Origin of the sequence: Dactylosporangium salmoneum, from assembly GCF_039532525.1 — a bacterium.
Taxonomy (GTDB): domain Bacteria; phylum Actinomycetota; class Actinomycetes; order Mycobacteriales; family Micromonosporaceae; genus Dactylosporangium; species Dactylosporangium salmoneum.
In genome coordinates, this window is the sequence record NZ_BAAARV010000004.1 from 90,339 (window position 1) to 148,009 (window position 57,671).

48 protein-coding genes and 1 tRNA gene (1 of these 49 only partly in view) are annotated in these 57,671 nt (G+C 71.8%); 23 read left to right on the forward strand and 26 right to left on the reverse strand.

Annotation, left to right across the window (positions count from 1 at the left end; translation table 11 throughout):
* Positions 1–24: 24 nt before the first annotated feature.
* On the reverse strand, positions 25–357 hold the full coding sequence (locus ABD352_RS01280; protein ID WP_344610292.1) for a hypothetical protein: 333 nt from the start codon (positions 355–357) through the stop codon (positions 25–27).
* A gap of 253 nt (positions 358–610) precedes the next feature.
* On the opposite strand from ABD352_RS01280, the gene ABD352_RS01285 reads away from it, so the two are divergent.
* Entirely contained in the window at positions 611–1,102 is a 492-nt protein-coding gene (locus ABD352_RS01285) for a DUF3145 domain-containing protein (RefSeq protein ID WP_344610293.1), read from the forward strand.
* 229 nt (positions 1,103–1,331) lie between these two features.
* Positions 1,332–3,029, forward strand: a complete 1,698-nt coding sequence (locus ABD352_RS01290; protein ID WP_425553434.1) for a glycoside hydrolase family 3 protein — start codon at positions 1,332–1,334, stop codon at positions 3,027–3,029.
* Between the two features lie 139 nt (positions 3,030–3,168).
* On the opposite strand, the gene ABD352_RS01295 is transcribed toward ABD352_RS01290, so the two are convergent.
* From ABD352_RS01295 to ABD352_RS01325, 7 genes are all read right to left on the reverse strand, one after another.
* Positions 3,169–4,584, reverse strand: coding sequence for an acyl-CoA carboxylase subunit beta (locus tag ABD352_RS01295; RefSeq protein ID WP_344610560.1), 1,416 nt, complete (start codon positions 4,582–4,584; stop codon positions 3,169–3,171).
* Between the two features lie 583 nt (positions 4,585–5,167).
* Positions 5,168–6,382 (reverse strand): beta-ketoacyl-ACP synthase II, encoded by a 1,215-nt coding sequence (fabF, locus tag ABD352_RS01300; RefSeq protein WP_344610295.1) that lies wholly within the window; start codon positions 6,380–6,382, stop codon positions 5,168–5,170.
* 70 nt (positions 6,383–6,452) lie between these two features.
* A complete protein-coding gene (locus ABD352_RS01305) occupies positions 6,453–6,698 on the reverse strand; it encodes an acyl carrier protein (protein WP_223097536.1) in 246 nt (81 codons plus the stop codon).
* Between the two features lie 53 nt (positions 6,699–6,751).
* Entirely contained in the window at positions 6,752–7,705 is a 954-nt protein-coding gene (locus ABD352_RS01310; protein ID WP_344610296.1) for a beta-ketoacyl-ACP synthase III, read from the reverse strand.
* Positions 7,702–8,862 carry an acyltransferase domain-containing protein gene (locus ABD352_RS01315; RefSeq protein WP_344610297.1) on the reverse strand — a complete coding sequence of 387 codons (1,161 nt, stop codon included), beginning with the start codon at positions 8,860–8,862 and terminating at the stop codon, positions 7,702–7,704. The genes ABD352_RS01310 and ABD352_RS01315 overlap by 4 nt, the downstream gene beginning before the upstream one ends.
* Before the next feature lie 217 nt (positions 8,863–9,079).
* Entirely contained in the window at positions 9,080–10,264 is a 1,185-nt protein-coding gene (locus tag ABD352_RS01320; RefSeq protein WP_344610561.1) for a PucR family transcriptional regulator, read from the reverse strand.
* Between the two features lie 69 nt (positions 10,265–10,333).
* Positions 10,334–11,353, reverse strand: coding sequence for a glycoside hydrolase family 5 protein (locus tag ABD352_RS01325; protein ID WP_344610298.1), 1,020 nt, complete (start codon positions 11,351–11,353; stop codon positions 10,334–10,336).
* A 143-nt stretch (positions 11,354–11,496) separates the two neighbouring features.
* Here ABD352_RS01325 and ABD352_RS01330 point away from each other — a divergent pair, with 143 nt between their 5' ends.
* Positions 11,497–13,701, forward strand: a complete 2,205-nt coding sequence (locus ABD352_RS01330) for a HelD family protein (protein WP_344610299.1) — start codon at positions 11,497–11,499, stop codon at positions 13,699–13,701.
* Position 13,702: 1 nt separating this feature from the next.
* Here the strand turns inward: ABD352_RS01330 and ABD352_RS01335 are convergent, their stop codons facing one another.
* Positions 13,703–14,911, reverse strand: coding sequence for an exonuclease domain-containing protein (locus ABD352_RS01335; protein WP_344610300.1), 1,209 nt, complete (start codon positions 14,909–14,911; stop codon positions 13,703–13,705).
* A gap of 134 nt (positions 14,912–15,045) precedes the next feature.
* Here ABD352_RS01335 and secA2 point away from each other — a divergent pair, with 134 nt between their 5' ends.
* On the forward strand, positions 15,046–17,385 hold the full coding sequence (secA2, locus tag ABD352_RS01340) for an accessory Sec system translocase SecA2 (RefSeq protein WP_344610301.1): 2,340 nt from the start codon (positions 15,046–15,048) through the stop codon (positions 17,383–17,385).
* 38 nt (positions 17,386–17,423) lie between these two features.
* Positions 17,424–18,731, forward strand: a complete 1,308-nt coding sequence (locus tag ABD352_RS01345; RefSeq protein WP_344610302.1) for a TIGR04013 family B12-binding domain/radical SAM domain-containing protein — start codon at positions 17,424–17,426, stop codon at positions 18,729–18,731.
* On the opposite strand, the gene ABD352_RS01350 is transcribed toward ABD352_RS01345, so the two are convergent.
* Together ABD352_RS01350 and ABD352_RS01355 are read right to left on the reverse strand one after the other, a co-directional pair.
* Positions 18,728–19,630, reverse strand: coding sequence for a hypothetical protein (locus ABD352_RS01350; protein ID WP_344610303.1), 903 nt, complete (start codon positions 19,628–19,630; stop codon positions 18,728–18,730). The two genes, ABD352_RS01345 and ABD352_RS01350, sit on opposite strands and share 4 nt — an antisense overlap.
* Complete coding sequence (locus ABD352_RS01355) at positions 19,627–20,556, reverse strand: sulfotransferase family protein (protein ID WP_344610304.1); 930 nt, start codon at positions 20,554–20,556, stop codon at positions 19,627–19,629. The genes ABD352_RS01350 and ABD352_RS01355 overlap by 4 nt, the downstream gene beginning before the upstream one ends.
* 98 nt (positions 20,557–20,654) lie before the next feature.
* Between ABD352_RS01355 and ABD352_RS01360 the strand changes: the two genes are divergently transcribed.
* Entirely contained in the window at positions 20,655–21,551 is an 897-nt protein-coding gene (locus tag ABD352_RS01360) for a ParA family protein (RefSeq protein WP_344610305.1), read from the forward strand.
* 14 nt (positions 21,552–21,565) lie between these two features.
* On the forward strand, positions 21,566–21,961 hold the full coding sequence (locus tag ABD352_RS01365; RefSeq protein WP_344610306.1) for a hypothetical protein: 396 nt from the start codon (positions 21,566–21,568) through the stop codon (positions 21,959–21,961).
* Here ABD352_RS01365 and ABD352_RS01370 read toward each other — a convergent pair.
* Positions 21,958–22,620 carry a type 1 periplasmic-binding domain-containing protein gene (locus tag ABD352_RS01370; protein ID WP_344610307.1) on the reverse strand — a complete coding sequence of 221 codons (663 nt, stop codon included), beginning with the start codon at positions 22,618–22,620 and terminating at the stop codon, positions 21,958–21,960. The two genes, ABD352_RS01365 and ABD352_RS01370, sit on opposite strands and share 4 nt — an antisense overlap.
* Positions 22,621–22,725: 105 nt before the next feature.
* Between ABD352_RS01370 and ABD352_RS01375 the strand changes: the two genes are divergently transcribed.
* The 3 genes from ABD352_RS01375 (at position 22,726) to ABD352_RS01385 (ending at position 27,013) form a co-directional block, all read left to right on the forward strand.
* Positions 22,726–23,877 (forward strand): HupE/UreJ family protein, encoded by a 1,152-nt coding sequence (locus ABD352_RS01375; protein ID WP_344610308.1) that lies wholly within the window; start codon positions 22,726–22,728, stop codon positions 23,875–23,877.
* A gap of 93 nt (positions 23,878–23,970) precedes the next feature.
* Positions 23,971–25,926: a purple acid phosphatase family protein gene (locus tag ABD352_RS01380; RefSeq protein WP_344610309.1), complete on the forward strand. Its 1,956-nt coding sequence runs from the start codon at positions 23,971–23,973 to the stop codon at positions 25,924–25,926.
* Between the two features lie 79 nt (positions 25,927–26,005).
* The gene (locus tag ABD352_RS01385; protein ID WP_344610310.1) at positions 26,006–27,013 is read left to right on the forward strand and encodes a COG1470 family protein; all 1,008 of its coding nucleotides are present in this window, start codon (positions 26,006–26,008) and stop codon (positions 27,011–27,013) included.
* A 111-nt stretch (positions 27,014–27,124) separates the two neighbouring features.
* Here the strand turns inward: ABD352_RS01385 and ABD352_RS01390 are convergent, their stop codons facing one another.
* The gene (locus ABD352_RS01390) at positions 27,125–28,423 is read right to left on the reverse strand and encodes a cellulase family glycosylhydrolase (protein WP_344610311.1); all 1,299 of its coding nucleotides are present in this window, start codon (positions 28,421–28,423) and stop codon (positions 27,125–27,127) included.
* Positions 28,424–28,495: 72 nt separating this feature from the next.
* Complete coding sequence (locus ABD352_RS01395; RefSeq protein ID WP_344610312.1) at positions 28,496–28,987, reverse strand: MarR family winged helix-turn-helix transcriptional regulator; 492 nt, start codon at positions 28,985–28,987, stop codon at positions 28,496–28,498.
* 98 nt (positions 28,988–29,085) lie between these two features.
* On the opposite strand from ABD352_RS01395, the gene ABD352_RS01400 reads away from it, so the two are divergent.
* The 6 genes from ABD352_RS01400 (at position 29,086) to ABD352_RS01425 (ending at position 36,573) form a co-directional block, all read left to right on the forward strand.
* Entirely contained in the window at positions 29,086–32,259 is a 3,174-nt protein-coding gene (locus ABD352_RS01400) for an efflux RND transporter permease subunit (RefSeq protein WP_344610313.1), read from the forward strand.
* Positions 32,260–32,736: 477 nt separating this feature from the next.
* Positions 32,737–33,372, forward strand: coding sequence for a transporter (locus ABD352_RS01405; protein ID WP_344610314.1), 636 nt, complete (start codon positions 32,737–32,739; stop codon positions 33,370–33,372).
* Entirely contained in the window at positions 33,369–33,671 is a 303-nt protein-coding gene (locus tag ABD352_RS01410) for a transcriptional regulator (protein ID WP_344610315.1), read from the forward strand. Before ABD352_RS01405 ends, ABD352_RS01410 begins: the two co-directional genes overlap by 4 nt.
* Position 33,672: 1 nt before the next feature.
* Positions 33,673–34,536: an ABC transporter ATP-binding protein gene (locus ABD352_RS01415; RefSeq protein ID WP_344610316.1), complete on the forward strand. Its 864-nt coding sequence runs from the start codon at positions 33,673–33,675 to the stop codon at positions 34,534–34,536.
* A 4-nt stretch (positions 34,537–34,540) separates the two neighbouring features.
* Positions 34,541–35,281: an ABC transporter permease gene (locus ABD352_RS01420; RefSeq protein WP_344610317.1), complete on the forward strand. Its 741-nt coding sequence runs from the start codon at positions 34,541–34,543 to the stop codon at positions 35,279–35,281.
* Positions 35,282–35,361: 80 nt separating this feature from the next.
* Positions 35,362–36,573 (forward strand): cellulose binding domain-containing protein, encoded by a 1,212-nt coding sequence (locus ABD352_RS01425; protein ID WP_344610318.1) that lies wholly within the window; start codon positions 35,362–35,364, stop codon positions 36,571–36,573.
* A 16-nt stretch (positions 36,574–36,589) separates the two neighbouring features.
* Here the strand turns inward: ABD352_RS01425 and ABD352_RS01430 are convergent, their stop codons facing one another.
* Positions 36,590–38,158 carry a methyl-accepting chemotaxis protein gene (locus ABD352_RS01430; protein WP_344610319.1) on the reverse strand — a complete coding sequence of 523 codons (1,569 nt, stop codon included), beginning with the start codon at positions 38,156–38,158 and terminating at the stop codon, positions 36,590–36,592.
* An 84-nt stretch (positions 38,159–38,242) separates the two neighbouring features.
* Between ABD352_RS01430 and ABD352_RS01435 the strand changes: the two genes are divergently transcribed.
* Positions 38,243–38,707 carry a hypothetical protein gene (locus ABD352_RS01435; protein ID WP_344610320.1) on the forward strand — a complete coding sequence of 155 codons (465 nt, stop codon included), beginning with the start codon at positions 38,243–38,245 and terminating at the stop codon, positions 38,705–38,707.
* Here ABD352_RS01435 and ABD352_RS01440 read toward each other — a convergent pair.
* Complete coding sequence (locus tag ABD352_RS01440) at positions 38,694–39,467, reverse strand: aldo/keto reductase (RefSeq protein ID WP_344610321.1); 774 nt, start codon at positions 39,465–39,467, stop codon at positions 38,694–38,696. The two genes, ABD352_RS01435 and ABD352_RS01440, sit on opposite strands and share 14 nt — an antisense overlap.
* A gap of 125 nt (positions 39,468–39,592) precedes the next feature.
* Between ABD352_RS01440 and ABD352_RS01445 the strand changes: the two genes are divergently transcribed.
* A complete protein-coding gene (locus tag ABD352_RS01445) occupies positions 39,593–40,945 on the forward strand; it encodes a GH1 family beta-glucosidase (RefSeq protein WP_344610322.1) in 1,353 nt (450 codons plus the stop codon).
* A gap of 43 nt (positions 40,946–40,988) precedes the next feature.
* Complete coding sequence (locus ABD352_RS01450) at positions 40,989–41,441, forward strand: hypothetical protein (RefSeq protein WP_344610323.1); 453 nt, start codon at positions 40,989–40,991, stop codon at positions 41,439–41,441.
* A 5-nt stretch (positions 41,442–41,446) separates the two neighbouring features.
* Here ABD352_RS01450 and ABD352_RS01455 read toward each other — a convergent pair whose 3' ends face one another.
* Positions 41,447–42,073: a class I SAM-dependent methyltransferase gene (locus ABD352_RS01455; RefSeq protein ID WP_344610324.1), complete on the reverse strand. Its 627-nt coding sequence runs from the start codon at positions 42,071–42,073 to the stop codon at positions 41,447–41,449.
* 149 nt (positions 42,074–42,222) lie between these two features.
* Here ABD352_RS01455 and ABD352_RS01460 point away from each other — a divergent pair, with 149 nt between their 5' ends.
* The 3 genes from ABD352_RS01460 to ABD352_RS01470 are packed head-to-tail and all read left to right on the forward strand — an operon-like array spanning position 42,223 to position 45,155.
* A complete protein-coding gene (locus ABD352_RS01460; protein WP_344610325.1) occupies positions 42,223–42,396 on the forward strand; it encodes a hypothetical protein in 174 nt (57 codons plus the stop codon).
* A gap of 15 nt (positions 42,397–42,411) precedes the next feature.
* Positions 42,412–43,566 (forward strand): FxsB family cyclophane-forming radical SAM/SPASM peptide maturase, encoded by a 1,155-nt coding sequence (locus ABD352_RS01465; RefSeq protein WP_344610326.1) that lies wholly within the window; start codon positions 42,412–42,414, stop codon positions 43,564–43,566.
* Positions 43,563–45,155 (forward strand): aKG-HExxH-type peptide beta-hydroxylase, encoded by a 1,593-nt coding sequence (locus tag ABD352_RS01470; protein WP_344610327.1) that lies wholly within the window; start codon positions 43,563–43,565, stop codon positions 45,153–45,155. Before ABD352_RS01465 ends, ABD352_RS01470 begins: the two co-directional genes overlap by 4 nt.
* Here ABD352_RS01470 and fxsT read toward each other — a convergent pair.
* From fxsT to ABD352_RS01485, 3 genes are all read right to left on the reverse strand, one after another.
* Complete coding sequence (fxsT, locus tag ABD352_RS01475) at positions 45,124–49,137, reverse strand: FxSxx-COOH system tetratricopeptide repeat protein (RefSeq protein ID WP_344610328.1); 4,014 nt, start codon at positions 49,135–49,137, stop codon at positions 45,124–45,126. The two genes, ABD352_RS01470 and fxsT, sit on opposite strands and share 32 nt — an antisense overlap.
* Before the next feature lie 127 nt (positions 49,138–49,264).
* Positions 49,265–50,560 carry a TIR-like protein FxsC gene (locus ABD352_RS01480; protein ID WP_344610329.1) on the reverse strand — a complete coding sequence of 432 codons (1,296 nt, stop codon included), beginning with the start codon at positions 50,558–50,560 and terminating at the stop codon, positions 49,265–49,267.
* Between the two features lie 194 nt (positions 50,561–50,754).
* Positions 50,755–52,131, reverse strand: a complete 1,377-nt coding sequence (locus ABD352_RS01485; RefSeq protein ID WP_344610330.1) for a phenylacetate--CoA ligase family protein — start codon at positions 52,129–52,131, stop codon at positions 50,755–50,757.
* Between the two features lie 615 nt (positions 52,132–52,746).
* Between ABD352_RS01485 and ABD352_RS01490 the strand changes: the two genes are divergently transcribed.
* Entirely contained in the window at positions 52,747–53,421 is a 675-nt protein-coding gene (locus ABD352_RS01490) for a hypothetical protein (RefSeq protein ID WP_344610331.1), read from the forward strand.
* A gap of 191 nt (positions 53,422–53,612) precedes the next feature.
* Here the strand turns inward: ABD352_RS01490 and ABD352_RS01495 are convergent.
* From ABD352_RS01495 to ABD352_RS01520, 6 genes are all read right to left on the reverse strand, one after another.
* Positions 53,613–53,711: transfer RNA gene (locus ABD352_RS01495), tRNA-OTHER, on the reverse strand.
* A gap of 48 nt (positions 53,712–53,759) precedes the next feature.
* A complete protein-coding gene (locus ABD352_RS01500; RefSeq protein ID WP_344610332.1) occupies positions 53,760–55,946 on the reverse strand; it encodes a GmrSD restriction endonuclease domain-containing protein in 2,187 nt (728 codons plus the stop codon).
* A 183-nt stretch (positions 55,947–56,129) separates the two neighbouring features.
* The gene (locus ABD352_RS01505) at positions 56,130–56,357 is read right to left on the reverse strand and encodes a hypothetical protein (protein ID WP_425553435.1); all 228 of its coding nucleotides are present in this window, start codon (positions 56,355–56,357) and stop codon (positions 56,130–56,132) included.
* 280 nt (positions 56,358–56,637) lie between these two features.
* Complete coding sequence (locus ABD352_RS01510) at positions 56,638–56,829, reverse strand: hypothetical protein (protein ID WP_344610334.1); 192 nt, start codon at positions 56,827–56,829, stop codon at positions 56,638–56,640.
* A gap of 186 nt (positions 56,830–57,015) precedes the next feature.
* On the reverse strand, positions 57,016–57,201 hold the full coding sequence (locus ABD352_RS01515; protein ID WP_344610335.1) for a hypothetical protein: 186 nt from the start codon (positions 57,199–57,201) through the stop codon (positions 57,016–57,018).
* Between the two features lie 316 nt (positions 57,202–57,517).
* Positions 57,518–57,671, reverse strand: partial view of a hypothetical protein gene (locus tag ABD352_RS01520; protein ID WP_344610336.1) — the 3' end only. Its footprint extends 356 nt past the window's final position; only the last 154 of its 510 coding nucleotides appear in the window; its start codon lies beyond the right edge, outside the window; its stop codon occupies positions 57,518–57,520.

Below are 57,671 nucleotides of genomic sequence, written 5' to 3' on the forward strand. Positions count from 1 at the left end.
CGGCGGCGTCCGTGAAGCGAGGGCTCAGGCAGCCTCGAACACACCCGCGTCGACGAGGCGCTTCTCGGTCGCGTCCCAGCCGTCGGCCGGGGTCGCGGTGGCCAGCGCCTGCAGCTCCGCGCGGATCTTGGTGGCGTGACCGGCGCCGGCCAGCACCCGGATCTCCTCGATGAAGGCGTCCGAGGTGGTGCTGAGGTGCACGGTCTTGCCATTGGTCAGGTTGCGCACGTAGACGTGCTTGCCCTTGTTCAGCGGGATGAGGTACTTGAACTCGCCCAGCACGCTGAGGGCACCGGATGCACCGGCCTGACCGGCGCGGACTGAGGCCCGCGCGGTCTTTGAGGTGTTGCTCGCCACGGCGGGAACTCCTTGTCGAGGCTCGTACGGAAGACAAGGAAGTGTAACAGCTGGTGAGACCACCCGAAAAAAGCGAGTTACCTCCCGGAAGCTCATCCGTTGGACAAATTGGCGGGCCGGTGTAGCCGTTTCTCTGGCGCGCTGAGGGCAACATCGTCATCATTGGTCCCAACAGTCACGCCGCCGCGAGGCATGACCCAGCGGAGCACGAGGTCGTAGGGGAAGACGCACCTCGGTCTCCAGGAGGTCTTACGTGCCCACGCGTGGCGTCATATACGTTCACTCGACCCCGCTCGCCGTTTCGTCGCACGTGGAGTGGGCGATCGCGCGCGTCCTCGGCACGCCGGTCCGCCTCGAGTGGTCGGTGCAGCCTGTCGAGCCTTCGGCCCGCCGGGCCCGGTGCTCGTGGACCGGCGCGACCGGCACGGGCGGCGAGCTCGCGGCCGCGCTGCGCCAGTGGCCCATGATCCGCTTCGAGGTCACCGAGGAGCCCAGCCCCGGCGTCGACGGCGAGCGCTTCATGCACGTGCCCGGGCGGGGACTGTTCCGCGGCTCGACGAGCGCCAACGGCGACATCGTGCTGTCCGAGGACCGGCTGCGCACCCTCGTGGCCGGCGCCCGTGGCTACGACACGCTGGCACACACCCTGGAGAAGGCGCTCGGCGCGCCCTGGGACGCGGAGCTGGAGCCCTACCGCCACGCCGGCGACGGGGTCCCGCTCACCCTCCTCACCCGCGTGGGCTAGGGCCTGTTGCATCACTGGGGTTGGAGCGAGGCGGAGTCCAGATTTCGTCTGGTGGTGGTCCGCGGGAGCCAGGCTACCGGTGTTGTAACCGGGCTTCCGCGGGACGCCGCCAGCGCCCTGGGCGGGCCGGCCAGGCGCAGCGCGCCGGGCCGGCCTGGGCGAGGAATCTGGGCCCGCCGCAGCCCCGCCTCAGTGATGAAACAGGCCCAGGTTGCGCGTGCGTGATTGAGTGGCGGGCGTGCCGAGTCCCGCCCGCCTCCTGCCGCCGTTCGTAGCCCTCGCCCTCCTCGCGGGCGCCTGCTCCGAGGGGACCGCCGAGTCCGCCGACGCACAGTCGAGCCCCCCGGTCTCGGCCCTGGTCCCGGGCGTCCAGGCGGCCGAGATCGCCGCCCGGCTCTCCGACGAGGAGCTCATCGGCCAACTGCTGATGCCCTACGCCTACGGCAACGCCGCCGACAAGGTCTCCTCGGGCTCGGCCACCGCCAACCGCAACTACGCGGGCGCCGCGACCCCGGCCGAGATCGTCAAGAAGTACCACCTGGGCGGTCTGATTCTCGTCTCCACCAGCGCCGACGACCCGACCGCGGGCACCAACAAGACCACCAACGTCGAGTCACCGGCCCAGGTGGCCAAGCTCACCGCCGGCCTGCAACTGGCGGCCCTCAGCCAGCCGGCCCGGCTGCCACTGCTCATCGGCACCGACCAGGAGTACGGCCAGGTCACCCGCATCCGCGAGGGCATGGTCCAGCTACCCGGCGCCCTGGCCTTCGGGGCGGCCGGCGACCCGGCGATCACCGAGGCGGCCTGGAAGGCGGCCGGCACGGAGCTGGCCGCCATCGGCATCAACGTCGACTTCGCCCCCGACGCCGACGTGCTGGGCACCCAGCCCGGCGGGGTGATCGGCTCGCGCTCCTACGGCAGCGACCCGGCCAAGGTGTCGGCCCAGGTCGCCGCGGCCGTGCGGGGCCTGCAGGCGGCCGGCGTGGCGGCGAGCGTCAAGCATTTCCCGGGCCACGGCCACACCACCAGCGACAGCCACAGCAGCCTGCCCGTGCTGAGTCAGAACCTCGACAGCCTGCAGGCGGGCGACCTGCCCCCGTTCGCCGCGGCCCGGGACGCCGGCGTCGGCCTGGTCATGTCCGGGCACCTCGACGTGAAGGCGATCGACCCGGGCGTCCCGGCCTCCTTCTCCAGCAAGGTCCTCGTCGACCTGCTGCGCACCAGGCTCGGCTACACGGGCGTGGTCGTCACCGACGCGCTGAACATGACGCCGGCCGAGCAGTGGTCGCCGGGGGAGGCCGCGGTCCGCGCGGTGCTGGCCGGCAACGACATCCTGCTCATGCCGCCCAACCTCTCGGCGGCCTACAAGGGCCTGCTCGACGCCGTGCGCTCGGGCCGGATCACCAAGCAGCGCCTGGTCGAGTCGGCGACGAGGATCCTCGCGCTGAAGCTGAGGCTGGCCGAGGTACCGCGGCCGCAAATGTCCGTCGTGGACAGTGAGTCCGGCCGCAGCGCCGCCCGGGCCGTGGCCGCCGCCGCGATCACCGTCCTGCGCGGCCCGTGCGACGCCCCCCTGGTCACCGGCCCGATCCGGGTCACCGCGGCCGGCGCCGACACCGCCCGCGGCCTGCTCGAGGACGCCCTGCGCCAGGCCGGGGCCGAGGTGGTGACCCAGGGTGGCTCGGAGGTCCGGCTGATCGGCTACGGCCGCGGCTCCGCCGACCTGTCCCAGACCGCCGCCGTCACGGTCGCCCTCGACACCCCGTACGTGCTCGCCTCGGCCAAGAGCACCCTCGTCGCGACCTACTCGTCCTCGCGCGTGTCGATGTCGGCGCTCGCCGATGTGCTCACCGGCAAGGCCAGGGCGCCGGGCCGCGCGCCCGTCCCGGTACAAGGGCTCCCGCCTTCGGCGTGTGCAAAAGCGTAGGGACTCCGGTCCGCACAACCAAGGGTCCGTCGCTGCCGTCAGCGCCTGGTCTGGGTCGATCAGAGCGAAGCCTCATCGAGCCAGACTGGGCGAACGGGAGGCCCCGCGGGCCTCCCTGCCAGCGCCGTCGTGCCAAGACCTACAGCGGGATGTTCCCGTGCGCACCCCGCCCGGCGGGCGCCGCCGCCAGCGCGGCGGCCAGCCGGCTGCGGGTGTCCGCGGGCTCCACCACGGCGTCCACCACCCCGATCTCCAGCGCCCGCCCGACCCCGCCGGCCTCCTCGACCTGCGCGGCCACGAGCCGGGCCCGCAGCGCCTCCCGCTCCTCGGGCGCCGCCGCGGCCAGCTTCTTGCGGTGCAACACGTTCACCGCGGCGCTCGGCCCCATGACCGCCACCTCGGCGCCGGGCCACGCGAAGACCGCCGTGGCGCCGAGCGAGCGCGAGTTCATGGCGATGTACGCCCCGCCGTAGGCCTTGCGGGTGACGAGCGTGACCCGCGGTACCACCGCCTCGGCGAACGCGTGCAGCAGCTTCGCCCCGCGGCGCACCACGCCGTCCCACTCCTGCCCGAGCCCCGGCAGGTACCCGGGCACGTCCACCACCACGACGAGCGGCACCCCGAAGGCGTCGCAGGTCCGCACGAACCGCGCGGCCTTCTCGGCGCTCGCCGCGTCGAGGCACCCGCCCAGGCGCAGCGGGTTGTTCGCCACCACGCCGACCGTCCGCCCGCCGAGGCGCCCCAGCGTGGTCACCACGTTCGGCGCCCACTTGGCGTGCAGCTCCACCCCGGGCCCGTCGAGCAGCGCCCGGACGAGGGGCTTCACGTCGTACGCCCGGTTGGCCTCGGCCGGCAGCAGCGCCCCGAGGTCGGCGTCGGCCACGTCCCCGGCCGCGATCCGCCCCGGCCGCCCCAGCAGCTGCGCCAGCTCCCGGGCGACCCCGAGCGCCGCCGCGTCGTCCTTGGTCGTCACGTGCACGACCCCGGAGCGCCGCCCGTGCGGCTCCGGCCCGCCGAGCCGCGCCATGTCCACCTGCTCGCCGGTGACGCTGCGCACCACCTCGGGCCCGGTGACGAAGATCCGCCCCTGCTCGCTCATGATGACGACGTCGGTCAGCGCCGGCCCGTACGCGGCACCCCCCGCCGCCGGCCCGAGCACCACGGAGATCTGCGGCACCCGCCCGGACGCCCGCACCATGGCCGCGAAGACCTGCCCGACGGCGTCGAGCGCGACGACCCCCTCGGCCAGCCGCGCCCCACCGGAGTGCCACACCCCGACGACCGGCGCCTGCTCGAGCACCGCCGTGTCGATAGCCTCGACGACCCGCCGGCACCCGGCCTCGCCCAGCGCCCCGCCCATGCGCGTGGCATCCGTGGCGAACGCGACGACCCGCACCCCGCCGACCTCACCGCGCCCGGCCAGCACCCCGGAGTCGTCCCGCCCCCCGATGAGCCGAAGCGTCCCCGGATCGAACAGCGCCCGGAGACGTCCCTGCGGATCACGGACATCAACACTCGCGGCGTCCTCGGCCACGAGCCCGGCAACGGACGTCATCGTCACGATCGGCTCCAGTTCCTTTCGAGCACTCGGCAGCTAGAGCGTTCCCGACGCCGCCGCGCCCAGCGGGTCAAACGGCGTTTTGTACAGATAAGTCGGGCGCTGCCGCGCCACGACTTATCCGATTTATACCCTGACAGCGTCTAAACCATGAGATTTCAGATAGGCAGGCACCAATCGGGCAATCCCAAAGCGACAGGGAGTTCCGGACAGCTTGGAGAGCCGCTTCACGGCGGCGCGTAAGGCACGTGGGTGAGGTGCATGGGCCGCAGCGGCAGGTCGGGTGCGGCGTCGGGCAGCACGCCGGAAAGGCAGCACGCCGGGAGAAGCGGGACTCGCGGCGGTGCCGGGCTCGCGGTGGTGGGCTGGGGTGCCGGGCTCGTGGCGATGGGCGGCGGCGCCGGGCTCGCGAAGATGCTGGCCACGTGGCGGGGTCAGTTGCGAGCCGCGGAGCAGTTGCGCGGGCATCCCGGAGGCTGCCGGTCCCATGGCCGGGTTCGTCGGGCCGGTCGCGGCGTCGCCAACGCAGCCGCGCCGGGCGCCCAGGTGACCCCGGGCGCCCGGCGCGGCGCGGATGCGATCAGGCGCGGGCGAAGACCAGCGCCGCGTTGTGCCCGCCGAAGCCGAACGAGTTGTTCAGCGCCGCCGGGATCTCGAGGTGCCGCGCCTTGTGCGCCGCCACGTCGAGGTCGAGCTCGTCGTCCGGGTCGTCCAGGTTGATCGTCGGCGGCACGACCCCGTGGTACACCGCCAGGATCGTCGCGATCGACTCCACCGCGCCGGCCGCGCCGAGCAGGTGCCCGGTCATCGACTTGGTCGACGTCAGGACCGCGTGGTCGCCGAGCGCCCGGTGCAGCGCCTTGATCTCGGCCAGGTCGCCGACCGGCGTCGAGGTCGCGTGTGCGTTGACGTGCATGATGTCCGACTTGGCGATGCCGGCGTCGCGCAGGGCGAACTCGATCGCCCGCACCGCGCCGTCGCCCTCCGGGTGCGGCTGGACGATGTCGTAGCCGTCCGAGCTGATGCCGGCGCCGGCGAGGCGGGCGTACACGCGCGCGCCGCGGGCCCGGGCGTGCTCGGCCCGCTCCAGCACGATGACGCCGGCGCCCTCGCCGAGCACGAACCCGTCGCGGGCCTTGTCCCACGGGCGGGAGGCGCGCTCGGGGTCGTCGTTGCGCACCGACATGGCGCGCATCGACGCGAAGCCGGCGATCGGCAGGGGGTGGATGACGGCCTCGGTCCCGCCGGCGACGACCACGTCGGCGCGGCCGAGCCGGATCAGGTCGAGGGCGTGGGCGATCGCCTCGGCGCCGGTGGCGCAGGCGCTGGCCACGCAGTGCACGCCGGCCCGGGCGCCGAGCTCCAGCCCGACCCAGGCGGCCGGCCCATTCGGCATGAGCATCGGCACGGTGTGCGGGGAGACCTTGCGGGGACCGCTGGCCTCCAGGATGTCGTCCTGGTTGAGCAGCGTCTGGGCGCCGCCGATGCCGGTGCCGACGCTGACCGCGAGGCGGTCCTTGTCGACCTCCGGGGCGCCCGCGTCGGCCCAGGCCTCGCGGGCGGCGATGATGGCCGTCATCTCGCTGCGGTCCAGACGGCGGGACTGCACGCGGTCGATCTTCTCGGTGGGCTCTACGGCCAGCTGGGCGGCGATGCGCACGGTGAGCGGCGCGGCCCAGTCGGGCAGCGGCGACACCCCCGACTTGCCGGCGAGCATGGCGTCCCAGGTGGACGGCGCGTCCCCGCCCAGCGGCGTGGTGGCACCGATACCGGTGACGACGACATCGACACTCACTGCACAACTCTCCTTACGGCGGACCAGACGACGGGGCCCCGAGCCAGGCTCAGGACCCCGGCGGCGGCTTTCAGGCCTGCGACTTCTCGATGTACGAGACGGCGTCGCCGACGGTCTTGAGGTTCGGCACCTCGTCGTCCGGGATCTTCACGCCGAACTTCTCCTCGGCCGCCACGACGACCTCGACCATGGACAGCGAGTCGACGTCGAGGTCGTCGGTGAACGACTTCTCCTCGGCGACGTCGTCCGGGTTGACCCCAGCGACCTCTTCGAGGATCTCGGCGAGACCTTCGGCGATCTCTTCACGGGTGGACATAGAGCTTTCCTTCCTAGGGTTGACGCGCTCGTCGAAAGAAGATGAACAGACCGCTACGGGCAGTGAATGACTTGGCCCGCGTACGTCAGGCCGCCGCCGAAACCGAAGAGCAGCACGGGCGAGCCGGAGGGGACCTCGCGCCGCTCGATGGCCTTGGACAGGGCCAGCGGGATGCTGGCCGCCGACGTGTTGCCCGACTCGACCAGGTCCTTCAGCACGATGGCGTTGGGCAGGTCGAGACGCTTCACGATCCCGTCGATGATGCGGGTGTTGGCCTGGTGGGCGACGAACGCGGCGATGTCCTTGCCCTGCACCCCGGCCCGGTCGAGGGCCTCCTGGGCGTAGGGGGCGATAGCGGTCGTGGCCCAGCGGAAGACCGCCTGGCCCTCCTGCTTGATGTACGGCCGCCATCCCTCGATCTTGAGCACGTCGCCCTTCTCCGGGGCCGAGCCCCACACCACCGGGCCGATGCCGGGGCGCTCGCCCTCGGCCACGCCGGTGACCACGGCCGCGCCCGCGCCGTCGCCGAAGAGCACGGCGGTGGTGCGGTCGGTCCAGTCGACGACGTCGGAGAGCTTCTCCGCGCCGATGACCAGGGCGTTGCGCGTGGCGCCGGCCCGGATCGCGTGGTCGGCGCTGGCCAGGCCGTAGCAGAAGCCGGAGCAGGCGGTGTTGAGGTCGTAGGCGGCGGGCGCGTTGATGCCGAGCCGGGCCGCGACCCGGGTGGCCACGTTCGGGCACCGGTCGACCGAGCTGCAGGTGGCCACGATGACCGTGTCGATGTCGGCGGCGGTGAGCCCGGAGGCGGCGAGCGCCTTGCCGGCCGCGGCGGTCGCCATGTCGGCCACCGACTCGGCGCCGGCGATGCGGCGGCTCCCGATGCCGACCCGGTCGCGGATCCACGCGTCGTTGGTCTCGATCACCTTGGACAGGTCGTCGTTGGTGATCTCCTGCGACGGCTGGTAGTGACCGAACGCGAGGATCCGCGATCCTGCAACCGCGCTCATATCTGGCCTCCAATGCGGGCGAGCGCCTGGCCGGGGGCGACCGGGTCGTCGTGGTGGGCGAGCCATTCGACGAGGACGCCGGCGCCGTGCGCGGCCACCTCGACGGGGCCCTGCCGGGTCTGGATGGCCCCGATGACCTGGCCATCGCCGACCGGCGCGCCCTCGACGAGGTCCGCGGCCGGTGCGAAGGTGCCGGCCGCCGCGGCCACGACGATGCTGAACTCGGGGTGCGGCTCGTGGCTCGGCGCGGCGGCGTGCCGGGCGATCGCGTCGCGCGCGGCCGGCAGGTCGTCCGGGGTGTTGACGGTGACGATCTCGATGCCCTTGAGCGCCCGCTTGGCCAGGCCCGCCAGGGTGCCGGCCGGGGCCAGCTCGACGATCGCGGTCACGCCCAGGTCGGCGAGGGTCTGCATGACCAGGTCCCAGCGCACCGGGGCGGTGACCTGCCCGACCAGGCGCTGCAGCATGACCGCGCCGTCCTCGACCGCGGTGCCGTCGAGGTTGGACAGCTGGATCTTGCTCGGCGTCCCCGTGACGATGCCGGCCGCGACCTTGCCCAGGGCCTCCTCGGCCGGGGACATGAACGGCGTGTGGAACGCCCCGGCCACCTTCAGCGCGGTGATGCGGGCCTTGGCCGGCGGCTCGGCGGCGAGCTTCTCCAGCCCGTCGAGCGAACCGGCGGCGACGACCTGGCCGGCGCCGTTGCGGTTGGCCGGGTACAGCCCCGCCGCCTCGATCTTGGCGATCACCTCGTCCGGGTCGCCGCCGAGCACGGCGCTCATCCCGGTGGGCTGGAGCGCGCAGGCGGCGGCCATCTCCCGGCCGCGCACGCCGGCGAGCGTGATCGCGGCCTCGGCGGAGAGCACGCCGGCCAGCGCCGAGGCGGCCAGCTCGCCGACACTGTGGCCGGCCACGACGGGTACATCGGCCATCGGCAGGTGCTCGGCGGTCAGCAGGGCGGCCGCCACGAGCAGCGGCTGGGTCTTGGCGGTGTCCTTGATCTCGTCCGCGTCGGCGGCGGTGCCGAGATGCATCAGGTCGACGCCGGACAGGGCCGACCACCAGCGCAAACGCGCTTCCGCGCCGGGCAGCGCGAGCCACGGCGTCAGGAAGCCGGGCTTCTGGGAGCCTTGGCCTGGAGCGAGTACAGCGAGCACGTCTATGACTTTTCCGGATTCCCGACACTCGCGCGGGTAGCGCTACACACCAAAGTGGACCACCTCGTTTGTAGAGACTCTACAAAAGATCGCGTGGTGTTGTGCCAACAGGTCCGCACGGTTACCCGCCGCAATCTGTTGTTCACATGGGTCACCGGCCGAGGTGGCGAAAGCAGTATAAGGGGCAAACGGTATGAAACCACCCGAAACCCCGAAATCACGTCACGTGCGGCACGGAGGGCGCCAGCGGGTCGAGCCGCCCGATCGTGAGCGCGATGCGCAGCGCGAAGGCGTCCCGCGGGACCAGCGGCGTGAATCCCGTCACCTCGCCGATGCGGCGCAGGCGGTACCGCACGGTGTTCGGATGCACGAACAGCCCCCGCGCCGCGCTTTCCAGCACCCCGCCCCCGGCGAAGAAGGCGTCGAGGGTCTCCAGCAGCTCCCCGCCGGCCCGGACCAGCGCGCCGTAGACCTCCTGGCGCAGGATCCGCCGCGCCTCCGCGTCCCCGGCCAGGGCCCGCTCGGGCAGGAGGTCGGTCGCGGCCACCGGGCGGGGCGCGGCCGGCCAGGCGGGTGCGGCCCGGAAGCCGGCCAGCGCCGCCCGGGCCGACTCGGTCGCCTCGTCCAGGGAGGGCACCGCCGGCCCGACCACCACCGGTCCGTCGCCGAAGCCGACCAGCAGCCGCTCGGTCGCGGCCATCGGGTCGGCCGCCCCACCGAGCACCACCACCAGCCGGTCGCCGTGCACGCCGCCGAGGATCTCCACCCCGATGCGCCGGGCCGCGCGGTACACCGTGTGCAGCACCGCCGCCGCCTCCCCGCCAGGGGAGCGGCCGACCGCCACCGCCACCGGGGGCGCATCCGCCCAGCCCAGCGCCGCGGCCCGGCTGGCCAGCACGTCGGAGGAGTCGCCGCGCAGCAGCGCGTCGACCAGCAGGGCCTGCAGCCGGGCGTCCCAGGCACCGCGGGTCTCCGCCGCACGGGCGTAGACCCGGGCCGCGCCGAAGGCGACCTCCCGGCTGTAGTACAGCACCGCCTCCCGCAGCCCGGTCTCCTGCCCGGGCGCGGCCAGGTGCGGCAGCTGCTCCTCGACGACCTCTATGGTGACCCGGATCAGCTGCACCGTCTGGCCGAGGTTGATCGAGCGGGCCAGCGCCCGGGGCGCGGCGTCGAAGAACTCGTCGGAGTTGTCCGGCGGGGCCGGCCCGTCCTTGTCCCGGGCCCGCAGCCACTCCACCAGCGAGCGCACCCCGGCCTGGGCGACCAGCATGACCCAGGCCCGCTGGTCGGCCGGCAGGTCCCGGAACCACGGCAGCGTCTCGTCCATCCGGGCCACGCTGGCCGTGGCCAGCGCGCCGGCGGCCCGTTCGATCGCCCGCACGCTCGGCTCCAGCGAGTCCACCGCGGGCGGCGGGGCGTCGGCGGGCCTCGGCGGCTGATCGGTCACCACCACAGCTTGTCATGGACGGGTTCATCGGGCCGCCGCGAGCCACAGGCGTCCGTAGACGGCGGCCGGCCGGGACGTCGCCCGCAGCCCGTTGGGCCCGTCGATCAGCCGCCGGCCCCACTGGGTGAGCCGGCCCGGGTGATACCCGGTGACGAGATCCAGATAGCTGTACTGCGAGCTGTTGCCGCTCCACGACCAGCCGAGATACCCGAGGCCGTGCTCCTGGCAGTACGCCATGATCGCGTCCTCGTCCGGGTCGCCGTACTCGTGGATCTGCGAGAACTCGCCGACCACGATCGGCAGCCGCTGCTGCACGAACGCGTCCAGGTATCCGGAGACCTTGTCGGCCGTGTCGAAGGGGCCGTACATGTGCACGTCGAAGACCACATTGCGCAGCGGGTCGGCGGCGAAGACCTCGGCCGCGTGGTCGTGCATGACGTGGAAGGCGTCGTTGCCCCAGTTCGGCGCGTCCACCATGAGCGCGTGCGGCAGCCCGGCCGCCCGCAGCCGGGCGATCGCGGCCTTCGTGTTGCCCAGCCAGTCGGCGTCGACCGCGTGCCCGGACGGCTCGTTGGCGATGTTGAGCACCACGTAGTCCTCCTGGTGGCGCAGCACGTCGCGCAGGGTGAGCCAGTAGTCGACCGCCTCGCCGATGGTGGCCGCGCCGGGCTGGGTGCCGTACCCCATCGTGTCGTGCACGTCGAGCACGCAGATCAACCGTGCCGCCTTGCAGCGCGCGATCACCGAGGCCACCGCGGCCGGCCGGGTGGCCGGCCACTCGTGCCCGATGGCCAGCGCCACCCGCACCGCGTTGGCCCCCGCGGCCTGGATGTCGTCGAAGACCGACGCGGGTCCGGGCCCGAAGGCGTACCCGTGGTTGACCCCGCGCAGCACCAGCGGCTCCCCGCCGGACTCGACCAGCCGCCCGCCCGCCACCCGGATGCCCTCGGCCGCGCCCGCGCGCGCCGGGGTGACGTACGCCGCACCGAGCAGCGCCAGCAGGAGCGCCGGAAACGCCAGCCTGACCGCTGCCCGTCTGACCATGGGTGAGCCGCTACCCGGGTGTTCGCCATTCACCCATTTGCCACCGGATGGCGATCAGGGTGATTCGGCTCCAAGGGGATCGACCGCCCTGCTTGGCGCAAGGTAGCGTGAGTCGCACGCTGCGTTTGTCCAGGGGGAGGGCCGTGGAGTCCAAGTCGGCCGAGATCGCCGCCGAGCAGGAACACTTCGACCTCGCCCGCAAGCATCGGGAACGGCTGCGCACCGAACTGAGCGAGGCCCCCGACGCCGCCGCCAACGCCGGCGCCGCCCGCTGGCTGGTCGGCTTCCGCCGTGGCCGCCGCGACAACCTGGCCCCGCCGGAGCAGGAGGTCGCCTTCGGGCGGGTGGACCAGGAGTCGGACGAGCGCTACTACATCGGCCGCGAGACCATCCTCGACGACCAGCGCCAGGTCCTGGTGGTCAACTGGAAGACCCCGGTCGGCGACCTGTTCTACCAGGCGACCGCCGAGGACCCCCGCGGCCTGACCCGCAAGCGCACCTTCAGCTGTGACGGCAACCACATCCTCGACTTCGAGGACCTCGTCTTCCAGCAGCTCGCCCAGGACATCGAGGTGCTGGAGGGCCCGGACGCCGCCCTGCTGGGCGAGCTGGACCGCGGCCGCACCGGCAGCATGCGCGACATCGTGGCCACCATCCAGGCCGCCCAGCACCGGCTCATCCGGTTCCCGCTGGAGCACCTGCTGGTCATCGAGGGCGGCCCCGGCACCGGCAAGACCGCGGTGGCCCTGCACCGGGTCTCCTGGCTGCTGTACAACCACCAGGACCGCCTCCGCCCACGCGACGTGCTGATCGTCGGCCCGCACCCGGCCTTCACCCGCTACATCCGCGCCGTCCTGCCCGGCCTCGGCGACGGCGCGGTCGAGCAGGTCGACATCGACCAGCTGGCCCCGCCGGTCCAGCGCGGCCGCCAGGAGGAGCCCGAGGTCCGCCGCCTGAAGGGCGAGGCCCGGATGGCCCGCCTGCTGTCCCGCGCGCTCGAGGCCCGCATCGGCGCCCCGGAGCCGGCCGAGCGGATGCTCTTCGACGGCCGCTTCCTGACCCTGCCCGGCCCCGAGGTGGCCGCCGCGGTCGCCGCCGCCCGCGAGAGCGCGGGCCCGTACGCGGTGCGCCGCCAGCGCCTGCGCACCGCCCTGGCCACCCTGGTCCGCGACCGTGGCGGCCCCCTGGAGGCCGAGCGCCTCCCGCCGGTGGAGAACCTGCTGGAGCGCCTGTGGCCCCTGCAGAGCGCCCCGGCCTTCCTGCGCGCCCTCTTCGGCTCCCGCAACCGCCTGGCCGCCGCGGCCGCGGGCGAGTTCACCGACGAGGAGCTGACCCTGCTCCACCGCCGCGGCGCCGACCGCCTGTCCGAGCAGGTCTGGAGCGCCGCCGACGGCCCTCTCCTCGACGAGCTCGACGACCAGATCAACGGCACCGCCGGGCGCTACCGGCACATCGTCGTCGACGAGGCCCAGGACCTCTCCCCGATGCAGCTGCGCGCCATCGGCCGCCGCTCGTCCACCGGCTCCCTGACCATCGTCGGCGACCTGGCCCAGTCCACCGGCGCCTGGGCCCGCGACAGCTGGGAGGAGGTCACCGAGCACCTGCCGAAGACCCTCCAGGTGGTGGTGGCCGGCCTGCGGTACGGCTACCGCGTCCCCCGCCAGGTCTACGAGCTCGCCGCCCAGCTCCTGCCGCTCGCCGCGCCAGGCGTCGAGCCGGCCCGCGTCGTCCGCGACGGCCCGGAGGACCCCGGCATCCACGTCGTCGAGCCGGGGGAGCGCGCCGGCCGCGCCACCCAGATCGCCCGCGACCACCTGGAGGCCCACCGCTTCGTGGGCATCGTCTGCCCGGCCGCCTGCCGCGCCGAGCTGGAGTTCGCCCTGCACGCCAACGACCTGCCGTGGGCGCGGGCCGACCAGGGCGGCGAGCTCGACCACGCCATCAACCTCGTCTCCCCCCAGGAGGCCAAGGGCCTGGAGTTCGACGCGGTCGTCGTCGTGGAGCCCGAGGAGATCGTCGCCGAGGACCCGAGGGGCCACCGCCTGCTCTTCGTGGCCCTCACCCGCACCATCCGCTACCTGGACGTGGTGGCCAGCGGCGACCCCCTCCCGCTGGAATCGCGCAAGGACGTGGCCGACCGCATCCCGCGCCAGCGCAAGGTCGTGGAGCCGGACCCGGACCCGACGGTGGAGCTCTCCCTCCTCGACCGCCTCGCCGAGGACCTGACCGCCATGATCGCCGGCGGCGCCCCGCCGGCCATGTGGGACGAGGTCCTGCACCGCACCGCCGCCCTGCTGGACGAGCGCTCAGGCAAGGAACGCCCGAAGGGCCGCCACCACCGCGGCTGAATCAGCCTTCGATCATCTGCAGGAACGCCGCCGGGTGTACGACCGGGATGCCGTACTCGGCGGCCGTCCGTGCCTTGCCCGACATCGAGTCCGGGTCGGCCGCGACCAGGAGCCGGGTCCGGCGGGTCACGGACCGGCCCACCGAGAGCCCGGCCCGGCTCGCCCGCCCCTCCCAGGCCTCGCGCGGCTCGCCCATGTCCCCGGTGAAGACCACGACGTCGCCCGCCTCCAGCCGGAACCGCCGGCCGTGCCGGTGGTCGCCGCCGACCAGGCTCATCGCGTGCCGCGCCGTGCGCAGCATCCGCTCCACCTGCCCGTCGACGACCCCGAGCAGCCCGGCGACGGTCCGCAGGTCCGCCTCCTCCTCCGCGGTGACCACGCCGTCGGCCACCGCGACGGCGGCGAGCGCCTGCAAGTAGTGCTCGTGCAGCTCGACGACGTCGACCCGCCCCAGGCCGAGCCGCGTCGCCATCGCGACCAGCGCGTCGGCCTCCACCATGGAGACGTGCCGGTCCAGCAGGGCCCGGTCGAGCACCTCGAGGTAGGCGTCGGCATCCGGCCGGTTGGCCCGCGGCAGCCGATCGACGAGCCGGGCCAGGAAGTGCTCGTCCGCCTCGCCTTCGGCCCGGCGGGCGACCGGCGCCACGCCGGTGTTCGGCAGCGTCGGCCAGACCCCCACGCCGAGCCGGTGCGCCCACGGCGGCGGCCGCCCGGCCACCGTCAGGAAGTACGCCAGCAGCTGCGCCGCGGCCCGCGCGTCGTGCAGTGCCGAGTGCGCCCGCGTGAGCGCGATGCCGGCCGCCGCGCAGCAGTCCGCGAGCCGGCGCGAGCTGCCCGGCAGGAACTGCCCGGCCAGCCGCATCGTGCACAGCCCGGCGTCGCCCTGCACCGGCGCCCCGACCCCGAGCCGCTCGAACTCCGCCCCGAGGAACTGCCCGTCGAAGGCCCAGTTGTGCGCGGCCGGCACCCGCCCGCGCATCAGCCCGGCCACGGCCCCCGCCACCTGCTCGAACCGCGGCGCCCGCCGCGCCTCCGCCGCCGTGATTCCGTGAATGTGCTGCGGCCCGACGTCCCGCCCGGGATTGACGAGCGTGCACCACTCCGCCTCGATCCGCCCGCGCGCGTCGACCTGCACGATCGCGATCTCGACCACCCGGTCGTGCCACCCCGTGCGCAGCCCGGTGGTCTCGACGTCCACAACGGCGTACATAGCGAACGGACAATAGTGACAATGTTCCCGGCGGGGAACGCCCGAACGGGCGGTCCGCCGTACCGATCGGCACGAGCCATTCCGGCTCTCGTGATCGGGGCGTACACATCGATGGTGCGCGTTAGCCTGGGGTGATGGGCCGACTGGAGCAGTTGCGTGATCCGTCGTCGTGGCGGCGTGCCGTTGTGCTGGTGCGGCGGTTCCGGCAGGAGCCGGGGACGGCGAACCTGCGCCGGTTCGACCCGTTGGTCACGGCCGTCCTGAGCGAACGGGCCGCGCTGCACGGGCTTGGCGACGAGGCGTTGTCCGAGCGCGCCGAGTCCACGGCGAAGGCGGATCTTGCCGATGACGGCGACCTGGCGGGATTGCTCGCGGTGGCGAGCGAGGTCGCGCGGCGCCGGCTGGGGCTGGAGCCGTTCGAGGTGCAGCTGCTGGCGGCGGTGAGCATGCTCCGAGGCCGTGTGGTGGACATGGAGACCGGCGAGGGCAAGACGCTGGTGGGGTTCCTCGTCGCCGCCGGGCTGGCCGTGACGGGCAGGCGGGTGCACGTGCTCTCGGCCAACGACTACCTGGCCGGCAGGGACGCGCGAGCGGGGGCGCCGCTGTTCGCGGCGTTCGGCCTGTCGTGCGCGGCGGTGGTCGACGGCATGGATCATGCCGAGCGGCGCGCGGCGTACCGCAGCGACGTGGTCTACGCGACGGTGCACCAGGTGGGGTTCGATCTGCTCCGGGACCGGCAACGGTCGGCCGATGGGCAGCGGCTGGTGCCGGACCTGGACGCGGCGGTGATCGACGAGATCGACGCGGTGCTGCTCGACGACGCGATGGTCCCGTTGGTGATCGCCGGGGACGGCGACCCACGGCCGGAAGAAGCGTCGCTGGCCGAGGTGGTCGCCGCGATGACCGCGGGCGTGCAGTACGAGGTCGACGGCGAGCGGCGCAACGTGTCGTTCAACGAGGCGGGGATCAGGTCGCTGGAGGAACACTTCGGCGTCGACGACCTGTACGCCAAGGACCACGTGGAGCTACTGACGGCGGCGCATGTGGCGTTGCACGCGCACGCACTCGTGGACCGCGACGTGCACTACATCGTGGCCGACGGCCAGGTGCGACTGATCAACGACGCCCGCGGAAGGGTCGCGGACCGTCAGCGGTGGCCCGATGGTCTGCACGCCGCGATCGAGCGCAAGGAAGGCCTCGAGGTGTCCGCGCAGGCCGAGGTGCTCGACCAGATGCTGGTCGAGACCGTGGCCCGTGGCTACCGCGCCATCACCGGGATGAGCGGCACCGCGCTGGAGGCATCCGAACGCCTGGCTGAGGACCTGAACCTGCGCACCGGAACGGTCCCGACCAACCGGCCCTGCGTCCGCGTCGACGAGCCCGACCGGCTGTATCTGACCGCCGAGCGGCGCGACGCGGCCGCGGCCGACCGGGTGCATGCCGCTCATGCGGCCGGTCAGCCCGTGCTGATCGGCACGGCGAGCGTGGCAGACTCCGAACGCTTCGCCGGACTCCTGTCGGGCCGCGGTGTCGATGCGGTCGTGCTCAACGCCAAGAACGACGCCGCCGAAGCCGAGATCATCGCCCGCGCCGGGGAGCACGGAGCGGTCACCGTGTCCACGCAGATGGCCGGCCGTGGCGTCGACATTCGGCTCGTATCGCGGGCCGCCGAGGCGGGCGGACTGCTCGTCCTCGGACTCGGGCGGTACGACAGCGCCAGACTCGACCATCAACTTCGCGGCAGGGCGGGCAGGCAGGGCGACCCGGGCCGTTCGGTGTTCTACACCAGTCTCGATGACGATGTGGTGATCGAGCACCTGGTCATCGGCTATGACCCGCGCTCGGTGGACCCCGACGGGCGAGTCCGCGACAAGCGGTTCCGCCAGATATACGGGCACGCCCAGCGTGTCGCCGAGGGCAAGCTCCTGCAGCTGCACCGCACCACGCGCCGCTATCACACGGCCACCGATCAGCACCGGCGGCTCCTCCTCGACACCCGCGAAAGACTCCTCGCCGACCCGGCCGCTCTCGACGGCTACCTGGCCCACGTCTGGCCCGCCGGCTCCGGCGAGCCGCACAAGTGGACGCGACCGGACAGGCGCCGCCTGGCGGTCGAGGTGGTGCTCTACCACCTCGACCGCGCCTGGACCCGCCACCTGAACCTGCTCGCCGAGGTCCGCGAGGGCATCCACCTGCGGGTACTCGGGCGACAGGACCCCCTCGAAGAGTTCAACCTCATCGCCACCGACGACTTCCGCGCCCTTGCCGCAAAGGCGGTCGCGGCCACCCGGCACACCCTCGACGCGGCATCCGAGAACGCCACCACCCTCGCCGACCTCGGCCTGCGACGCCCCTCATCCACCTGGACCTACATGGTCGCCGACAACCCCTTCGGCTCCGAGGCCGACCGGTTCTTCGAGTTCATCGGGCAAGCGCTGCGCGGTGGCAGCCCCCCGGCCATTTCCTACACCTGAGGCGCGAGCACTCCTGCGCTACCTGGCAAAATCGCGGCATGAACGACCTGGTCCTCGTGCTGCGCTATCGCAAGGCCGTCACGTACGGCTTCCACGTGCTGTTGGGCGCGCTCGGCGAGCACGAGACCGCCACGCGCTACGAGGTCCGCTTCGGCGAGAGCGTCGAGGAGACCGCGCAGTACATCCGGGAGGCCGGGGACACCCGGGTGCTGGTGCTGTGGTCGTTCTACTCGCCGGACGCCGCCGCCCTTGCCGAGGAGCTGCGCGCGATCCGCCTGCTGGCCGACGGCCCGAACGTCACCCACCTCGCCGGCGGGGTGCACGCCACCGCGGAGCCCGTGCAGACCCTCGACGCAGGGTGGGACATGGCGGCCATCGGCGAGGGGGAGTCGACGCTGCTGAGCCTGGTCGACGCCAAGGGCGACCCGGCGGGCATCACGGGCCTGGCCTACCGCGACGCCGCCGGCGACCTGATCCGCACCGGCAAGGCGAGGCAGCGGCCCCTCGACGACTTCCCCGGCTTCGCGCTCAAGTGGGACAAGTTCAACGCGCTGGAGATCACGCGCGGGTGCGTCTACGCCTGCCGGTTCTGCCAGACGCCGTTCATGTTTTCGGCCCGGTTCCGGCACCGCAGCGTGGAGAACGTGCGCTGGCACGTGGACCAGATGCGGGCGCGCGGGCTGCGGGACATCCGGTTCATCACGCCGACCGCGCTGTCGTACGGCACCCAGGACGAGTCGCCCGACCTGGCGGCCGTCGAGGAGCTGCTCGCCACCTGCAAGGAGGGGATCGGGCCGGACGGGAGGGTCTTCTTCGGGTCGTTCCCCAGCGAGATCCGGCCCGAGCACATCACCCGCGAGTCGCTGCGGCTCGTCAAGAAGTACTGCAGCAACAACAACATCATCGTGGGCGCCCAGTCGGGGTCGGACCGGGTGCTGGAGGCGGCGAAGCGGGGGCACGGGGTCGAGGAGGTCAAGCGGGCGGTCCGGGTCGGGGTCGAGGAGGGGTTCCGGATCAACGTCGACATGATCTTCGGGATGCCTGGCGAGGACCGGGCCGACGTCGACGCCTCCCTCGGCCTCGCCCGCGAGCTGGCCGGGCTCGGGGCGCGCATCCACGCGCACACGTTCATGCCGCTGCCGGGGACGCCCTGGCGGGACGCGCCGGCCGGGGACGTCGATCCGGAGACGATCCGGGCCGTCGACCGGCTGTCGCAGCAGGGCGCGCTGTACGGCCACTGGCAGCGCCAGCGCGAGCACGCCCAGCGCCTCGCGGCCGCCGCCGAGGCCTACCCACGACCGGGCAAGAGCCGCACGCTACTGCCGCTGAAGCCCGCCAACGACTAGGTGAGCGCCTCGGTGCGCAGCTCGTGGGCGCCGTCGGCCCGCGTGGCCTCGTAGTAGATGCGGCCCGGCACGGCGGTCAGGTAGCGCAGGCCGTGCGGGGCGAAGGGCGAACCCGTCGGCGGGTCGAGCGACGCGGTCATCGGGCCGAACGTGCCGCCGGCCAGCAGCGGCGCGGTCGCGGTGCCGGTGCGCTCCTCCCAGTTCTCCTCGGCGGTGGCCCGCCCGTCGTACGCCACCGAGAGGCCGCCCCCGGTGGGAACCACGGCGCTGACCCGCACCCCGCGGGCGTCCCAGGCGCCGGGGCGCGGGGCCAGGGCCACGCCGCGCCAGGTCCAGGCGACGCCGTCGGGGCTGGTGGCGTACCAGGTGCTCATCCGGTCGGCGTGCTCGGCGGACTCCAGCGGGTGGACCGAGGCCCACAGGTGCCAGCCGCGGCCGTCGAAGTGCAGGACCGGGTCCTTGACGCCGGCCGTGGCGTCGCCGGGCAGGACGGTCACGGCCGGCGCCTCGCCGAGCTTCTCCGGCTCGTCGGCCTCCAGCAGGTCGACCCGCCAGTGCTTGGTGCCGGGCGTGGCCACGCTGACGTACAGCCGCCAGCGCCCCTGCGGGGTGACCGCGAGCGCCGGCCGCTCGAGCGAGGCGCCGCCGAAGCGGTCCTTGTGCACCTCGGCGACCGTGGTGAACGCGATGCCGTCGATCGAGCGGGCGATCACGTTGGCGTAGCCGCGGCCCTCGCCGATCGGGCGGCGCAGGCGGTACGCCAGGAAGACCTCCCCGCCGACCCGCAGCGCGCTCGGCGCACCCGCCCAGGTGCCCGGCCCGGTCGCGGGCGGCTCGACGACGACGTGGGCGCCGTCCCAGCGCGGCAGCGTGATCAACATGCCCTCCGAAAGCGTCACCGGTAGTTGCTCGCGTGGTCCGGGCTGAGCCAGTCCGCGTACGACTCGCCGGAGACGTCCTGCAGCAGTTCGATCTCCGCCGCGAAGCTGGGCAGCAGCGCCGCCCGCTGCTCGGGGGTGACCCGCGGCCGGCGGCCGTGCCCGCGGTGCAGCAGCGCCAGCAGCGGCCGGCTGAAGGCGCGCCGGGCCGGCACCGGGAACCGATGACCGATCCTGCCACCGCCGCGCAGCAACAGCCGCAGCCCCGCGTTCACCGGCGTGTCGGCGACGTAGTGCCGCACGTTCTCGGGCGGGATCTCGCCCACGTGACCCGTCGCGACCCCCAAAAACCCGCAGACCCGGTCGACGGTACCGCGGGGATCGTCGCGCAGATCCCGATAGCGCAGCAGCAGGATCTGCTCGCGCGGGAAGTACCGCAGCAGGTGTCGCAGCTGGGTGCCGTACCGTCCCAGGTCCGTGTAATGCCAGAACGCGGCCCAGCCCTTCGCCCGGCGGGCGGGCTCGAGCTCGACCGCCCGCAGGAAGTCGGCCTCGGACTCCAGCCCCGCCCCCCACAGGTGCGACCAGTTCGAGTGCGCCCGGTCGACCGGGTCGCGCAGCAGCAGGACCAGCCGCGCGTGCGGGACGAGCTTGGCGATCCGCTCGTGGGCGGCGAGATCGTGCAGGTAGAACGGGGTCGCCTCGCCGAGCAGGGCCCCCGGCGGGGCCGGGTCGAACAGGGCCTCGTAGTCCGCGCGCCGCCAGACGTGCTCCTGGTAGGTCTGCACGTCGCCGGGGCCGCCCCGCCGCGGCGGCGGCCCGTCGGTGAGGAAGAACTTCGGCTCCTTGACCGAGGGCAGGAACAGCTGCGGATGGCGCACCAGCGCCGCGTGCAGCGCGGACGTGCCCGCCTTCGGCACGCCCGCGACCAGGAAGTCGGGCAGCATTCGGCCGTACCCCCTATCCCTATCGACAAGATAGGAAATCAGCCTAGCGTGGACGGCCGGTGGCGACAAACGTGACCGATGGATGGCATGCTGCTGCAATGACCGTGGTCTCCGTCATCAACTACAAGGGCGGCGTCGGCAAGACCACCGTGACCGCGAACCTGGGCGCCGACCTGGCCGCCCGCGGCCGCAAGGTCCTCCTGATCGACCTGGACCCGCAGGCCAGCCTGACGTACTCCTTCTACCGCCCGGCCGACTTCGTCGAGCAGCCGACCATCCGCTCCTGGTTCGAGGCGTTCGTCGCGACCCGCGAGCCGGAGCCGCTGTTCAAGTACGTCCTGGCCCCGCCCGCGGTCAACGCCGTCGTGCAGCCCCTCGGCGGCCACCTGCACCTCGTCGCCTCGCAGCTGGGCCTGGTCGACGTCGACCTGGACCTGGCCGCCGGCCTGGGCGGCTCGCGGTTCCAGCGCAGCAGCCCGAGATACCTGCAGGTGTACCGCCTGCTGGCCGACGCCCTGGCGGAGCAGAACTTCGCCGGCTACGAGGTCGTCCTCGTCGACTGCCCGCCCAACTTCAACCTGGTCACCCGCACGGCCCTGGTGGCCAGCGACGGCATCATCGTCCCGGCCCGCGCCGACTACCTGTCCACGCTCGGCATCGACCTGCTCCGCACCCGCCTCTCGGCGCTGGTCGACGAGTACAACGAGGTGGCCGAACGGCCGATCAACCCGGAGATCCTCGGTGTGGTGTACACGATGGTGCAGTACACCTCGTCCGGGCCGCTGCTGACCCAGCGCACCTCGGTGGAGACGACCTCGGTGATCGAGATGCCGGTGTTCCGCCAGACCATCCGCGACAACAAGTCGGCCATGACGGAGGCCGGCCAGCGCTCGATCCCGGCCGTCCTGGCGCCCCAGGGCAGCCCCGCGATCGAGACCCTACGATACGAGATACAGCAGCTCACCAGCGAGCTGCTGGCGCTCATCCGACCCTGAGGGAGAACGCTGCGATGACCGACCCGGCCGACCTTGCCTACGAGGTGCTCCAGCGGGTGGCCGCCTTCGTGAAGACCCTCCCGGCCGACCAGCTGGCCGACCTGGCCTCCGGCGCGGCCAAGCTGGAGCTGGTGCCCAAGGGCGGCCGCCCGGCGAAGAAGGCCGCCCCGGCGAAGGCGGCCGCGCTCTCCCGGCCGGTCGGCGAGATCGAGTCGACGCTCGCGCAGCTCGCCACGCTCCCGGCCGCCACGCAGTACCTGGGCGACCTGCGCCTGACCGTGCCGCAGCTGCGCGAGCTGGCCAAGGTCCTCGGCGTCGCCCTGCCGGCGAAGGCCACCAAGGTCGCGATCACCGAGGCGATCGCCCAGGCCACCGCCGGCCGCCGCCTGGACAGCGCCGCGCTGAGCTAGTCGCGCAGCCAGACCACGATGCCGGTCAGGCCGGTCAGCACGGCCGCGGCGCCGGCCCGGACCGCGGCCGAGCAGCGGGCGGGGGTGAAGGAGCTCTCGTCGTAGGTCGAGGACATGCCGAGGCCCTCGCCGCGGTACGACGCGCCCGCCCAGTCCACCGCGGTCACGTTCGCGGTCGGCTCGGCCAGCTCGGCGCCCACCACCAGGAACGGCTGGTCCAGGTGACTGGCGGTGACGACGGCGAGGGGGTCGACCAGGTCGTTGCCGGCGGTCACGATCAGGTCGCCGTGCAGGCCGAGGGCTCTGGTGACGGCCGGCACCAGGTCGTCGTGGCCGGCGGCGGTCACCGTGCGCAGGTCCACGTGCTCCGCCGCGGCCCAGTCCTGCACCGCGGCCACCAGGGCCCGGGTCGGCGCGTCGGAGCCCGCCGTCAGCAGCACCACCCGGTAGCCGGGGGCGGGGTGCACGCCGTCCCATGACCCCGGCGAGGGCGTGACGGTGCCCTCCGGGCTCGGCGTGCCCGACGGACCCAGGAAGCCCGGGTCGAGGCGGCCCACCGGGGACGGCGCCGGACGCGGCGCGGACCAGCCGGCGGAGGGGGACCCGCAGGCGGCGAGGGCGAGGACGAGGACGACGGAAAGCGCGCGCACGGCGAGCATCGTGCGGCCTGGCCCAAAACACATTCAACCGCTGGGAAAAGTGTTCGTAGGTGGTTCGTCGGCGCACCGCCTCCTGTTCATCCGACCCCGGCAACGTGCAGCCCCATGTTGTTCCGCTGGCTCGTCGTCCTCGGCGCCGTCGCGATCTTGCTGGTGCCACAGCCCGCAGGCGCGCACGGGTTCTCCTCGACGGTGTACGTCACGGTCGGCCACGGCGAGCAGGGGCACGTGCGAACCGCGCTGGAGCTGGAGTACGACCTCCTCGTGGTGTCCGCGGCCGACGCCCACGGCGACGACCAGCTGTTCCGTGACGGCGACGCCGCCTTCCGCGACGGGGACGCCGCGGGCCAGGCGGCCGCGCTCGCCGCGCACGCCGACGCGGCGCTGCACTACGTCACCGAGCGCTTCCAGGTCACCGCCGGCGGGCAGGCCTGCACCCCGTCGAGGGCCGGCGACTTCACCATCGGGCGGCAGGAGGGGGTGCCGTACGCCGGCCTGTCGCTCGACTGGGCGTGCCCGCCCGCGAGCGAGCACGAGATTCGCGCCGGGCTGTTCGCGGACGCCGAGGGCTACGTCAAGGGCGTCAAGACGATCGTCACCTACGACCTCGACGGGCACTCCGGCAGCGCCGCCCTCGACGCCGGGCACGCCGCGTTCTCGACCGGGCAGGCGTGGTACCAGCGCTTCTGGGAGTTCTTCCGGCTCGGCGCCGAGCACCTGCTGACCGGCATCGACCACATCCTGTTCCTCCTGGCGCTCATCGCCGGCTCCCGGCGGCTGCGCGAGATCGTGCTGGCCGCGACCAGCTTCACCCTGGCCCACTCGGTGACGTTCATGCTGGCCGCGCTCGGCGCGGTCGACGCGCCCGCCCACCTGGTCGAGCCGGTGATCGCGCTGTCGATCGCGGTCGTGGCCGTCTGGCACCTGCTGAAACCCGCGCAGGACCTGCCGGAGAAGGGGCTGGACCGGGCCGGCTGGATCCGGCTGGCGGTGGTGTTCTGCTTCGGCCTCGTGCACGGGCTCGGGTTCGCCGGCGCGCTCGGGATCGACGAGCCGTGGTCGTGGACGCTGCTGTGGTCGCTGCTCGTGTTCAACGTGGGCATCGAGGTCGTCCAGCTCGGGATCATCGCCGCCGCCTTCCCGCTGCTGATGCTGCTGCGCCGCCACGCGCCGAAGGCCGGGCGCTGGACCACCGGGGGAGTGGCGGCCGGGGTCGCGGCCATGGGGCTCATCTGGTTCTTCCAAAGGGCGCTCTAGAGAACAGTCGGCGCCCACCTGCCGTTCACGGTCCGGACACCGAGTGCCGACAGCGTGATCACGCGTACTCCCATCGGAGAAGAAGGTAACCGCATGCAGCATCGAACTTCCCGCGTGGCCGCAGCGGCCACCGCGGCGCTCGTGGGGCTGGCCGTGGCCCTCGGCACCGGCCTGGGGTCCCCGGCCGCCGCCGCCGACCCGGCCGCGCTCACGGGCGTCATCCTCGGCGTCGGCGCCAACGAGTCCCAGCGGATCGTGACCTGGTACTCGTCGGCGGACACGGCGCAGAAGGTCCAGCTCGCCCCGACCGCGTCACTGGTCGCCGGCGACTTCCCGGCCTCGGCGGCGACCTTCGCGGCCATCGGCGGCGCCAACATCGCCACCAGTGGCGGCTTCAACCGCCACGCGACCATCACCGGCCTGCAGGAGCACACCGCGTACTCCTACCGGGTCGGCACCGACGGCAACTGGTCCTCGACCTACGCCTTCAAGACGCAGGACTTCGAGGACGACTACGACTTCCTGTTCTACGGCGACCCGCAGATCGGCTCGTCGGGCGACCTCGCCAGGGACCAGGCGGGCTGGGTCGACACCCTCGACGTCTCGCTCGCGGCCAACCCCAACGCCGAGCTGCTGGTGTCCGGCGGCGACCAGGTCGAGACGGCCAACACGGAGTCGCAGTGGAACGCCTTCCTGGCGTCGGACAAGCTGCGGCAGTACCCGTGGGCGGCCACCATCGGCAACCACGACGTCGGCGGCAAGGCCTACGAGCAGCACCTGTTCACCCCGAACACGGACCGCTCGGCCGGCTACTACGCCAACGGGCAGCCGGCGTCGAACACCTCGGGCGGTGACTACTGGTACATCTACAAGGATGTCCTGTTCATCGACCTGAACAGCAACAGCTACGCCACCAGCCAGGGCGGCGGCGGCGACGCGGCGCACCTTGCCTACGTCACCGACGTCATCAACCAGCACGGTGCCGAGGCGAAGTGGAAGGTGCTGGTGTACCACCACGCCATCTACTCGCCCGCCGACCACGCCAAGGACGGCGACAACAAGGCCCGCCGGGTCGACTTCCCGACGGCGTTCTCCAACCTCGGCGTCGACCTGGTGCTGCAGGGCCACGACCACAGCTACTCCCGCAGCTACCTCATCAAGAACGGCCAGAAGGCCGACGCGGACGAGCAGCCGGGCGCGGCCGACGTGTACCCGGGCCCGGGCGGCGTGCTCTACGTGACCGGCAACTCGGCCTCGGGCTCGAAGTACTACGACATCACCACGCCCGACAACAGCGGCACCAGCGGCGCCGGCAACGGGGCGGACCCGCTGAACCCGAGCAACTACTGGTACAACTCGGTCCAGAACCAGGAGCACGTGCGCTCCTACGTCAAGGTCGAGGTCCGGGGCGACCGCCTGGTCGTGCAGAACCTCCGCAGCGGCACCTGCGCCGCCCCGAACGCGGCCGTCGAGCTCGGCAAGGTCGCGTGGTGCAACAACACCACCGCCAACCAGCCGGTCGGCTCGGTCGTCGACAAGGTGACGGTGCACCCGTACCACGGCGACGGCCAGCAGGTCCAGGTCAACGTCCCCACCGGCGCGCCCGGCGAGTTCGGCTGGACCATCGACGGCTACAACGGCCTGGTGGACCTGGGCACCGCGCAGGACCACAACGGCGACTACTTCCAGGCGTCGGGGCACATCAACCCGATCGTCGTCAGCGACAGCCGGCGCTCGCTGGCCCCGTGGTCGATCTCGGCCAGCGTGAGCGACTTCCGCGACGGCGGCAAGGCGTTCTCGGGTGCCTACCTCGGCTGGACCCCGAAGATCCTCGCCCCGGGCGCGGGCGCGCAGGTCAGCGGCGTGGTGGCTTCGGCCTGGGACGACCAGGGCGGCGGCCTGTCCGTCTCCCGCGGCCTCGGCTGGGCCGACCAGGGTCACCCGAAGGGCACCGCCCAGCTCGGGGCCGACCTGGACCTGAAGATCCCGGGTACCGCCGAGAAGGGCGACTACCGGGCGACGCTCACGATCACCGCGCTGAGCGGCTGAGCGCGTAGCTAGAAGCCGGCGGGGCGGCGCCGCGAGGCCCGCCCCGCCGGTGTTCCATCTCCCGCGGAAGGACCCCTTCATGAAGCTCTGGAAATCCGCCGCCGTGGCGCTGCTGGCCGCCCTGGCGATCGTCGGCCCGGCCGGGCCCGCGCTCGCCGAGGACGGCGACGTGGCCTGGACCGTCCGCACGGCCTCGAACAGCTACGGCGCCGACCGCTCGAGCTTCAGCTACGCGGTCAACCCCGGCGGTCAGGTCAAGGACGCCATGGTGGTGGCCAACCACGGCAAGGCCCCGCTCAGCCTGGCCGTCTACGCCGGCGACGGCTACACCACCGGCGCCGGCCAGCTCGACCTGCTGACCAAGGACAGGCCGTCCGTCGGCATCGGCGCCTGGCTGCGCGCCGACCCCGCCACCGTCGCGATCCAGCCCGGCCAGACCGCCGAGGTGCCCTTCACGCTGAGCGTCCCGGCCAACGCCACGCCCGGCGACTACGCCGGCGGCATCGTCACCTCGCTGACCCAGCCCGACGCCGCGCAGAGCATCAACGTGGAGCGCCGCCTCGGCATCAAGATCAAGCTCCGCGTCGGCGGCGACCTGAAGCCCGCCCTCGCGATCGAGGGCCTGCAGGTCACCTTCGACGGCGGCGACGCACACGTCAGCTACACCCTGCACAACACCGGCAACGCCATCGTCTCGGCCGACCAGGCCGTCTCGGTCGCCGGCCCCTTCGGCTGGTGGCGCCGCGACGCGGACAAGGTCGCCGCCCCGCCGGAGCTGCTGCCCGGCGAGTCCTGGAAGGTGTCGGCGACCGCGCACGGCGTGACCCGCGCGTTCCGCCTGACCGCGACCGCCACCGTCACCCCGCGCCTGACCGATGCCTCCGGCTCGACGACCTCCCTGAAGCCGGTCACCGCCGAGTCCTCGGGCTGGACCGTGCCGTGGACGGTACTTATCCTCGCCGTTGTGATGGCCGGACTCATCGCCGGCGGGGTGGTCGCCCTGCGCCGGCTCCGCACGCGCGGGAGGGCCCGAGAGGACGCCCGCGTGGCCGCCGCGGTCGAGAAGGCGCTCGCCGAGAAGGCGTGAGCACGTCGCGCAAGGCCGCCGCCTGGATCGGCGCCGCGGCCCTGTGCCGGCCGTGCTCTGGCTGGCCGGGGCCGCCCTCCTGGCCGTGGTCGTGGCCGGCAAGCGGCGGCGTCAGCCAGGCGGCGTGACCGCGTAGACGGGGGCCGAGCGGGCCGAGCGGGTGCCCAGCAAGCCGCGGGCATAGACCGCGAAGGTGTACTCCTTCGCGCCGCGCAGCCCGGTGAGGGTCACGTCGGCCCGGCTGGTCGTCAGGACCCGGGTCTCCGACGCTCCGTTCACCGCCACGACCTGATATGTCGTACCGCTACCGCCCCGCTTCCAGGTCAGCCGGACGCTGTGCGAGGTCACGTCGGCGACCTCGAGCCGGGCCGGGGCGTGGCGCGGTGCGGTGGGGGCGGCCGCCGTACCGTTGCGATAGATCGTGGCTTCCCGGGTGTCCGTGGAGATGCCGTTGGGCCCGGAGAGGAAGCGGCGGCCCCAGGCCGTGCGGCTGGCCGGGTCGAAGTCGTTGACCAGGTCGAGGTAGCTGAACTGCTTCTCGTTGCCGCTCCACGACCAGCCGAGGTAGCCGACGTCGTGCGCCTCGGCGTACGCCATGATGGCGTCCTCGTCGGGGTCGCCCCACTCGTGCTCGCCGGAGAACTCGCCGATGACGATCGGCAGCCGGTTGCGGTCGAACGCGGTCAGGTACGAGTTGACCTTCCCGGGGCTGTTGAACTCGCCGTACATGTGGACGTCGAAGACGGTGTTGCCGGTCGGGTCGGCCGCCTTGACCTTCGCCGCGTTGTCGCGCATGAGGAACGCCTCGTCCTGGCCCCACCCGGGGGCGTCGACCATGAGCGTGTGCTTGAAGCCGGCCGCGCGCAGGGCCCGCACCGCGTCGCTGGACTGCTGCACCCACGGCCAGTCACCGCCGACGCCGAAGGGCTCGTTGGCGACGTTGATGATGATGTGGTCCTCCTGGCCGGCCAGCTGCGCCTTCAGCCCGATCCAGAAGCGCACCGCCTCGGCGATCGTGGTGGCCTTCTTGTCCTGGCCCCAGCCGGTGGTGTCGTGGGCGTCGAGGATGCAGATCAGCCGGTTCTGCCGGCACAGCGCGACGATCGTGCTGACCTCCTCCGGCTTCGTCTTGCGGTACATGTGGCCCATGCCCAGCGGCACCCGCACGGCGTTGGCGCCGACCGCCTTGATGGCGGCGAACGAGCCGTTCTTGTCCGGGTACCAGATGAAGTCGTGGTTGACGCCGCGCAGCACGAGGTCGCTGCCGTTGGCCTCGACGAGCCGCCCGTCGCGCACCCGGATGGCGTGGTCCGCGCCGGCGGTGGACGACACCGGGGGCGCCGCGGGGGCGGGTTCGGGCAGCAGTACGAGGGCCGCAGCGACCATGGCAAGGACCAGCACGCTCCGCATGGCTGTGGCGGCTACCCGAGGCCGGGCCCGCTTATCCGGCGTATCGGATGAAGTTGGGCGCCCGCCGGCGGATTACCGCAGTGGCACGGGTGCCTCGTGTGGCACCTGTATGCCCTGCTCCGCGGCCTCTTCGGCGGCCGCCTCGGCGATGCGCTCCAGCACAGTGCCGAGCATGTCGAGGGTGTCGTCGTCGAGGCGGCCGAGCAGGCGCCGGGACGTCCGGTTGCCGCCGTCGGTGATGCGGTCCAGCGTCTCCCGGCCGGTGGGGGAGAGGTGGATGCGCCGGATGCGCCGGTCGTGCGCGTCCTCCGTGCGCGTCACGTAACCCTGCGCCACCAACCGGTCGACGATGCCGGACAGCGTGGCGAGGCTCACGCCGAGGTGCCGAGTGAGCTCCTGGGAGGAGATCCCGTCGTGACGGGACAGCAGTAATAGCACCTTGAGCTGCTGCATCGTGAGGTTTACTGAGAACAGGGGATTGGTTCGGTCGTAGGCGAGCAGGGCGCGCATCCGCTCCTCGGCCATGGTGACGCGGTGCAGGAGCGCTTCCCTGTGAGTCTTCACAGCAATGTTTTACCCCCTGGATAAACTTCGCGCTAGGCGAACGGTTAGCATCACACGAACTAACGTCTGTCTTAGCCGACCGGAAGAAGACTCCAGACATGTCGTTCCTCGCCCGGCTCAGTTTGGCGAACCGGGGGCTGGTCGCGATTATCGCGATCGTCGTCCTGGGCTTCGGCGCCATTGCCATTCCTTCACTGAAGCAACAGCTCATCCCCTCGATCGACTTTCCGGCCGCCTTCGTGGTCGCGTCCTACCCGGGCGTGTCGCCGGACATCGTCGAGGAGCAGGTGACCAAGCCGATCGAGGGCGCGCTGCAGGGCGTGCCCGCGCTGAAGGACATCACCTCGACCAGCCGCGAAGGCGTGGCGACGGTGCAGGTGTCGTTCGAGTACGGCTCCTCGATCGACGACATCACCAACAAGATGAACACGGCCATCGCGCGCATCAAGTCGCAGCTGCCGTCGACCGTCGACCCGCAGGTCATCGCCGGCTCCACCGACGACCTGCCGGCCGTGGTGCTCGCCGCGTCCAAGTCCGGCGACCAGATCGCCTTCGCCCAGCAGCTCAACCAGATCGTGGTACCGGCGCTGCAGGGCATCGAGGGTGTGCGCCAGGTCGAGGTGACCGGCGCCGAGAAGCAGAACATCCTCATCACGCTCGACCCGCAGAAGGCCTTCCCGGCCGGGGTCAACTCGCAGTCGCTGACCGCCGCGCTCAAGGCCAACGGCGTGTCCTTCCCGGCCGGCACCCTGACGGAGGGCGACAAGTCGCTGTCGGTCCAGGTCGGTGGCACCCTCGGCACCCTCGACGAGCTCAAGGCCCTCAACGTCACCCCGACGGCCAAGCTCGGCGACGTCGCCACCGTCGAGCTCAAGACGGTCGAGGCCACCTCGATCACCCGCACCGACGGCAAGCCCAGCCTCGGCATCTCGGTCACCGCGTCGCCCGACGGCAACGCCGTGAAGATCAGCCACGCGGTCCGCGACAAGCTCGCCGACCTGCAGAAGCAGCTCGGCGGCGACACCAAGCTCACGTCTGTCTTCGACCAGGCGCCGTTCGTCGAGAAGTCCATCAAGAGCCTCTCCACCGAGGGCGCGCTCGGCCTGCTCTTCGCCGTGATCGTGATCCTGGTCTTCCTGGTGTCGCTGCGCTCGACCCTGGTCACCGCGGTCTCCATCCCGCTGTCCGTGGTCGTCGCGCTGATCGGGCTGTGGGTCGGCGACTACTCGCTGAACCTGCTCACGCTCGGCGCGCTCACCATCGCCGTCGGACGAGTCGTGGACGACTCGATCGTGGTGCTGGAGAACATCAAACGGCATTTGGAGTACGGCGAAGAAAAGATCCACGCCATCCTGACCGGCGTCAAGGAGGTCACCGGCGCGGTCGTCGCCTCGACCCTGACCACGGTCGCCGTGTTCCTGCCGATCGGCCTGGTCGGTGGCCTGGCCGGCGAGCTCTTCCGGCCCTTCGCGATCACCATCGCGGTCGCCCTGATCGCCTCGCTGTTCGTCTCGCTCACCGTGGTGCCGGTGCTGGCCTACTGGTTCCTGCGCCGCCCGAAGGCCCTGTCCACCGAGGAGCGCGAGGCGGTCGAGGCCAAGGCCCTGGAGAAGGAGCGCCGCAGCCCGCTGCAGCGCGCCTACGTGCCGATCGTGAGCTGGGTGACCGGCAAGCGCTGGCACCGCTGGACCACGGTCGCGGTCAGCATCCTGGTCTTCCTCGTGACCATGGGCCTGGGCAGCCTGCTCAAGACCAACTTCATCGACAACTCCGGCCAGACCGAGTTCTCCATCTCGCAGGAGCTGCCGCTCGGCTCCAGCCTGGCCACCACCGACGCCGCCGCCAAGAAGATCGAGGACATCCTCGGCAAGCGCGGCGACATCGAGGCGTACCAGGCCACCATCGGCGCCTCGGCCGGCTTCGGCTTCGCCGGCGCCCAGTCGGGCAACACCGCCAACTTCTCGGTCACCGCGAAGGAGGGCACCGACGTCGAGAAGGTCGTCGACGAGCTGCGCACGCAGATCGCCGCGGCCGGCGACAGCGTCGGCAAGGTCAAGGTCACCGCGGGCGGCGGGGGCGGCGGCTCCGCCGACCAGCTCCAGGTCATCGTCAAGGCCAACAACCCCGACGACCTCGCCAAGGCCTCCGGCCAGGTCGAGGAGGCCATGAAGGGCCTCGGCGGCATCGCCGACGTGGAGAGCAACCTCGCGTCCAGCAACCCGCGCATCGACGTGCACGTCAAGCGTGACGTGGCGGCGAAGTACGGCCTGTCGGACGCGGCGATCGGCGGGATCGTCTCGACGGCCTACCGCGGCCAGACCCTCACCCAGCTCACCATCGACGGCTCCCAGCGCGACCTGGTGCTGCGCTCCGGCCCGGCCCCGGCCTCGCTGGACCAGCTCAAGGCGCTGCAGATCCCGGTGGCCGGCACCCCGCCGTTCGTGCGCCTGGACCAGATCGCCGACGTCAAGCAGGACACCGGCCCGGTCGCCATCACGCGCATCAACGGCAACCGCAGCGCCTCGGTGACCGGCCGCGCGACCGGCGACAACCTGGGCAAGGTCTCCACCGACCTGAAGAAGGCGCTCGACAAGCTGCAGCTGCCGTCGACCGCGTCGGTCAAGCTGGGCGGCGTCAGCCAGCAGCAGTCGGACACCTTCGGCCAGCTCGGCCTGGCCATGCTGGCCGCCATCGCGATCGTCTTCATCATCATGGTGGCGACCTTCAAGAGCGTGGCCCAGCCGCTGATCCTGCTGGTCTCGATCCCGTTCGCGGCCACCGGCGCGATCATCCTGCTGCTGGCCAGCGGCACCCCGCTGGGCCTGCCCGCCATGATCGGCGTGCTCATGCTCATCGGCATCGTGGTCACCAACGCGATCGTGCTGATGGACCTCATCAACCAGTACCGCGAGTCCGGCATGCCGGTCGCCGAGGCCGTGGTCGAGGGCGGCCGGCGCCGCCTCCGCCCGATCCTCATGACGGCGGTGGCCACGATCTGCGCCCTGCTGCCCATGGCGATCGGCCTGACCGGCGAGGGCGGCTTCATCTCGCAGCCGCTTGCCATCGTGGTGATCGGCGGCCTGGTCTCCTCGACCCTGCTCACGCTCGTCCTCGTCCCGACCCTCTACACGATGGTCGAGTCGACCAAGGAGCGTCGCCGCCAGCGCCGCGAGGGCAAGCACGCCTCGCTGGTGACGGCTCGCGAGGTGCCGGGCGTGGAGTCGGACGGGCGGCACCGCGTGGATCCGCTGGAGCCTGCGCCTACCGCGTAGTCACTCCTATCCGCACCAACTGACGGCCGGTCCGCACCAACTGACGGCCGGCCGCCCCTGCCCTGGGGCGGCCGGCCCTTTTTCGTGGCGCGTTGTTGGGTCTTACTGCCGCGCCTGGCCTCGCCGTGTGCCCGGCTCCTCGTCCGGGTCGGAGCCAGGGCTCAGGCCCGCGCCCGCGCCCGCGCCTCCGTGCCCGTGCCCGTGCCCGTGCCCGCGCCTCCGTGCCCGTGTCCGCGCCCGCGCCTCCGTGTCCGTGCCCGCGCCTCCGTGCCCGTACCCGCGCCTGCGCCTGCGCCTCCGCGCCTGCGCCTGCGCCTCCGCGCCTGCGCCTCCGCACGCCCGCGCTCGCGTCCGACCCTGCGCGCCTGCGCCTGCGCCTGCGTGCCCGCGCTCGCCTTCGAGTGGCTGCGCCTCCGCACCTGTGAGCCCCGTCGCGGCGGGGTTGCGTAAACAGGTTTGCCGCGTAAAGTGGTTTACATGACGCCCGTCGATGACGATGCCCCACCGGCCTCGGCTGCCGAGTCGCTCGAGCTCATCCGCAAAGAGCGCGCCGCGGCGGCCCGCACCCTCCAGCTCAACCCGCTGCTCTACTACGTGCCGTGGGGCGGGGCGTGGCTCATCGGCTTCGGGTTGCTGTTCCTGCGGTACGGCCCGAATGGAAAGGTCTTCGTCGACCTGCCCGACTGGCTGCCGCTGGCGAGCCTGTTCGTCCTGATGGCCCTGGCCATGTTGGCCACCGTGGTCGTCTCCGCCGTGCGCGGCCGGGGCCTGGCCGGGCGCTCCTCGTGGCAGGGCAGCGCCTACGGGTTCGCCTGGTTCTTCGCCTTCGCCGGCGTCGGCACCACGACGAGCCACTTCGCGAAGCTGCTGCCCGAGGATGAGCGCGGCCTGCTGTGGGCCTGCGTCTCCGTGGGGCTCGTCGCCAGCATGTACATGGCCGGCGCCGCCGTCTGGATGTCCCGCGACATGTTCATCTTCGGCGCGTGGCTCACCATCATCAACATCGCCGGCGTGGCCGCGGGGCCCGGCTGGCACTCGCTGCTCATCTCGCTCGGCGGTGGCGGCGGCCTGATCCTGCTCGGCCTGATCCTGCAGGTCCGCGCCCGCCGATGAGCGAGCTCGATCCCGTGATCCACGCCCAGGCCCGCCTGCGCATCATGGCCGCCCTGTCGAGCCTCGGACCCGGCGACCGCATGACGTTCCCCAAGCTGCAGCAGCTGCTCGACATGACCGCCGGCAACCTGTCGGTCCACCTCACCAAGCTGGAGCAGGCCGGCTACGTCGAGGTCGTCAAGTCTTTCCGCGGCCGCACCCCGACCACCTCGGCCGGCCTCACCAACCGCGGCCGGGTCGCCTTCGACGACTACACCGCCCAACTCCGTGCCCTGCTCGACCCCCCGAAGGAGTCGTGACATGCTCGCCCGCACCGTGGCCGTGACCCGCCGCTACGGCGACACCGTGGCCCTGGACCGCGTCTCGCTGGACATCCCGGCAGGTGGCGTGGTCGGCTTGCTGGGTCCCAACGGCGCCGGCAAGTCGACGCTGCTCAACCTGCTCGTGGGCCTGCGCCGGCCGACCTCCGGCACCGTGGAGCTCTTCGGCGGTGACCCCCGCGACCCGGCCAGCCGCCGCCAGATCGGCGTCACGCCGCAGGAGACCGGCCTGCCGTCCACCCTGCGCGTCCGCGAGTGCCTGGAGTTCGTCGCCAGGCATTTTCCTGATGCGGTACCGCACGAGGAGACCCTCGCCCGCTTCGGCCTGACGGAGGTGGCTCGCCGGCAGACCGGGGGCCTGTCCGGCGGCCAGAAGCGCCGCCTCGCCGTGGCGCTGGCCTTCGTGGGCCGCCCGCGCCTGGTCTTCCTGGACGAGCCCACGACGGGGCTGGACGTCCAGGCCCGCCGTGCCCTGTGGGACGCCATCCGCGCCTTCGCCGACGACGGTGGCACGGTCGTGCTCACCAGCCACTACCTGGAGGAGATCGAGGCGCTCGCGGACCGCGTGGTGGTCATCGGCAAGGGCCGCGTCCTCGCCGACGACACCGTCGACGCGATCCGCGCCATGGTCGGCATCCACCGCGTCAGCCTGGCCGACGGGGTGGATCTGCCCGAGCTGCCGGGCGTGGTCGGCGTCGAGCGCGCCGACGGCCGCACCTCCCTGCTCACCCCGGACGCCGACCAGCTCGTGCGCGACCTGGTCAACGCCGGCGTACCGTTCCACGGCCTTCAGGTCCAGCCCACCACGCTGGAAGAGGCCTTCCTGACCCTGACCGGAAGGTGACCCCGTGCCCAGCCTGGCCCTGACCCACGCCCGCTTCCGCATCCTGGAGACCATCCGCATCCCCATCGCGGTGGTCGGCGGCGCCTTCTTCCCGGCCGCGTCGATGCTCTTCTTCGTGGTCCCCTTCGCCGGCGACGACGCGACCGCCGCCACCTTCGCCACCGCGTCGATGGTCATGTTCGCGGTGATGACGAGCTCGCTGTTCACCTACGGCGTGGGCGTGTCCGAGGACCGGTCCCAGCCCTGGGACCCGTACACCCGCACCCTCCCGGCCGGCCCCGGCGCCTCCTTCGCCGGCCGCATCCTCTCCGGCCTGACCTTCACGACCCTGTCCCTGCTGCCCGTGGTCCTGATCGGCGCTTTCTTCACCGCGGCCACCGCGTCGTGGACGGGCCTGCTGGTGGCGGTCGGCGCCGTGATCCTGGGCGCCCTGCCGTTCACCTTCATGGGCCTGGCCATCGGCTATGCCCTGCCAATGAAGGCGGCCCTGGCGGTGGCCCAGATCATTTTCTTCCCGCTGGCCTTCGGCGGCGGCCTGCTGTCGGCGCCGAACCAGGCCCCCTCGTTCGTGGAGACCATCGCCCCGTACCTGCCGACCCGGGGCGCCGTCGAGCTCATCTGGGCCGCGGTCGGCGACTTCCGCGTCTCCGCGACGTCGATGGTCTCCCTGGTGGCCTGGACCGTGGTCATGGCCGCGATCGCCGCCTGGGCCTTCCGCCGCGACGAGGGCGCCCGCTTCCACTAGCAGGGCAAACCGTGAACGCTGCGGGGTAGGGGTCGCGATGCGTTGACCGCGGCGCCGCGACCTTCCTACTATACATCGACATGAATCACTATCGATGGCTCCGCCCGGCCGTGGTTGGGGTTCTCGCCCTGGTCGGGCTCGGCGCCGTGGCGAGCCCCGCCCAGTCCGCCGCCGTCCCGACGGCCACGTTCGCCGAGCAGAGCGAGTGGAGCACCGGCTACGTCGGTGCGTACACGATCGCCAACCCCACCGCCGCGCCGCTCACCTGGCGGGTGGAGTTCGACCTGCCGGCCACGACCGCGATCGGCACCTCGTGGGGCGCCCAGATCACCCACACCGGCACCCACTACACCGCCGTGGGGGAGTCATGGAACGCCACGCTGGCCGCCGGTGCCGGCACCACGTTCGGCTGGGTCGCCCAGGGCCTCGCCGCCCCCACCGGCTGCCGCCTCAACGGCGCCGACTGTGACGGCCGGCCGGCCGCCCCGGACATCCGCCCGCCGTCCACCCCCGGCAACCTGCGCGCGGTCGTCGGCACCAACACCCTGACCCTGCGCTGGGACCCGTCCGCCGACGACACCGCCGTCGCCGGGTACGAGGTCTACATGGGCCAGAACCTGGCCGCCACGGTCACCGGGACCGAGTACGTCATGCCGACCCCGCCCCCGATGATCATCACCTACCGGGTCCGCGCGCTGGACGCGGCCGGCAACGCCTCCCCGTTCGCGGTCCTCACCCCGGGCGGCCCGGCCGACACCACCCCGCCCACCGCGCCGACCGGCCTGCGGTTCGCCGGCACCGCGACCGGCTTCACCCTGGGCTGGACGGCCGCCACCGACAACGTCGCCGTCGCCGGCTACGACGTCTCGGTCAACGGCGACCACTACGGCGCGACCAGCAATACCTCGCTCACCGTCCCCCCGCTCGGGTACGGCGCGTTCGCCTTCTCGATCGTCGCCTTCGACGGCGCCGGCAACCGCTCCGCCCCGCTGGCCGTGTCGCTCGCCATCGACCCGATGCCCAACTCCGACACCCACCCGCCCACGCCCCCGGCCGACCTGCGGGTGAGCCTCACCGCCACCCAGGTCACCTGGTCGTGGACCGCGGCGACGGACAACGTCGGCGTCGCCGGGTACCAGGTGTTCCACGGCAGCGACTGGGCCGGCAACGTCACGGGCACCACGTACACCGAGCCGCGCCAGCCCGGCCAGACCACCTTCGGCATCCGGGTGCGCGCCTACGACGCGGTAGGCAACAAGTCGATCTTCGCCAGCGCAACCGTCGCCGAGTAGCACGGCAGCCGGGTAGTCAGTACCGGAACGTCTGCACGATCGACCGCAGCGAGCCGGACAGCTCGGCCAGGCTGCCGGCCGCCCGGTTCGCCTCCCCGATGCCCGCCGTCGTGAGCTGCACCGACGAGGCGACCGACCCGATGGTCTCGGCCACCTGTCGCCCGGTGGCCGAGACCTCCTCGACGCTGCGGCTCATCTCCTCGGTCGTCGCCGACTGTTCCTCGACGGCCGAGGCGATCGTCGTCTGGTACTCGTTGATCCGCTCGATGATCTCGCCGATCTCCTCGATCGCGGCGACCGCCTCGGAGGTGTCGGACTGGATGGCGGCGACCCGCCGCCCGATGTCGTCGGTGGCCCGCGCGGTCTCCTGCGCGAGCTCCTTGACCTCGTTGGCCACCACGGCGAAGCCCTTGCCCGCGTCCCCGGCCCGGGCCGCCTCGATGGTGGCGTTGAGCGCGAGGAGGTTGGTCTGCTCGGCGATCGAGGTGATCAGCTTGATCACGTTGCCGATCTCGGCCGAGGAGTCGCCGAGCTGGCCCATGACCGTGCCGCCGCGGCCGGCCACCTCGACCGCCCGGCCGGCGACCGTGACGGCCTGGGAAGCGCTCTGCGAGATCTCCCGGATCGAGGCGCCCATCTCGGTCGCCCCGGCCGCCACCGTGGCGATCGTGGTGGACATCTGATCGGCCAGCCCGGCCACCGCGCCGGCCTGGCGGGCGCCGGCCTCCGCTCCGGCCGCGCTCTGCGTGCTGGTCACCGCCAGCTCGTCCGACGCGGCCGCGAGGATCACCGCATGCTCGGCGAGCGTGGCGACGGTACCGCGCAGCTGCGACGTCGCCTGCCGCAGCGCACCGGCCATCTGCCCGACCTCGTCGCCCTGGTCCACGCCGGCATCCTGGGTGAGGTCCCCGCCGGCCACCGCCCGCAGGACCCGGGACACCCGGCCGAGCGGCTGCACGATCATCCGCCCGATGTACAGCGACAGCGCCACGGCCAGCACCATCGCCACGCCCAGCAGCACGATCACGGCCAGCCGCGTCGAGTGCACCGTGTCGTCGAAGGACTGCCCGGCCACCAGCGCCTTGCCGGCCCGGGTGCTCTCGTCGTCGATCAGGCCCTCGTACACCTTGCGCAGGTCGCGGTTGGCCCCGAACGCGTCGGTGGTGGCCTTGGCCTTGTCGGCCGGGTACGTCGCGAACTCGGTCCTGAGCGCGTCGAACCAGGCGTCCAGCGCGGATTGGATCTTGGCGAGGGTGGCCGTTTCGGCCGCGTTCGCGGTCCTCGCCGCGTCCTGCATCGCCGCGTTCACGGCCGCCTGGCGGCCCAGCGCCTCGTCGCGGAACTGCGTGTCCCCGCCGAGCAGAAAACCGCGTTCATCGTTGGCCGCCGCCTTGGCGGCCAGTGCCGCCCGGTTCAGCGCCGAGATGTACGGCACCGCCCTGCCCACCTCGTCGTCGCGCGTGCCGCGCAGGTCGGAGATGGCGGCCAGCGCGAGGATGCCGGTGGCGGCGGTGCCGGCGATGGCGACGGCGGCGACGATCAGGATCTTGGTGGACACGCGGCGGGAACCCAGCCAGCGGCGCATGAATCGCTCCGTTCGGACGCTTCTGGCAATCCAAACGGCCGATGGGTGCCATGGATGAGGAAAACGGTGCGCAAAGATGGCGCCGTGGAGAAGTGGGTGCCGTTCCGCCGGTCGAGGCCCGATCGGGTCGTCGACCTGGTCCGGCGGGTGGCCGAGGCGCGCGATCCGGGCGAGCACGGGCACGGCGTCGAGGTGGTCGTCGAGGCGCCGCGGACCAAGTGGTGGAAGGCGCTGTTCAACCGGGACGACAAGCTCGCCCAGGCCAGGATCGTGGTGACCCGGGAGGGCGGCGAGGTGCGGTACCCGTTCGACATCCAACTCGTCACCGCGTACGGCGCCAACGCCGCCCACCGCGTCGGCACCCGCCAGGGCTGGGCGGTGAGCAACTCGGCCGGCCTCGCGTTCGTGATCCAGAAGGGCACGCACCGCACGGAGTTCGACTTTGAGGAGCTCACCGCCGGCGCGGTGGCCGCCCTGGCCCGGCTGCGCCGCAAGCCCCGGGAGCGGGGCTGGCGGGCCCGGATCGACCGGTCGGTCAGACGGAGTTGACGGTCTCGATCTCGTCGTCCGACAGCGAGAAGCCGAGCACGGAGAGGTTCTCCCGCATCCGTTCGGGGCGCGTCGACTTCGGGATGATGACGATGTCGTGATGCAGCTGCCACCGCAGTACGACCTGGGGCACCGTCACCCCGTGCGAGGAGGCGATCGCGACCAGTCGCGGGTCGTCCAGGGGAGTGTTCTTCAGCGAGCTGTAGCCCTCCACGACCACCCGCCGGTCCCGCATGTCGGCCAGGAACTTCGGGTCGTGCTCGGCCGGGCTCCAGGCGACCTGGTTGACGACCGGCGTCTCGCCCGTCTCGCGGACCAGCTCGTCGACGAGCGCGGTGTCGTAGTTGCTCACCCCGGCGGTGCGGATCCGCCCGGCGTCGCGCTGCTCGAGCAGGGCGATCCAGGTCGGCAGCGACTTGCCGCGGGCCGGCGGCCAGTGGATGAGCCACAGGTCGACGAAGTCCACGCCGAGCGCCTTCAGGCTGGCCTCGAGCGTCTGCCGCTCCCGCCCCGCGTGCGACGGCGGCAGCTTGGTGGTGATGAAGACCTCGGAGCGGTCCAGCCCGCTGTCGCGCAGCGCCCGGCCGATCTCCTCCTCGTTGCCGTACATGGTGGCCGTGTCGATGTGCCGGTAGCCGGCGTCCAGCGCGGCCCGGGTCGACTCGTAGGCCGACCGCCCCGTGATCTGCCACGTGCCGAACCCGATGGTCGGCAGGCTCACGCCCGGCGCCAGCTCGACGGCTGGGATCTCAGGTGCCATGACCCAATACTGCCCGAAAGTCCCCGCGGTCCACTGTGGATGAAAAACAAGGCCCGGCACCTGTACGTCATGAGCCTACGCGCCTCGCGGTGCCCAACGTTGCCCCGAGGCGGTAGCGTGCGTTCATGCCGGACCTCCAGTTCCCGCCGGGCTTCCGCTTCGGCGTGTCCACCGCCGCGTATCAGATCGAGGGTGCCGTCGCCGAGGGCGGCCGCGGACCGTCCATCTGGGACACCTTCGCCCACACGCCGGGCCTCACCCGGGGTGGCGACACCGGCGACGTGGCCTGCGACCACTACCACCGCTGGGAGTCCGACCTGGACCTGATGGCCCGGCTGGGCGCCGGCGCCTACCGGTTCTCCATCGCCTGGCCCCGCATCCAGCCCACCGGCAGCGGCCCGGCCAACCCGGCCGGCCTGGACTTCTACGACCGCCTGGTCGACGGCCTGGCCGCCCGCGGCATCGACCCGCTGGTCACCCTCTTCCACTGGGACCTGCCGCAGGCCCTGCAGGACGAGGGCGGCTGGGCCAACCGCGACACCGCGATGCGCTTCGGCGAATACGCGGAGCTGGTCGCCGAGCGCCTGGGCGACCGGGTCAAGATGTGGATCACCCTGAACGAGCCGTACATCCACTTCGCGCTGGGCCACGTCCAGGGTGTGCACGCCCCCGGCCTGACCATGCTGAGCGACCAGCTGCCCGTGGTACACCATCTGCTCCTGGCGCATGGCCTCGGCGTCTCGGCGCTGCGCCGCGCGTCGGGCGCCCCGGTGACGCTGGCCAACAACTACTCCCCGGTGTGGCCGAAGTCGGAGTCGGACGAGGACCAGCTGGCCGCCGCGATGTACGACCTGGTGCAGAACCACCTGTTCACCGACCCGATCCTGCTGGGCCAGTACCCGCCCGGCTACGAGTTCCTCACCACCGCCGACGTCGACTCGATCGTCATGGAGGGCGACCTGGAGGTCATCTCCCAGCCGATCCAGGCGCTGGGCGTGAACTACTACAACCCGAGCCTGATCGCGGCCGCGCCCGAGGGCGACCCGCTGCCCTTCGTCCGCCTGGACATCGAGGGGTACCCCAAGACCGCCTTCGACTGGCCGGTCGTCCCCGACGGCCTGCGCGAGCTGCTGGTCGGGCTGAAGGAGCGGTACGCGGACCGGCTCCCCCCGATCTGGATCACCGAGAGCGGCTGCTCCTACCCGGACCTCGACGACCAGTTCCGGATCGACTACATCGCCGGCGACCTGGCCGCGATCCGCGCCGCCATGGACGCCGGCGTCGAGGTCCACGGCTACTGCACCTGGTCCCTGCTCGACAACTTCGAGTGGGCCGAGGGCTACGAGCAGCGCTTCGGCCTCGTCCACGTCGACTTCGACACCCAGCAGCGCACCCCGCGCCGCTCCTTCGAGTGGTACCGGGAGCTTTGCACCGCAGCTGCACCCCGCCCGGACTTGCAGGGCGACCCAACCGGATGACACGGTGAGTGCGGCGGAATCCGTAGCGTTGCGCTGGTCAGTCGTGCGCAGCCGTTGGGAGTTCGTCGTCGTGACCGAGCAATACGCGGGAGCCCTCCTCTACCTGGTCCCGGTCGTGGTGGCCGCGTTGGTCGCCTTCATCGTGACCCGCCCCGAGAAGGACCAGGAGCCGGAGGCGGCGGCCCCCACCCCGCCGCCCGGCTTCCCAGAGCGCCGCGCGCTGCCCGCCGCCCCGAAGTTCATCCCTCAGCAGCGCACCTACCAGCCACTGAACCGCCGGGCCAACCCGTCGACGGCGGCGCCGCAGCCGCCGTCGCCGACCCTGCTGCACGCCGCCCTGTCGTCACACTTCGCCGCGGTGGCCGCCGCCACGGGCGCCTCGACGGCCCCGGCGTCGGCCAAGCGGCCCGTGGTCCGCCCGTCCCGCATGGTTTCGATCCGCCGCCCCGCCCGGATCCCCCGCCGCCCCGTCCACCGCTGCCCGCACAAGCCCTGACGCGTTCAACCCGGGAAGCTGAACAGCCGCTGGGTGGTGCGCGGCCGGGGTGGCCCCACCAGCTGGTGCACCCCCACCCCGATCTCGTGCTCCGGGGGAGCGTCGAAGGCCACCTCCCGGAACCCGCCCTCGGCGAACCACTCGCGGATCCGCCCCGTGACGTCGGGCTCGCGCCGATGCCGGGTCCAGACGACGGTCGCCCCCGGCGCCGCCAGCTCGGGCAGCGCCAGCACGGTGCGCCGGATGTCCTCCTCGCCGATGTTGCCGAACACCCCGCAGACGAGCACGACGTCGGCCGGCACGAACTCGGCATAGTTGCCGGTGTCGCCGGCGTCCGCCTCGACCACGCGCAGCCCGTCGAGCCCGGCCCCCGCGATCCGCTCCCGGGCGATCCCGGCATTCGTGGGGTTGAGCTCCACCAGCCCGCCTCGTACGTCACCCCGCCGCGGATGCCCCGCCAGCGCCCGGACCACGTCGTGCCCCTGCCCGGCGCAGAGGCTGACCAGCCGTACCTCACCCGGGGGCAGCGCCTCGACGGCCTGCCGGATGTGCCGGGCCACCAGCGAGAGCCGCCGCCCGAGCGCCGACCCCGCCACGTCATACGCCTCGTGCCAGGCCACCCATCGATCCATGCCGTGACCCTATCCGCGTCAATCACCCCCCGCATACCGCGCCGCCGGTGCATTGTGGACGTGTGAGTGGGCGTCGTCCCCCGGTTGGCTCCGGGTCGCTAGTAGGCTGTGCGCCGCCGCGCAGTTTTCATCTTCCGGAGATCCCAACCATGGCCGACCGCGAAGCCAGCGTCGTCACCAACATTCCCGCGCTGCACGAGCTCTCGCTCGAGGACCTGCTCACCCTCGACCGGTCCGTGCTGTCCGAATCGCTGCGGCGGGTTCACGAATACCTGAGCATTGACGACGGCGAGCACGTCTCACGCTTCAACGCGGCGCTCTGAGCCGGGCCGGGCGCTATGGCTGCCAGCGCTTTACCGATCGGCCAGGTGCTCCTCAAGATTCACGGTCGCTGCAACCTTAAATGCGACTATTGCTACATATACGAGCATGCCGACCAGAGCTGGCGGCGGCGGCCGGCGGCCATGCCGGAGGCGGTCATCGCCCAGACCGCCCACCGGTTGCGCGAATACGCCGCCGAGCACCGGCCGCCGGGCCTGGAAATCGTGTTCCACGGCGGGGAGCCGCTGCTGGCCGGGCCCGGCGGGCTCGATCGGGCCGCCACCGTCCTGCGCGACGCGGTGCCGGTGCCGCTCTCGTTCGTGGTGCAGACCAACGGGACGCTCATCAACGACGAGTTCCTCCAGGTGTTCCGCCGGCACGGGTTCCGGGTGGGCGTCTCGCTCGACGGGGGTGAGCGGGCGACGGACCGCCATCGGCGATACGCGGACGGCCGGGGAAGCTTCGGGCTCGTCCGGCGCGGGCTGGACCTGCTGCGGGCCGAGGCGGACCTCTACGCCGGCGTGCTCTGCACGATCGACGTGGACAACGATCCCGTCGAGGTCTACGAGGACCTGCTGCGATTCTCGCCACCCCGGCTGGACCTGCTCCTGCCGCACGGCACCTGGGACAGCCCGCCGCCGCGGCGCGGCCCCGACCAGGCGGGCACGCCCTACGCCGACTGGCTGATCGCCGTATTCGACCGCTGGTACGACGCGCCCTCCCGGGAGACCTCCATCCGGCTCTTCGAGTCGATCTGCGATCTCCTGCTGGGCGGGCGCGGCGAGAGCGAGGTCGTCGGCCTCGCCCGGAACATGACGGTGACGATCGAGCCCGACGGGTCGATCGGCCACAACGACTTCTTCAAGATCACGATGGACGGCGGCGCGGAGACCGGGCTCGACGTCTTCACGCACGGGTTCGGCGACGTGCTCGCCCACCCCGCCTGGAACGGGCCCGCCGGCCTCGACGCCCTCTGCGCGGCCTGCCGGTCGTGCCCGGCGGTGCGGGTCTGCGGCGGCGGGCTGCCCGCACACCGGTTCCGCTCCGGCAGCGGGCTGGACAACCCGTCGGTGTACTGCCCGGACCTGTTCGCGCTCGTCGCGCACGTCCGGCGCCGGCTCGTGGCGGACCTGGAGCGGCTGCGGGCGGCGAAGGCGGGTGCCGCGGCGTGATCCGGCCCCACACGCTGACCGTCGACCAGCTCGACGAGCTCGCCGGCGGCTACGGGAGCGCCGGGACGCACCGGCTCCTCGCCGCGACCCAGAAGTCCAAGCGGATGCTGATGCTGCTGGCCCTGGACGAGGCGGCCGACCCCGGCGTGCGCCGGGCCGAGCGCTTCGACGAGGCCCTCGCCCTCTTCGCGCGGGCCCAGGCGGCCGCGCCCGCCGCCGCCGACGAGGTGCTGCACGACCCGTTCTTCGGCGTCTGGACGGCCGACGCGATCCGCGCGCCGGCCCGGTGCCTGCGCCTCTTCGCCGCCTACGCCGCCGCGGCGGCCGCGCGGGCCGGGCTGGCGTTCCGCATCGAGGTCCCGGTCCGCCACGGCCTGCTCACGCTGCCCGGGATCGGCACCTTCGGCGGCCTGGAGGGCGACTCCGCGGTGGTCGAGGGCGGCCCGGACGGGCTGCGGGCCGGCCCGGTCCGCGCCGCGGCGCCGCCGACCGAGGAGGGCCCGGGCTGGGCGCCCTTGCGGCGGCTCGGGGCCGGCATCGCCCTGGAGGACGCCGACCCGCACCGCGACTGCTTCGACTGGCCGCCGTCGGCCCGCCTCGACGGCCCGGCCGCCGAGGGGCTGCGCCGCAGCGTCGAGGGGGCACTGGACCTGCTCGACGAGCACCATCCGGCGCACGCGGCCGGCATCCGGGCCACGCTGCGCTCGCTGGTGCCGGTCACCGCGCCGGGCGGCGGCAACGTCAGCGCGGCCTCGCGGTGGGCGTTCGGCGCGATCGCGATCGAGGCCGGCGGCGGCCCGGCCGACCTGGCACTGTCGCTCATCCACGAATGCCGCCACATGACCCTCGGCGCCGTCCTCGACCTCGTCGACCTCTACGAGGCGGGCGGGCCGGCGCGGCACTTCGCGCCGTGGCGGGCCGACCCGCGCACCGTCAGCGCGCTGCTGCAGGGCACCTACGCCCACGCCGGCGTCACCGACTTCTGGCGCGTCGAGCGGCGGCGCACCGGCGCGGCGGCCGCCGAGTTCGAGTTCGCCTACTGGCTCGCCCAGACCTCGGCCGGCGCGCGCAGCCTGCTCGCGTCGGGCGAGCTGACGCCGCGGGGCGTCCGCTTCGTCACCCGGCTGGCCGAGACCCTGCGGGGCTGGCGGTCCGAGGCGGTGCGCGGCGACGTGCTCGCCGCCGCCACGGCGTCGGCGCTGGCCGTCGGGGTGCAGTGGCGCCTGGACAACGCCCACCCCGACCCGGGGGGCGTCGACCGGCTGGCGGCCGCGTGGCGCGGCGGCGCGGACTGCCCGGCACCCCCGTCGGTCCTGATCCGCCCGGCACCGGCCCGCCCGGCGCGCGTGCCGGCCGTCGCCGACCGGGCCCGGCGGCTCGTGGTGGGGGAGGACCGGCTCGCCCCGGGGGAGGGCGACGGCGGGGGTGAGCCGGGCGCCGACGTCTGGCTGCGGCTCGCGCTGGCGGCCGGCTCGGGCCCGCTGGTCGAGCACCCGGAGGTCGTCCGCGCGGTCTCCCGGGCGACCGGCGCGGACCCCCTGCGCCTCGCCGACTGGATCACGTCGGGGGCGGCTCGATATCGCAGTTGAAGCGGGCCTGCACGGCCAGCGGTGCGGCCTCGTCGGTCCTGATCTGCAGCACGTTGGGGTGTCCCGGGCCGAGCGTCTCGAACATCCGGGCGAGCGTCGGCTGCAGCAGCGCCGCCGCCCCGGTCGCGTCGCCCGCCCGGGCCCGGCTGATGCTCAGGTTGACGCTCGCGGCCAGCGTGTCCGGATGATCCTGGCCGAGGGAGCGGGTGAGGTTGCCGACCGTGCGCTGGTCGAGCTCCAGCGCGGCCTCGATCTCGCCCAGCGCGAACAGGTCGTTGGCGAGGTTGAGCTCGGCGGCGTAGACGTACGGGTGCTGCGGCCCGAGCGTCTCGTGCAGGCCGGCGACGACCTCCTCGGACATCACCCGGGCGGAGACGTGGTCGCGCTGCCGGCGCAGGAAGATGCCGAGGTTGTTGCGGCAGGCCAGGGTGAAGGCGTGGGCCGGGCCGAGCAGGCTGACGTAGCGCTCCAGCACCTCCTCGGCGTAGCGCTGGGCGAGCGCGTCATCGTCCAGCGCGGAGACGTCGCAGGCGAGGTTGAGCTGGCAGGCGAGGTAGTCCAGGTGATCCGGCGGGACGGTCCGCTGATAGGTCTTCCAGGCCCAGGTCGTCCGCTCGCGGGCCGCGGCGAGCTCCCCGAGCTTGCGGAGCGTCACGGCCAGGTTCTTGGCCGTGCGCAGCGTGTCCGCGTGGGCGTCGCCGAGCGTGCGGCGGTAGTCGCCCAGCGCCTTCTTCAGCACCTCGTAGGACTGGCTGAACTGCCCGGTCTCGCGCAGGTCCCGCCCGTAGTTGCTCGCCGAGAACAGCGTGTACGTGTGGTCGGGCATCACCCGGCGGCGCCGCTCCAGGGTGTCCTTGTCCAGCCGCTCGGCCTCGCGGAACTCGCCGACGAGCCGGAGGCTGACGGCGAGGTTGTTCACCGCCATCAGCGTGCCGCGGTCGTCGTCGCCGAAGCGTTCCTTGTACACCGCCACCGTCTTCTCGTCGAGCGCGCGAGCCTCGGCGTAGTGGCCGAACGTGCGGTGGTGGCCGCCGAGCCCGTTCGCCGCGATGAGGGTGTACGTGTGCTTCGGCCCCGCCACTTCGGTGAGCCGCTGGTACACGTCCTGGTTCTCGTCGTACGCCTCGCGGTAGAGGCCCTTGGCGCGCAGGGCGATCGAGCGGTTGTACCGCATGAGCAGCACCTGCAGGTGATCCGGCCCGGAGGCGCGGGTCCACGCCTCGATCGCCAGGTCGGCCAGCCGGATGCAGCTGTCGTGGTCGCCGCGCTTGTGGTGGTACTCCGCCGAGTCGATGACCATCCGGCGTACTTCGGCGGAGCGCGACAGGTGCGCCTTCGACGGCCCGAGGTGCGGGATGATCTCCTTGTAGCCGTCCCAGGAGCGGCTGTCGTCCGGGTTGCCGGGGCGGACGTGGGCGAGGATCCGGTGCACCTGCGCGCGGTTGGTCTCCCACGCGTCGCGCCGCAGGTGATCGCGGATCACGGCCTGCACCAGGCGGTGCACGTAGACGACGCCCTGGCCGCCGGCGTCGGCCTGGTCCGTCTGCAGCAGCGCGTACTTCTCCAGCTCCCGCACCTTCGGCGCCACCGACGTCGGGTCGCGCAGGTCGGCGATCTCCGGGTCGTAGTCGGCCAGGATGTCGACGCAGACCTCGCCGTACAGCAGCGACAGCGGTATGCGATCGGGCCCGAAGAAGGAACACAGCTCGATCAGCTTCGCCGCCGCCGCGTCGTTGGCGCGGATCCGGTCCAGCGACACCGTCCAGATCGCCGCCGCCCGCTCGGGGTAACCGCCCTCGCGGCGGGTGGGCAGCGCCGCCTGCGGCTCGGAGTCGAGCAGCCGCAGGTACTCCTCGACGCTCTGCACCGAGCCCGCCGCGCCCCGCGCCGACTCCGCCAGCAGGTAGGCCGCGGCCTGCTCGACCGCCAGCGGCAGGTCGCCGATCTTGGCCGCGATCCGGTCGGCGTCCTCGGTCGACAGCGCGGGCACCATGCGCTGCAGCAGCGCGATGCTCTCCGGCCTCGCGAAGACCCCGACCCGCACCGGCCGGCCCAGGTCGGTCCAGGCCGGGCTGCGGGAGGTCACCAGCACGTGGCCGGTGCCGGCCGGGATGTACGGCTGGACCTGGTCGGGCTCCTCCGCGTTGTCGAAGATCAGCAGCCAGCGCCCGGTCGGCCGGCCCTCCCCGAGCGCGCGGATCGCCTCGGCGACGGTCTCCTGCAGGGGGAGCGCGGACGGGATGCCGATGGCGTTGGCGAGCCGCTCCAGGTGCCCGGGGATCTCCGCCGGCTGCTCGGCCGGTATCCACCAGACGAGGTCGTAGTCGGCGCTGAACCGGTTGGCATACTCGTGCGCGACGTGGGTCTTGCCGACGCCGCCGAGGCCGTACAACGCCTGCGGCACGACGCCGCCGGCCTGCCGGGACAGCTCGTTGCGCAGCTGCTCCAGCAGCCGGGCCCGCCCGATGAACGTCGTGCTGCGGGCCGGCACGTTCCACACCGCCGGCTTGTCGCCCGGGAAGCGCGGGGCCAGCGACGGCTCGGCCGTGATCGCGGCGACCGGCTGCGGGTCGGCGATGTGCAGCGCGTCGAACAGAGAGGTCCGCACGTCGTGCCAGGTGCGCCCGATGACCTCGATCGGCGCCCGGTCGGCGAACGGGTCGGTGAGCTGGATCTGGCCGGTGCGGATCGGCAGCAGGAACCGCCGCCGGCCGCCCCACTCCTGGGCGAGGCCCTGCTTCCAGGCCTCGATGCCGCTGGTCGAGCGCACCAGTTCGTCGGAGAGCAGGAGCAGTAGCCGGCTGGCACGGTCGACGCCGTCCTTGAACTCGGCGGCCCGCTGGGGCTCGAGGTGGTCGCCGATTTCGCGGTACGTCGCCCGCACCCCCGCCAGCGCCAGCGTGGCCTGCAGCCACTCGGCCCACATCCGGTCCACGGCGGCGTAGCCGATGAGCACCTCGAACGGGGCCCGGGAGGTGCCGACCTCGAAGGCGCTCAGGACGTGCCGCCGCTCGGCCTCGGCGATCGGCGCGAGGCGGTCGACCAGCCCGCCGCTGAGGACGCCCGCGAGCCGCTCGTAGGCGCGCAGGACGGCGTGCTCGTCGCCGCCCGGGTCACCGAAGACGGCGAGCGTCTCCTCGCAGGCGTACCGCGGGTGGTACGGCACCTCCACGCCGGCCCAGTAGGCCTCGGCCTGCAGCTCGTCCAGGCCCAGCGGGTGGCCCTCGAACCGGAACCGGGCCAGGCTGCGCAGCGGCTGCACGCGCCTGTCGTCAGTGGCGTCGACACACATGGGCACCGGCAGCATCCGGATCGGGGCCGGCTCCCGGTGCCGCGCGATCGACTCGCCGGCGGCGGCCGACCCCTCGATGCCCTGCAGGTTGAGCCGGAAGCAGTTGACGACCGTGTCGGGCAGCGTCAGCGTGCACAGGCCGGCCGTCTCGCTGATGCCGGCGCCGCTGTCGATCAGGACGAAGTCGTAGTTGGCCCGCATGTCCTCGGCGACCGCGCGCAGCAGGGTGGCGCCGCGTAGCCGCTTGAAGAAGGCCCGCCAGTCGAAGGAGCGGACCCTCTGGGCGTACGCCTCGTCCTGCCGCCCGGCGGAGACGATCTCGAGGTAGCCGCCGCCGAAGTCCCACTGCAGCCGGGTCGCGTAGTCCTCGACGCGGGTGTAGTCGAGGTACCAGTCGGGCCCGTCCAGCTCCGAGGGCTCGTCGAGCATCGCGTTCGCGCAGTCGCGGACCAGGTCGATGACGCCCTCGGTGGTGCGGGCGAAGTCGTCCTCGAGGAACGGGCGGAAGTACCGGTGCAGCGCCGGCGCCTCGAGGTCCCAGTCGACGGCGAGCACCCGGAAGCCGCGGCTGGCGAGGATCCAGGCCACGTTCGCCAGCGCCATCGTCCGGCCGGTGCCGCCCTTGTACGAGTAGAAGGTGACGATCCGGCCGGCGCCACCCCCCGGCGCCGGATCGGTGTCGATGCTCATGTCGCCCCCCGGCTTCGTCGTCTCGTGGGTGCCGCTGCGTCGTTTCGTCGGTGCCGATGCGCGATTTCGTGGGTGCCGCTGCGCCAATTTGTGGGTGCCGCTGCGTCATTTCGTTGGTGCCGCTGCGTCATTTCGTTGGTGCGGACAGGAATGGCAGGTCGCCGTCGTCGTCGCCGGGTAGCCACCGGCGCACCACGCCCTCGCGGAACAGGTCGTTGTTCGCCGCGACCAGCGCCCGCAGCAGCTGCCCGGGCATCGCCGTGAGGTCCTGGACCGGCAGCGGGAGCGGGCGGTGCTCGCCGACCTCGGTGAAGTAGGGCTCGAGCAGGGTGAGCACCTCGGTCTTGAGCGCCCGCCATTCCAGGTACGTCTCGATGTCCTCCTCGTTGAGCGGCACGAGCACGACGTCACGGGCCGCGGCGCCGTCGTTGAACCGCTGCACCGCCTCGCGCTTGGACGCCGAGCGGGTGACCCAGGCGTCCATCAGCAGCACGACGAGCTCGTTGTACTCGCGGATGGTCTCCCGCACCCCGGGCAGCTCCTCGATCGTGCGGATCCGCGCCCCGAAGTCGTTGTCGAGCGCCACCTGGGACGCCAGCATGGCCAGGGAGGGCGGGGTGGCGTGCGGATACGGCTCCCAGTCGCGGTCGCGGTCCTTGTAGTACTCCGTCTGCCGCCGGATGTCGCGCATCTGCGTCAGGGTGCCGGCCGCCACCACGAAGTTGACGGTCCGCGCCTTCTGGTCCGTTCCTTTGTCGGCGCGGACGGTCGCCTTGCCCGCCACGGGGGAGGCCGGCGCCGCCGTCACGATCACCGGATCGGGAATCGCCGGCGCGCTGAACGCCGCGTCGGCCGACTTGAACGCGCTGATGACCGACTCGAACCGGTCGGTGGTCGACAGCGGCGGCAGGTCGTAACGCTCCTTGGCCTGGATGATGTGCTCGGCCAGCGCCTCGACGAACTCCGCCCGCCGTTGGTGGAACCCCCGGCGCACCCAGTTCAGCAGCCCTTCCTTGGGATAGCGCGCGCCCAGCTGGTCGGTCGCGTACTGCACCTGCCGCGCCACCGCCGGAAGCTTGGTGTGGCGCACCCACAGCAGCGGCAGCATGACCGGCGGCCGCTCGGCGGAGGCGAACGCGGCCAGCCGCTCGTGGAACAGCGCCCATTCGCGGCCGCACTGGTGGCTCTTGAAATAGCTCGGGGTGCACAAAGCGACAAAGGTGGCGCTGTCCGACAACGCCTGCAGCAGCGCGGTCTCCCACTCGCGGCCGAGCGGAATGTTCAGATTGTCGCGAAAGCCGATGGTGACGTCTTCGCCCACTCCGGCATGGCTGCGAATTTCGGCGCACAGCTCGTCGAAGAACTTTTCGACATGCCTATTCAGATCGAGGCGCGCGTAGCTGAAGAAGAAGTAGTGGCCCACGGTCAAACCCCCCTGGCCGCGCGGGTCCATCTCACTCAGCCCTGAGCCGCGCCTGCAGTTTAGCAAGGCAGATGCGGCCCTTCCATCGACCAGGAGGCATCGCTGGAAAGATTGGCACAGTGCCCGCGGCGCGCTTTCTTCTATAGCGCGATCACGCTATTGACAAACCAGCACCGCGCTGATGCGCCGGCTCGTCACAATGCGACGAACCGCGTGAGCTTGCCGGTCGAGGCGTGCCGCGGGATCCGTTCGACGATGCGGACGCTGATCTCGGGGTCGGGGAGGCCGAAGGGCGACAGCGAGGCGACCAGCGCCGCCGCCACCACCGAGACATCGGGCGACCCGACCACCAGCACGTCCGCCCCGCCCGCGGTCTGCCGCACCTGGTACTCCGAGATCAGCGGATCGGTGCCCAGCACGTGCCGGAACGCGCTCGCCGGGACCGTTCGCGCGCCGTAGCGGAAGTCGTCGTCGCGCCGTCCGGCGATGTCGGCGACGCGCAGCATCGGGCTGCCGCACGCGCAGTCCCCGGGCAGCAGCGTCACCTCGTCGCCGAGGTCGTAGCGGATGAACGGGAACGTGCGGCCGGCAAGCCCGGTGGCGAGCGTGCGCGCGGCCGGCTCATCGGGACCGACCGGCCGCCCGTCCGGGTCGACACGCTCGACGATCACCTCGTCCTCGCAGATGTGCAGCCCCTCGCCCCGGCCGCAGCCGACCGCCTGGACGCCGATCTCGGTCGAGCCCCAGAGGTTGTGGACCGGCGCACCCCAGGCGGCGCCGATCGCCTCGCGGTCCTCCTCGCCGAGGGGCTCGGAGTTCGTACTCACCCGAACCGGCCGGATGTCGAGCCCACCCGCGATCGCGGCGCGGGCGAGGCGACCGATCACCGAGGCGTACCCCACGAGATGCGTCGGCCGGGCGTCCGACACTGCCCGCAGTACCTGGTCGAAGGGCGCCCCCGCCGGGATCACGACCGTCTCCATCAGCGGCCCCGTCGCGACGTCGAACAACGGCGTGCTGGCGTGCGGCGGCTCACCGGCCTCCAGCACGGCCAGCCGGGCCCCGCGCCTGCCCGCCCCGGCCGCCCGCTCGGCGCGCGCCTGCCACCGCCACGCGAGACAGGCGAGCGTCACGAACTGCTCCCAGTCCCACACGTACACCCCGCGCACGCCACTCGAGCCCCCCGAGCTGAACACCTGGTGCCCCGCGGGCGTGTAGGAGAACCACCGCTGCCGCGCCAGCACCTGTTCGGCGCCGGCCCGGTCGATGCCGGGCGTGGTGACGATCGCGTCCCACTCCTCCTGGGCCTCCCGCTTGACCATGGGCGGCAGCCGCGCGAGATCCTCGACGGTCGCCGTTGCCGGGTCGACGCCGCCCATCCGGGCCGCGTGGAACGGCGAGCGCGCGCGAGCGAATGCGAGCAACGAGCGCAGTCGCTCGGTCCGGTACCGCTCGATGCGAGGCCGCGGCCAGTCGAGCCGCGCCACGTGATCCTCGAGCGAGGCCCGCACCGCACTCAGGTGCGCCGCGCGCAATTGCTCATAGGCCGCCTTCCGGCCCTCGTCGGACATACGCCCAGCGTGCCCCGGCCACGTCCGCGCACACGCCGCAAACGCGCGTTGCTCGCTCTCCGGCTACTGACGCCCCACCCTCCGCCGGCCGGGTCGCGTTGCGAGCAGTGCCGTACACACCGGTTGCCATCAACGCTCGTTACCGTCGCGTGCCCATGACGGGGCAATACGAACCGCAGGCATCGACTATGGTCGGAGCCCGTGACGTACCCGCCGACCGGTGAACCCAACGATAGTCAATTCTTCGGCGGCGGCTATCCCGCGCCGCCGCCGGGGCCATCACCGACCGGTGCTTTCCCGGCTCAGCCCGGCCAGGGCCAGCCGGCCGCCCCTGGCTATCCGCCGCAGTACGCGCCGCCGCAATATCCGCCGCCGCAGCCGCCGCCCACGCAGGCGTGGCAGCAGACTCCGCCTACCCAGGCGTGGCAGCAGGCTCCGGCACCCCAGGCCCCGCCGACCCAGGGATGGCAGCAGGCTCCGGCACCCCAGGCCCCGCCGACCCAGGGATGGCAGCAGGCTCCGCCGACCCAGGGCTGGCAGCAGGCCCCGGCGACCCAAGGCTGGCAGCCGCCGGCCACCCCCTCGCCCGGCGGCCCCCGCGGTTCGATGCCCTGGGTGCCGATCGGCGTGATCGCGGGAGTCCTGGTCCTGGTCGTGATCGGGGGCGTGCTGGTGGTCTCCAAACTGCTCGGCAAGAGCGAGCCGTCCACACCGGAAGCAGGCGGCCAGCCGGCCGCGACCGCGGGCGTGCCCACCGCCCCCGGCCTGCCGACCGATCACCCGTTGAAGTCGAGCTCCGCAGCCGCGGCACCGGCAAAGTACAGCGCCCCCGGTGACCTCTGCTCAACCGACCTGAGCGCGCTCGGCCCCTACGCCGCCAAGAAGGAAAAGTCCACACCGAACGTGCGCAACACCGGCGGTATAGCGCGCTCCGACTGCGACTTCGACCTGCGCACGTCCTCCGGGATGAAGGTAACCTTCGGAATCAAGGCCCAGGTGTACCCGTCCGTCAAGGACGCGAAGGAGTACTTCGACACCGGCTACGACATGGACAAGAAGCGGTACTTCGACAGCGACCTCAGCGACCTGGGCGAGCGCTCGTACGGCACCAACCGCGACTGGGACATCGGCTCGAAGACCAGCGACTACACGATCCGCGTGCTCGACAGCAATCTCTATCTCTCGGTGAGCCTGGTGACCTTCGGAACCAGCTTCGTACCCAAGGACCAGCTCAAGCCGAAGACAATCGAGGAGCTCAAGGCGATCCTCGCCAAGCTGCCCACGGCCTGACCCACCCAGCGACGCCATAACCCAGCACGGGCTCCCGCGAGCCCTGCTGGGCACTTGCGGGTGCTCGATGCTGCAAGGCCGGAAGTGTCGTACGTCTCGAGCAGCCTGACCTGACCGCGCGGAGCGCTGGTCCAGTGGAGCGGCAGTCGCCATGGGGGTGCGGAGTGGCAGCCCCAGCCGCAATGAACCAGTGGACACGGTTGGGTTCGAACCAACGCCCCCCTTGTAAGGCGGTCGGACTTCTGCAGGTCAGTGGTGCGGTTAGCAAGTGCTGTGCCTCTTGCGTGCCCCGTCCGTCCTGAAGTCCTCTCAGCGCTGCGCCGCCTGGCTTCTGTTGGCTACGAGTTCGCTACAACCTTCGCCCGGAAGTCCTTCAAGGAGACTTCCGCGCCGTCTCGGCTTACGTGCCAAAACTCCCAGCCCTTGCGAGGCTTCCCGAATACGAACGCAGCAGCCTCCTCAAGGTCGGCGACGATCTCGCCTGTCGGCAGCTCGATGCGCCCATCCGGAACTAGCCGAGCGTCGAACCGGACAGCGGGTCGCTTCGAGATGCCGATGATTGATTCGGTTGGCGCCAAGTGTCCTGCCGCGATGAGTTCAGCGACGGACGGGTTGCCGGTACGACGTCGAGACGCTGCCCTGGTCCGACCTGAAGTCGTACTAGCCGTTTGCGATCGTGCTACCTGGCGTGAAGCCGGCGGTACCACCTCCGGAATAGTGAGCGTGAGCTTTCCCGGGGCCCACACAAGCTCGCATAGTTTCTGGAATAGAATCTGGCGTGTATCGATCGCCTCCTTGTCGAACACATCGGGGTATGGTCTGAACAGTTGGCCCAGGTCGTGGTCGGCAATAAACCTCTTAAACCGGGGGTGATTCGTCCGGCTTTGCGGGTGCAGTGAGGCCGCGAGAATGTTGTGCCGCAGATACGTCGGCAGCTTGCCCCGGTACGGGAGGTCTCGATAGCTTGCGTTGTCCTGCTGCGGAAGCAGTAGTAGGGCCCCGATGCGATTACGCCAGGAGTTGAAGTTACGCTTGTCGCCGTTTGTTTCCTCGCGATATCGCTCGAAATTGTCGGCCCATATGTGTTCGATCTGATGGGCTTTGGACCCGGGATCATCTGGCGATACCCTGCCCACATATTCGACGAACCGGCCAGGCTGGCCGATTGAGGTCTCGGCGTATTCGGTGACTCGCGCGAGCAAATATCGGACCTGGGTCTTGTTGTTTGGCGTGAGGCCGTACGCGGTCATCCGGCCGAAGTCGTCCGTCAAACCTGCTAGCTCCAAGCCCAAAGTTTGGCGTAGTGATTCTAGGTCGGTGCAAGAGCGGAGCTTCGGGATGAGCTCCAGAACGTACGGCTCAAGTTGGCTACCATCGGAAACCTTGGCGTTGACTACTTTGCGCACGAAGAGTAGGTCGATGTAGCCGGAGATTATGTCGCAAGCCTGTTTAAACAAGCCCTCGGTGTCGGCGAAACTGGCACCCGCCAGCAATGCCGTCAAGTGGTGCGGGATTCCGTTGAACTCATTGTAGTAAAGTGTCTCCCACCCGGGTGTGTAGATCCGTGAGGCGCGGGTGAGTCGTGCGAAGCGTGTTCCCGCCAAGACGAGTTCTTCACGCACGAATTTCTCGTAGCTCGGCGCCTTTGACAGCCCTAGCCGTTCGGGGTGCTTTCTGATCCACTCGTGAAATGCGTCAGTGACGTACTTACGTTCATCCTCGTCATCTACGTTGACGTATCGAGCGAGTAGGAAGGACTTGAGGAAGTCGCTCGGGGTTTTTGGATCGTTGTCAGATAGTCGGGAGAGCATCTCCCGCCAGCGGTCGTTAAGTTTCTGTCGTCCGAACTCTGCCTTCGAAAGAAGGTAGCTTTTGAGGAGCTCAATTGGGCCAAGCTGCCGGCCGCGATTGTTCGTGGTTTCGAAGATCTCCCAGCCCTGGTCCTGTCCCGAAGCGCGAACTCCAGCGATGCAAACACGATCAAGGAGCCAATCCATGAACGCCTCAAGGGATTCTCCCCGGAGAATATTGGGAAAGTCCTCGCGGAGATCAAGTGCGCGGTCACGCAGAATGCGCTCCGATGTGGTCGCGCCTTCGCGAAGGTCCGGAACCTTACCTCTCATAATGGCGCGAAGTATGTAGGCGTGATCTTCTATATCAACAGTGAACGTTTCGCGGCCACGACGTGACCAAATCAACGTCTCAATATGGCTTGAGTCGCCTTCGCTCCCTTGCTCCTCTAGAAGGCCGCGTAGGTGTATAAGGAGGAGATGAAGCGTCGTGATGCGCTGCTGCCCGTCGACGATGAAGGTCGTGCCCTCTTCCTCGTAGTAGACGATCGAGCCAAGAAAGTAAGGGCTGTAGCCTTGGACCCGCCGCCGGTCGTCGTCATGTGACCACTGGGACCAGAAGCGGTTGCGTAGGTCCTCGAGCAGGGCCTTGACGTCATCTCTCGACCAGCTGTATTCACGCTGATAATAAGTAATGCCGAAACGGCGATTGGAGAACAGTTCGCCGATCGTCATGCCATGTGCCTGGACCGGAGCGTCAGCCATTCCACTCCCCTCGCGGCAGGGTAAAGAGGTGCGGATTAGACTACCCAAGTCGATGGTTAATGGGTAGGCCTACACCCGGATCCACTCCATGATCCGCCAAATATTTCCGTCTCTGGGTGTCGTGGGCTTGATTGACGGGGTGCAAAGTTTACGCTAGTTGGCCACTATTGGCCTAGGCGGCTTTGCTGGTGAGCCATGTGCCGCGATCTCCGACAGCGCCGAGGCGGTCTCGGCGACCCGCCCGTCGACGGTGTGCATGTAGCGGTACGCCGCCACTGTCGATGCGTGGCCTATCCGCTTCATCAGTTCCTTGAGGGTCGCGCCGGTCGCCGCCATGGTCTGTCCGGTGTGACGCATGTCGTGGAAGGTGAAGTGATCCATACCCACCTTCGTGCGCGCTCTGCCGAACACCTAACTCACCGCGTTGCCGCGCATCGGGGCGCCGCTGCGGCCGACGAATAGGCGCGGTCCCGGCCGACCCAGTCGGTAACGTCCTCGTTGAGGAACGGCAGGACGTGGGGCGGCACAGCGATGGTGCTTTTGCCGGCGTCGGTCTTCGTGTCCGCGCCGAAGCCTCGCCGCCGTCGAGCTCCACCCGATTCCGGCGGACGTCAACGTTGCCGCCGACGGGTCGACCTCTTCCACGCGTAGGCCGACCAGCTCACCGCGGTGGAGCCCCGCACCAGGGTGCCAGGAGGACCGCGGCGCAGTACGGGGGCGTGATGGCGTCGACGAGCGCGGCCACTTCCGCCGGCGCCGCGACCGGCCGCTCTTTCGCCAGGTCGGAGCTGGCGCCCTGGATCTGACCGGGGTTGCGGGGGACCGCGCACTCCCGGACCGTCGCGTTCAGCACGGCACGGAGGAAACGGTAGGACTGGGCGATCGACAGTCGGCCGTCAGCACCGCGCAGCGCCGCCGTGTGCCATTCCCGGACGACCACCGGGAGTCACGCCGCGCAACGGAACCGCATCCGGAGGCGAGTCGAGCGCGTCGGGGCGACGGCCGGGACCAGGGCGCCGAGGTTCGACCGGACCGGCGGTCAGAGCGGGGAGATGCCGAACCATCGTCGGCAGCCGCCGGCCGCGGCCGAGGACCGTGCGGAGGTCGGCGCGGTCGGAGACGCGGCATCGAACTCGTTCTGCAGGGCCGCGCGGAGGTTACCGGCCGCGGCGACGTCGGGGTAGTGCAGCCGATCGGGTCCGGCGGGGCCGCTCGGGTCGGACAACGTCCCATCATGGCGCGGATGCGGGCGGGCGTCCGTCCGCAAGAACTACGGCCCAGCCACCTATCCGAACCACCCGCCACCGAACGGCCGCAGCGACAGCCATGGACCGTAGGAAGTCCCCGTATTCTTCGCACACCCGCGCAATTTGGCGTCCTCGTCGCCGCTCGTTTCAACTAGAGATCCCTGCGGTACCGGATGGAGCTGGCGAGCACGTCGACCTGGTCTGACGGCCAGCGGGCGGTCGTGTCCGTCGCTTTGACGCTAGTCGTCCGTCCCACCGGGAGTTGCTGCTCTCCAACTGGCCGCGATGCGATCCTCACCCCTCCATCGGCGGACCGCCCTTGCCGTACGTGTCGTCCGGACTCCACAGATCTTCAAGATCACCGTGGCCTACACATGCGACAAGCCGCGCCTCGTCCGCTACGAAGAACAGCAGGAACCCGCATCTCGGCACGTTAAGGCGCACTACT

What these genes read in the sequence shown, in the direction of transcription:
- ABD352_RS01295 (WP_344610560.1), bottom strand. Translation starts at nt 4,584, where the DNA reads ATGACGTCCGTTGCCGGGCTCGTGGCCGAGGACGCCGCGAGTGTTGAT.
- ABD352_RS01305 (WP_223097536.1), bottom strand. Translation starts at nt 6,698, where the DNA reads ATGTCCACCCGTGAAGAGATCGCCGAAGGTCTCGCCGAGATCCTCGAA.
- ABD352_RS01310 (WP_344610296.1), bottom strand. Translation starts at nt 7,705, where the DNA reads ATGAGCGCGGTTGCAGGATCGCGGATCCTCGCGTTCGGTCACTACCAG.
- ABD352_RS01325 (WP_344610298.1), bottom strand. Translation starts at nt 11,353, where the DNA reads ATGGTCAGACGGGCAGCGGTCAGGCTGGCGTTTCCGGCGCTCCTGCTG.
- ABD352_RS01335 (WP_344610300.1), bottom strand. Translation starts at nt 14,911, where the DNA reads ATGTACGCCGTTGTGGACGTCGAGACCACCGGGCTGCGCACGGGGTGG.
- secA2 (WP_344610301.1), top strand. Translation starts at nt 15,046, where the DNA reads ATGGGCCGACTGGAGCAGTTGCGTGATCCGTCGTCGTGGCGGCGTGCC.
- ABD352_RS01345 (WP_344610302.1), top strand. Translation starts at nt 17,424, where the DNA reads ATGAACGACCTGGTCCTCGTGCTGCGCTATCGCAAGGCCGTCACGTAC.
- ABD352_RS01355 (WP_344610304.1), bottom strand. Translation starts at nt 20,556, where the DNA reads ATGCTGCCCGACTTCCTGGTCGCGGGCGTGCCGAAGGCGGGCACGTCC.
- ABD352_RS01360 (WP_344610305.1), top strand. Translation starts at nt 20,655, where the DNA reads ATGACCGTGGTCTCCGTCATCAACTACAAGGGCGGCGTCGGCAAGACC.
- ABD352_RS01365 (WP_344610306.1), top strand. Translation starts at nt 21,566, where the DNA reads ATGACCGACCCGGCCGACCTTGCCTACGAGGTGCTCCAGCGGGTGGCC.
- ABD352_RS01370 (WP_344610307.1), bottom strand. Translation starts at nt 22,620, where the DNA reads ATGCTCGCCGTGCGCGCGCTTTCCGTCGTCCTCGTCCTCGCCCTCGCC.
- ABD352_RS01375 (WP_344610308.1), top strand. Translation starts at nt 22,726, where the DNA reads ATGTTGTTCCGCTGGCTCGTCGTCCTCGGCGCCGTCGCGATCTTGCTG.
- ABD352_RS01380 (WP_344610309.1), top strand. Translation starts at nt 23,971, where the DNA reads ATGCAGCATCGAACTTCCCGCGTGGCCGCAGCGGCCACCGCGGCGCTC.
- ABD352_RS01385 (WP_344610310.1), top strand. Translation starts at nt 26,006, where the DNA reads ATGAAGCTCTGGAAATCCGCCGCCGTGGCGCTGCTGGCCGCCCTGGCG.
- ABD352_RS01390 (WP_344610311.1), bottom strand. Translation starts at nt 28,423, where the DNA reads ATGCGGAGCGTGCTGGTCCTTGCCATGGTCGCTGCGGCCCTCGTACTG.
- ABD352_RS01400 (WP_344610313.1), top strand. Translation starts at nt 29,086, where the DNA reads ATGTCGTTCCTCGCCCGGCTCAGTTTGGCGAACCGGGGGCTGGTCGCG.
- ABD352_RS01405 (WP_344610314.1), top strand. Translation starts at nt 32,737, where the DNA reads ATGACGCCCGTCGATGACGATGCCCCACCGGCCTCGGCTGCCGAGTCG.
- ABD352_RS01410 (WP_344610315.1), top strand. Translation starts at nt 33,369, where the DNA reads ATGAGCGAGCTCGATCCCGTGATCCACGCCCAGGCCCGCCTGCGCATC.
- ABD352_RS01415 (WP_344610316.1), top strand. Translation starts at nt 33,673, where the DNA reads ATGCTCGCCCGCACCGTGGCCGTGACCCGCCGCTACGGCGACACCGTG.
- ABD352_RS01425 (WP_344610318.1), top strand. Translation starts at nt 35,362, where the DNA reads ATGAATCACTATCGATGGCTCCGCCCGGCCGTGGTTGGGGTTCTCGCC.
- ABD352_RS01430 (WP_344610319.1), bottom strand. Translation starts at nt 38,158, where the DNA reads ATGCGCCGCTGGCTGGGTTCCCGCCGCGTGTCCACCAAGATCCTGATC.
- ABD352_RS01440 (WP_344610321.1), bottom strand. Translation starts at nt 39,467, where the DNA reads ATGGCACCTGAGATCCCAGCCGTCGAGCTGGCGCCGGGCGTGAGCCTG.
- ABD352_RS01445 (WP_344610322.1), top strand. Translation starts at nt 39,593, where the DNA reads ATGCCGGACCTCCAGTTCCCGCCGGGCTTCCGCTTCGGCGTGTCCACC.
- ABD352_RS01455 (WP_344610324.1), bottom strand. Translation starts at nt 42,073, where the DNA reads ATGGATCGATGGGTGGCCTGGCACGAGGCGTATGACGTGGCGGGGTCG.
- ABD352_RS01460 (WP_344610325.1), top strand. Translation starts at nt 42,223, where the DNA reads ATGGCCGACCGCGAAGCCAGCGTCGTCACCAACATTCCCGCGCTGCAC.
- ABD352_RS01465 (WP_344610326.1), top strand. Translation starts at nt 42,412, where the DNA reads ATGGCTGCCAGCGCTTTACCGATCGGCCAGGTGCTCCTCAAGATTCAC.
- fxsT (WP_344610328.1), bottom strand. Translation starts at nt 49,137, where the DNA reads ATGAGCATCGACACCGATCCGGCGCCGGGGGGTGGCGCCGGCCGGATC.
- ABD352_RS01485 (WP_344610330.1), bottom strand. Translation starts at nt 52,131, where the DNA reads ATGTCCGACGAGGGCCGGAAGGCGGCCTATGAGCAATTGCGCGCGGCG.
- ABD352_RS01500 (WP_344610332.1), bottom strand. Translation starts at nt 55,946, where the DNA reads ATGACGATCGGCGAACTGTTCTCCAATCGCCGTTTCGGCATTACTTAT.
- ABD352_RS01505 (WP_425553435.1), bottom strand. Translation starts at nt 56,357, where the DNA reads ATGGATCACTTCACCTTCCACGACATGCGTCACACCGGACAGACCATG.